This window comes from Geomonas propionica, from assembly GCF_016458235.1.
Lineage (GTDB): Bacteria > Desulfobacterota > Desulfuromonadia > Geobacterales > Geobacteraceae > Geomonas > Geomonas propionica.
Genome location: NZ_JAEMHK010000009.1, coordinates 172,575 through 218,235, shown reverse-complemented (window position 1 = coordinate 218,235; position 45,661 = coordinate 172,575). Strand labels below are relative to the sequence as shown.

General features: G+C 61.0%; 38 protein-coding genes (1 of these 38 running past the window's edge). 8 read left to right on the top strand and 30 right to left on the bottom strand.

Annotated features, from left to right (window positions below; genetic code table 11):
- Positions 1–284: 284 nt before the first annotated feature.
- From JFN90_RS13470 to JFN90_RS13425, 10 genes are all read right to left on the bottom strand, one after another.
- Positions 285–1,010 (bottom strand): hypothetical protein, encoded by a 726-nt coding sequence (locus JFN90_RS13470; protein WP_199395632.1) that lies wholly within the window; start codon positions 1,008–1,010, stop codon positions 285–287.
- Positions 1,011–1,154: 144 nt separating this feature from the next.
- The gene (locus tag JFN90_RS13465; RefSeq protein ID WP_199395631.1) at positions 1,155–3,137 is read right to left on the bottom strand and encodes a hypothetical protein; all 1,983 of its coding nucleotides are present in this window, start codon (positions 3,135–3,137) and stop codon (positions 1,155–1,157) included.
- Positions 3,138–3,360: 223 nt separating this feature from the next.
- On the bottom strand, positions 3,361–3,720 hold the full coding sequence (locus tag JFN90_RS13460) for a hypothetical protein (RefSeq protein WP_199395630.1): 360 nt from the start codon (positions 3,718–3,720) through the stop codon (positions 3,361–3,363).
- Positions 3,721–3,868: 148 nt separating this feature from the next.
- Positions 3,869–4,666 (bottom strand): hypothetical protein, encoded by a 798-nt coding sequence (locus JFN90_RS13455; protein ID WP_199395629.1) that lies wholly within the window; start codon positions 4,664–4,666, stop codon positions 3,869–3,871.
- Between the two features lie 127 nt (positions 4,667–4,793).
- Positions 4,794–5,261 (bottom strand): DUF4265 domain-containing protein, encoded by a 468-nt coding sequence (locus JFN90_RS13450; RefSeq protein WP_199395628.1) that lies wholly within the window; start codon positions 5,259–5,261, stop codon positions 4,794–4,796.
- A gap of 311 nt (positions 5,262–5,572) precedes the next feature.
- On the bottom strand, positions 5,573–6,658 hold the full coding sequence (locus tag JFN90_RS13445; RefSeq protein WP_199395627.1) for an IS91 family transposase: 1,086 nt from the start codon (positions 6,656–6,658) through the stop codon (positions 5,573–5,575).
- A complete protein-coding gene (locus tag JFN90_RS13440) occupies positions 6,655–7,500 on the bottom strand; it encodes a tyrosine-type recombinase/integrase (protein ID WP_199395626.1) in 846 nt (281 codons plus the stop codon). The genes JFN90_RS13445 and JFN90_RS13440 overlap by 4 nt, the downstream gene beginning before the upstream one ends.
- Positions 7,501–7,956: 456 nt before the next feature.
- Complete coding sequence (locus JFN90_RS13435) at positions 7,957–8,544, bottom strand: hypothetical protein (protein WP_199395625.1); 588 nt, start codon at positions 8,542–8,544, stop codon at positions 7,957–7,959.
- A 164-nt stretch (positions 8,545–8,708) separates the two neighbouring features.
- A complete protein-coding gene (locus JFN90_RS13430; protein ID WP_199395624.1) occupies positions 8,709–9,362 on the bottom strand; it encodes a fibronectin type III domain-containing protein in 654 nt (217 codons plus the stop codon).
- A gap of 162 nt (positions 9,363–9,524) precedes the next feature.
- A complete protein-coding gene (locus tag JFN90_RS13425) occupies positions 9,525–10,163 on the bottom strand; it encodes an NADPH-dependent F420 reductase (RefSeq protein ID WP_199395623.1) in 639 nt (212 codons plus the stop codon).
- A 244-nt stretch (positions 10,164–10,407) separates the two neighbouring features.
- On the opposite strand from JFN90_RS13425, the gene JFN90_RS13420 reads away from it, so the two are divergent.
- Complete coding sequence (locus JFN90_RS13420; RefSeq protein ID WP_199395622.1) at positions 10,408–11,316, top strand: AEC family transporter; 909 nt, start codon at positions 10,408–10,410, stop codon at positions 11,314–11,316.
- A 20-nt stretch (positions 11,317–11,336) separates the two neighbouring features.
- On the opposite strand, the gene JFN90_RS13415 is transcribed toward JFN90_RS13420, so the two are convergent.
- The 4 genes from JFN90_RS13415 to JFN90_RS13400 form a co-directional block, all read right to left on the bottom strand.
- Positions 11,337–12,374, bottom strand: coding sequence for a DUF5684 domain-containing protein (locus JFN90_RS13415; protein ID WP_199395621.1), 1,038 nt, complete (start codon positions 12,372–12,374; stop codon positions 11,337–11,339).
- A gap of 51 nt (positions 12,375–12,425) precedes the next feature.
- A complete protein-coding gene (locus JFN90_RS13410; RefSeq protein ID WP_199395620.1) occupies positions 12,426–13,457 on the bottom strand; it encodes a M48 family metallopeptidase in 1,032 nt (343 codons plus the stop codon).
- Positions 13,454–14,671: a DUF898 family protein gene (locus tag JFN90_RS13405; protein ID WP_199395619.1), complete on the bottom strand. Its 1,218-nt coding sequence runs from the start codon at positions 14,669–14,671 to the stop codon at positions 13,454–13,456. Before JFN90_RS13405 ends, JFN90_RS13410 begins: the two co-directional genes overlap by 4 nt.
- Positions 14,672–14,906: 235 nt before the next feature.
- Positions 14,907–15,740 (bottom strand): hypothetical protein, encoded by an 834-nt coding sequence (locus tag JFN90_RS13400; RefSeq protein ID WP_199395618.1) that lies wholly within the window; start codon positions 15,738–15,740, stop codon positions 14,907–14,909.
- Positions 15,741–16,161: 421 nt separating this feature from the next.
- Between JFN90_RS13400 and JFN90_RS13395 the strand changes: the two genes are divergently transcribed.
- The 4 genes from JFN90_RS13395 (at position 16,162) to JFN90_RS22550 (ending at position 22,473) form a co-directional block, all read left to right on the top strand.
- The gene (locus JFN90_RS13395; protein WP_199395617.1) at positions 16,162–16,392 is read left to right on the top strand and encodes a hypothetical protein; all 231 of its coding nucleotides are present in this window, start codon (positions 16,162–16,164) and stop codon (positions 16,390–16,392) included.
- Positions 16,393–16,517: 125 nt separating this feature from the next.
- Positions 16,518–17,636: a glycosyltransferase family 61 protein gene (locus JFN90_RS13390; RefSeq protein ID WP_199395616.1), complete on the top strand. Its 1,119-nt coding sequence runs from the start codon at positions 16,518–16,520 to the stop codon at positions 17,634–17,636.
- A gap of 440 nt (positions 17,637–18,076) precedes the next feature.
- The gene (locus JFN90_RS13385) at positions 18,077–20,215 is read left to right on the top strand and encodes a methyl-accepting chemotaxis protein (protein ID WP_199395615.1); all 2,139 of its coding nucleotides are present in this window, start codon (positions 18,077–18,079) and stop codon (positions 20,213–20,215) included.
- 257 nt (positions 20,216–20,472) lie between these two features.
- Entirely contained in the window at positions 20,473–22,473 is a 2,001-nt protein-coding gene (locus JFN90_RS22550) for a methyl-accepting chemotaxis protein (protein ID WP_199395614.1), read from the top strand.
- Between the two features lie 16 nt (positions 22,474–22,489).
- Here the strand turns inward: JFN90_RS22550 and JFN90_RS13375 are convergent, their stop codons facing one another.
- Positions 22,490–23,425, bottom strand: coding sequence for an aldo/keto reductase (locus JFN90_RS13375; RefSeq protein ID WP_199395613.1), 936 nt, complete (start codon positions 23,423–23,425; stop codon positions 22,490–22,492).
- Between the two features lie 204 nt (positions 23,426–23,629).
- On the opposite strand from JFN90_RS13375, the gene JFN90_RS13370 reads away from it, so the two are divergent.
- Positions 23,630–25,336: an amidohydrolase family protein gene (locus JFN90_RS13370; RefSeq protein ID WP_199395612.1), complete on the top strand. Its 1,707-nt coding sequence runs from the start codon at positions 23,630–23,632 to the stop codon at positions 25,334–25,336.
- 265 nt (positions 25,337–25,601) lie between these two features.
- Here the strand turns inward: JFN90_RS13370 and JFN90_RS13365 are convergent, their stop codons facing one another.
- The gene (locus tag JFN90_RS13365) at positions 25,602–26,129 is read right to left on the bottom strand and encodes a DUF4337 domain-containing protein (protein ID WP_199395611.1); all 528 of its coding nucleotides are present in this window, start codon (positions 26,127–26,129) and stop codon (positions 25,602–25,604) included.
- Between the two features lie 45 nt (positions 26,130–26,174).
- Entirely contained in the window at positions 26,175–27,221 is a 1,047-nt protein-coding gene (locus JFN90_RS13360; RefSeq protein WP_268898658.1) for a DMT family transporter, read from the bottom strand.
- Between the two features lie 531 nt (positions 27,222–27,752).
- Between JFN90_RS13360 and JFN90_RS13355 the strand changes: the two genes are divergently transcribed.
- A complete protein-coding gene (locus tag JFN90_RS13355) occupies positions 27,753–28,232 on the top strand; it encodes a ferritin-like domain-containing protein (protein WP_199395609.1) in 480 nt (159 codons plus the stop codon).
- Between the two features lie 189 nt (positions 28,233–28,421).
- Here JFN90_RS13355 and JFN90_RS13350 read toward each other — a convergent pair whose 3' ends face one another.
- The 13 genes from JFN90_RS13350 to JFN90_RS13290 all read right to left on the bottom strand — a co-directional run bounded on the left by JFN90_RS13350 (position 28,422) and on the right by JFN90_RS13290 (position 44,988).
- Positions 28,422–28,694: a hypothetical protein gene (locus JFN90_RS13350; protein WP_199395608.1), complete on the bottom strand. Its 273-nt coding sequence runs from the start codon at positions 28,692–28,694 to the stop codon at positions 28,422–28,424.
- A complete protein-coding gene (locus JFN90_RS13345) occupies positions 28,691–28,906 on the bottom strand; it encodes a ferredoxin (protein ID WP_199395607.1) in 216 nt (71 codons plus the stop codon). The genes JFN90_RS13350 and JFN90_RS13345 overlap by 4 nt, the downstream gene beginning before the upstream one ends.
- Positions 28,907–29,056: 150 nt before the next feature.
- Positions 29,057–29,356 (bottom strand): DUF1540 domain-containing protein, encoded by a 300-nt coding sequence (locus tag JFN90_RS13340; protein ID WP_199395606.1) that lies wholly within the window; start codon positions 29,354–29,356, stop codon positions 29,057–29,059.
- A gap of 80 nt (positions 29,357–29,436) precedes the next feature.
- A complete protein-coding gene (gene hgcB, locus JFN90_RS13335; protein WP_199395605.1) occupies positions 29,437–29,730 on the bottom strand; it encodes a mercury methylation ferredoxin HgcB in 294 nt (97 codons plus the stop codon).
- A 10-nt stretch (positions 29,731–29,740) separates the two neighbouring features.
- Positions 29,741–30,904, bottom strand: a complete 1,164-nt coding sequence (gene hgcA, locus JFN90_RS13330; protein WP_252396620.1) for a mercury methylation corrinoid protein HgcA — start codon at positions 30,902–30,904, stop codon at positions 29,741–29,743.
- Positions 30,901–31,302: an ArsR/SmtB family transcription factor gene (locus JFN90_RS13325; RefSeq protein ID WP_199395604.1), complete on the bottom strand. Its 402-nt coding sequence runs from the start codon at positions 31,300–31,302 to the stop codon at positions 30,901–30,903. The genes hgcA and JFN90_RS13325 overlap by 4 nt, the downstream gene beginning before the upstream one ends.
- Before the next feature lie 100 nt (positions 31,303–31,402).
- The gene (locus tag JFN90_RS13320; protein ID WP_199395603.1) at positions 31,403–34,450 is read right to left on the bottom strand and encodes a PKD domain-containing protein; all 3,048 of its coding nucleotides are present in this window, start codon (positions 34,448–34,450) and stop codon (positions 31,403–31,405) included.
- Between the two features lie 18 nt (positions 34,451–34,468).
- A complete protein-coding gene (locus JFN90_RS13315) occupies positions 34,469–34,909 on the bottom strand; it encodes a cytochrome C (RefSeq protein WP_199395602.1) in 441 nt (146 codons plus the stop codon).
- A gap of 337 nt (positions 34,910–35,246) precedes the next feature.
- A complete protein-coding gene (locus tag JFN90_RS13310; RefSeq protein WP_199395601.1) occupies positions 35,247–35,921 on the bottom strand; it encodes a response regulator in 675 nt (224 codons plus the stop codon).
- Between the two features lie 57 nt (positions 35,922–35,978).
- Positions 35,979–37,394: a PAS domain-containing sensor histidine kinase gene (locus JFN90_RS13305; RefSeq protein ID WP_199395600.1), complete on the bottom strand. Its 1,416-nt coding sequence runs from the start codon at positions 37,392–37,394 to the stop codon at positions 35,979–35,981.
- A 156-nt stretch (positions 37,395–37,550) separates the two neighbouring features.
- Positions 37,551–40,634: a PKD domain-containing protein gene (locus tag JFN90_RS13300; RefSeq protein WP_199395599.1), complete on the bottom strand. Its 3,084-nt coding sequence runs from the start codon at positions 40,632–40,634 to the stop codon at positions 37,551–37,553.
- Positions 40,635–40,812: 178 nt separating this feature from the next.
- Positions 40,813–44,505: a PKD domain-containing protein gene (locus JFN90_RS22545; RefSeq protein ID WP_199395598.1), complete on the bottom strand. Its 3,693-nt coding sequence runs from the start codon at positions 44,503–44,505 to the stop codon at positions 40,813–40,815.
- A gap of 18 nt (positions 44,506–44,523) precedes the next feature.
- Complete coding sequence (locus JFN90_RS13290; protein WP_199395597.1) at positions 44,524–44,988, bottom strand: cytochrome C; 465 nt, start codon at positions 44,986–44,988, stop codon at positions 44,524–44,526.
- A gap of 548 nt (positions 44,989–45,536) precedes the next feature.
- Between JFN90_RS13290 and JFN90_RS13285 the strand changes: the two genes are divergently transcribed.
- Positions 45,537–45,661, top strand: the beginning of a protein-coding gene (locus tag JFN90_RS13285; protein ID WP_199395596.1) for a hypothetical protein. It continues 250 nt past the right edge of the window; only the first 125 of its 375 coding nucleotides appear in the window; the start codon lies at positions 45,537–45,539; the stop codon falls past the right edge of the window.

Sequence of the window (45,661 nt, the reverse complement as noted above, 5' to 3'; positions counted from 1 at the left end):
TAAGTCGCGAAGATAACGACTTCGCAGTCGCTGCAAAGCAATACCTGCAGCGATGGGAGCTTCGATAAGTGTTTGGTGCAGGACCTTCCACCGAGTGGAAAGGGGCCCGACCCAGTTTGAGAAATAAAGACAGAGCGGCTGTTACCAGGGAATACGATTCTTCTAAAAAGGCGACTTCAAATCGTTAGGGCACCATTTTGCCTATTGACAGACGGGGGCCTGATAAGGGTTGGGTCGTGCTTTGTCCTTTGAACCTCAGGTGGTGTGAATGCCTAGATATCCTCTCAAAATGGACAGGGGTCGCGTCTTCCTGAGATAATAGCCATTACATTTATGACAGATGTGGTTGCTTCAACGCAAAGTGCTGCCTGTCTGAAATCTGCCGTTCTTCGGTGTTGAAGCTCAACTGCTAAATCATAGGCAGCTCTTGCATGTTTTCGCGATACTTCGTTCGACCTCCCTTCGAGAGTGGAGGATATATAACCGCTTAACATCCTCTTTGCGTCTGTTTCACTTGGCGTGACTCCATCTTCGCATTTATGGACATGTGGATCGAATACACTTTGCGCCAACGAAATCAGAGCCTCACGGCATAGAAGGCCGACAGCCTGGAATTGCTCCTCATTTTCTGCTTCTGCAAGTCGCATTCTGGCTTCGCCTATTGTTCTATCAACTTTTGGCCAGCCGGTTGTTTCTTCAATTAGTTTCGGTGGGTCACCTGCAGCCCTATCTCGAAGTTCTTTCAACAGCGGGGCGTATAATTCAGATAGAAATAGTCGCCGCGATTGATAGGTCGGTAGGTCGCCGCTGCTCCATCGACCATACCATTCCCACAGATCTGAATACGGATTGGGATTTTCAATGCCGCGACTCTTTATAGCAACGTCAGCATCTTGATAGGAGGCTAGATACTCTTGGTTAACAACTTGAATACGTTGCCCACCGGTAGCAACAGATATCATAATATTTTTCAGCTTCTCAAGAATTGGAATAAGCTCTTGATCGGTCATATTTTACTTTTTTGACCAACGGCTCGGGAAATGACCCGCCCGCCCGGCTTTTTGGGCGGTCGGTGTCCATTTGCCTGGTTGGGAATTCCCATATCTTGTCAATGCTGAGACCCTCAGCTGCGGTGTACTTTCTGGTTAAAAACGTTAGTCAGAGTACCCTTCTGTAATTACCCCGGAACCACTTAAACCACTCACCGCTGACGAGTATCCAAACACAACAATCAAGCCTTGAACAACAGACTTGAGTTCTCCAACCAACTTGATCAAATTACACTCTTTCTTATCGAACCCATTCCGGTCCTTGTCATAATTGAAGTGACATGCCAATACTGGTGGGCGGTTTGCACCGGCAAGCCATACTTGCGCGAGTGGGTTCGCACGCAGGTACTGTATTACATGGCTTCTGACGCTTGAATCGCTGCCAGAGAATAGACATTTGGATGCACTTCGGAAGTCCAGTATGATGGCACCAACCGTCTCGTCTTTGTGTGCAGGATGCAAACCTCCAATGAACTCCAGCCCACTCAATCTTGCAGCTGCTGATTCGACAAGCTTCTCAAACTTCTCCTGCTCCTCCGCCTTCCTCTGTGCCGCTATATGTTTTTGCTCTTGCACCAGCATTCTCGCAGCACCACCTAAAGCGTTGCGGACGTTGTCGATGGCGCACGGCTCCCCTGGTCTAAAGCGAGAGATGAAATACGTATCATCCAGGCCTACCAACTCATTGCTAAGAGGGAAGTCATCGTAATTTACAAAGATCAACGCACCTTCTGGACATCCGGCACGATACCGCTCATAAAGCCCTTGCAATTGCAATGACGTCATAGATATCCGCTGTTTTGCTTCAACGATTAGGAGAGTGCTTTTGGGCATAGTAAAAGGGGATCGGGCGAGCCGATAGTCAGGTCGGATACTCTGAACCGAGCCAGAGTCTCCCGTCACCACCGTTTGCAGTTCTGCCCAAAACGATATGAAACTGTCGCACTCCCTCAAGTCCGCGATGTGTGCTGGATGATGCTCATACAGTTCGAGCTTGCCGTCTGGTGCATGCACAACGAACTTCAGTTCCTGCTCTCGGAGTAAATCCAGCACAGATAAACCGACCCAAACCTGATAAAGCTGCCACCGATGCCTCCATGCAGGTAGCCGGAGAATGGAATGTATCTCCTCTGCAAGACTTTCCACGAGACGCTCAAGCGTCGGAAGATCCTTATACTGTTCTAGGATCGCAGAAAGTGAGTTGGGCTTACCATACTCGTACGTTGCAGAAAACTCGGGAACCTTGACATCCTTGGAAAGCAACCAACTCGCTTTTGCCAAGTGTTCATGGCCAGCGGTCAGGTGCTCCAGGAGTTCGGCCAGGTCCTTTTCGGATGGCGGACGAAGAGACAGCTCTTGGTTACGGAAGATGCGACTTGTTCCTTCATGTATATTGTTATCACTTGCAACAAAAGGTGATCGAGGTGGCTCATTTCCTTGAGCAGACTGTCTGATGCTTCTCTGAACGGATTCCCAAAGATCGTGCAATATATTCGCGTGCGCGGATACTGCCTCATCTGATTGTAATTCGATAGGAACTGATTGTCCTGGCTGCCATTGTGGGATTGCGCATTCTGACTCGGGGGCGGGGAGAGGATAGGCGTTAATATGCTTTGCTAAGTCTTTTATATAAGAGCGGAGTTCCCAAAGCGACCAGACTTGGTATACGACGCGTTCGTAAATTTTGTGATAGGAACGCCAGAATTCTTGGAAGTGAGAAAGGGTGAACTTCATGGCCTTGTCATCTTCGGAAAACTGGTAGCTGATCGCAAGGCTATGATAGGATCGGACAGCCCCATGCCTCTCCATGAAGATGCATATATCAGCCATCATGACGGCAAATGGTTCGAAGCAAGTGAGGAATACACGGACGAACTCTTCGACAGTAATATTCTTAGATTCAAGTTCGCGGGGAAGATCGGTAATGTCAGGATCGAATCCCAATTGGGACACGAGTTCGGCCCAGAGTGCATCGTCGCGGCCGGTGCCGTCTCGGCGTAGCATCAAACCTTCGTCACGAAGACTCCGATAGACATCTGTCGCGGTTTGGAGCGGTTGAGATCGATCTGTCGTGTGTTTTGAGGTCATAAGTTTTCTCCAGCGTTATCGATAGTGCTGTATTCATCTGGCTATACCTTCGGCTCTGGCCTTCATTCAGGGCGACCAACGGGATCGGCCATGACCGGCGGCGTTAGCCGTCAAATATTGACAAGGTTCTGGAGCATTACCGTGCAAATTGGGTTCATATGGATTTTGATGCCGTTCTTTCTTATGTGAAAACAGAATATATGAAATACTTATGACTCTAATCTTAATCTTCTTTATAAGGTTGCAGCGGCAATGCGACAGGAATCTTAAATCTGATTTTATTGGATGTTTGCACATTTTCTTTACTTTCACCTTGTGAGCCAAGGGTAAACATCCCTGCAACAACACCTATACCGCCTTTTGTTCCTTTGCCTTCTTGGGCTTCAACTGAGATATCGAAGTCTACGAAAATTACGGGCAGATTATCATTGGTTACACCGTACAATGATTTAACATCTGGGGTTCTTACATGAGGGCTGACTCTTCCGCCGCTACTGCCAGGTTTCATTACTTTGGTTTGCGCGTCAATGACACCTTCGATGAGCTGAGAAAGGGTTTCAGAGATGAAGTCTTTAAGTTCCACGTTGGATTCTCCGTTTTATCTGTATCTGCTGCATAACGGGGGCGGCCTTGACCGGCGGCGTTAGCCGTCCGTGTCTAAGGACGTTGTTGGGCTCTCCCCTGTCCCCTTTTACTCTGCCGCGATTGGTTGAGCTTTATCGAAAGGCACTCTATATCCCATATCTTACGCTTTGGAGGACGTTGGTGCGTGATGGGTTGTCAACATGGTTGTACTTAAAGTATTTGAAGTAAATAAGAGCTATGTCAGCAGCACGGACGAGCCCATATTTTTTAAACGCATCAATGTCAGATGAAATTATTTTGAAAAAGTTACAAAAATGTTTCTTTATCTCATCATTTAGGCCGTTCAACTTGCTTGTGATAATAAACTGAAGAAAAAGTGGCTCTTCAAATATGAAATCAGCATCGCCTTTAGGTTTAATCTTTGCTGTTGCCATCGTGATATATCTCTCAGCCTTACCGAAATCACCAGATTTGAGTGAAAGGTCAACGCATGCAAGCAAGTCAGTTTGAAGGAACTTGGAGTTCTTCTTTGCCACTTTATTCTCAACTATTTTCTCAAGTATCAATAGGGCATCTTGGGCTAGCAGTTCATTGTCTTTCCCGTTTATTGTCCAATTAAAACGGTATTTAAGAGCTTTTCTTAAAAATGAAGCTTCTATTTCTGATAACATCCCAGTACTTGTATTTCTGTTGTCGTTGCTTTCAGCATCAACGATATATTCCATGCAAAGAGTTGCTAGCTCTACAGCTCTTTGTGTCTCACCTAGCACCGTCAAGAAGTCGATGCGTTTATCGAGGTGAGCCGCTACCAGTAATGACCGGCGTTTTTTCATATTGCCATTGACATTAAAAATATCTAACAACTTGTCGCTTTCTTCAGACGCAGCGTCAACGTGATTCCTCAAGTGTTTCCAGTAATCATCCATCGTGCGCATGACTTCCATCAACCGCCTCGCAAGCTAATTCTTTCAGTTACTTTTGCTTCCGGTGTTTTTACCGTAGCCGATCCATCTTCTGCCCAACGTCTCAAGGGTGAGCAGCGCAGATTTTTGCGACTGCTCCACCCGATTGTTAGGTGTGGCTTGGGTAAAGACTGCTATAAGTAGGATCTGCATGTTCCCAAGTAGCAGCTCGCTCAGTCAGAAAATTACAAACTGCCTCAAAATCAGATGTCGGGGGAACGTCAACGGCTACATAACTATTGTTAGCACCTTCATAGGTGCATCCCAGATCCACTAGTGTCTGTAGTATTTGTTGTGTGTTATTTCCATCTTCGACCGGTGATTGGAAGACGACACGAACTGTGCGGTGCCCTGATTTTGTAACGACGCTTTGAAAACTTGGGAAACCTTCATCTTGATCGAAGGGAGCAAATATTATGTCTTGCCAGGAGACCCCGTAGGCATAAAACGGAGAATTTTCGAGCCGGTAATTATCTCCATCCAGCTTTGTTGCCCACAAAGTCTCTACTTCTGCGGTTCCATCATCGTTGAACACTCGAAAAAGAACCTTTGCGTTTAATTGCTCGGCATCACTCATTTTTACACCTAACGAGTCAGAGTTTATGCGGCGCGCAGCCGCCGCGTAAACTTTGGTTGAACGAAGCCGCTGCCCTCTGGCCATCTGTATTTTTAACGCCGGTTTTCGGTTTTAGGTGTGTGGATAATACGGGCTTTATGAGAGGATTTCAACAACCATTGTCACAGAGGGAGCGGGCTCTATGCCTTTACCTCAACGATCAGGGATAATTTTCCGGCAACTTAAGACAATTTTCTACCACCCCGGACACACCGATAGGGATGCACCTGATACTTCCACGCGCTGGTTCCGTTTCACCTTTCCGGTTAAGATCACCCGCCTCTCGGTGGGCTCCTCGATCTGGGGATCCAGCCGATAACAACCATCAACCCCGCGCAGCATGGGCATGCGGCGGACGAGTCCGGCGTGGTTACCGGATCTTCTTCCCGTATCCGGGGGTGCCTTGGCTCCAGCAGCAACTGCAACCGCTTCAGCGTATCTCGGTTTGCCAGGCTCAACAGTCCGTAGTAGCGCACCTTGTGGAAGCCTTGCGGCAGGACGTGTTGCAGATAGCGCCGCAGGAACTCTTGTGCCGGCAAAATCATGGTCTTCCACTGACCGGTGCCGCTATGCTGGTAGCGGAAGGTGACTTGGCCGCTCTTTAGGCAGACGATGCGGTTGTTTGTGATGGCGATCCGGTGCACGTAGCGCCCGAGGTAGCGGAGCACCTTTTTCGCCCGGTTGAAGGTCGGCCGGCAGAAGACCACCCATTCCTTCTGCCAGACCTCCGGCGGAAACGTCTCGTTTGGCAGCGCCTTCCGCGCCAGCTTCATGAACCGAGCCCGGAACAACCGAGACAGGGCCTTCACTGGCACGAGAAACTTCTTTCGGGATTGCCGCCAGTTGCCTTCATGGTCAAGCGCCCCGGCCGGTACCAGCATGTGAACGTGCGGGTGGTGCTCCAGCGCCCGCGTCCAGGTGTGCAACACAGCCAGCATCCCCAGCTTTCCACCGACGAACCTCGAATCGAGTCCCATCCGCGCCAGGGTCTCAGCGGCAGTCTGCATGAGGATGCCGTACATGATTTTCTGGTTCCTGCGCACCGGGTCCCGCAGTTCTGCTGGCAGGGTGAACACGAGGTGGAAGTACCTCACCGGCAGCAACTCGGCTTCCCGTTTCTCCAGCCAGACTCCGGTTTCCGCTCCGTGGCACTTGGGACAGCTCCGGTTCCTGCACGAGTGGTAGATGTACTGCTGATGGCCGCACCCTTCGCACCGGGAAACGTGACCTCCCATAAACTCGGTGCGGCAGGCGGCAATGTCGGTGAGCGCTCGGCGATGGCTGGGAAGGAGCTTTGCTCCGAACTCGGCCAGGTAGGCGCTGCCGTGGGCGGCGACGATGTCGGCTAGGGTGGTCACTGTTGCAGGCCGGTCATCATCCCGTCGAGGCTGACATGGATGCGCGCGGTGATCCTCTCCGTAAGGTGCGTGTAGATGTTGGTGGTGACGATGCTGGTATGACCGAGGATTTCCTTGATGGTGCCAATGTCGAGGCCGTTTTCAACCAGGTGGGTGGCATAGGAATGGCGCAGGGTGTGGACCGTCGCGGGCTTGTCGACGCCGCTCTCCTTGAGCGCCGCCCTGAAAACCTTCTGCAAAGAGTCGGCAGCTATGTGTGCCTTCTTTTGGGGGAACAGGAAGGGAGAGCCTTTGCCGTGCGCCCGGTAATAGGACCGCAAAAGCTCCAGCGGGTGGCTATGCAACGGCACAAGACGGTCTTTGCCGCCCTTGCCGGCTCGCACCCTGAGCAGGCCGCGCTGGCCGTCAACATCGCTGGTCTTTAGGCGTATCCCCTCGGAGATGCGCAGCCCGCAGGCGTAGATGATGGTCAGCGCCATGCGGTAGACAGGACGCTTCACCCGTTTCAGGACGCTTTGCACCTCGCCCTGCGACAACACTACCGGCAGTCTCTTCTGAGGCCGCGGTCGTACTATGTCGAGAATCGGTAATTTCCGTTTCAGAGTTTTTTCGAAGAAGAACTTGATGCCGCAGAGATAGACGGTGATGGAACTTCTGGAGAGCTTGCGCTCGCTGACCAGGTGGACGAAAAAGTCCCGTATCTCCTCGTCGGTCAGCAGATCGGGCGAGCGGTGGTAATGCTTTGCCAGCACCCGCACCGTGTCGATGTAACTTCTGGTGGTCCTGGGTGAGTAACCGGCGAGTTGCAGATCCTCCATCATCCTTTTACGTAGCTCGGTCATGACTGTCTCCTTTCGTTGGTTACGGCCCTGATGCCGTACCTTGAAAGGATAGTCATAAAAAAGACAGCCTCCTCAGAGGCTGCCTACTATTGCCTTGCTTCCACCTACTTCATGTTCGTCTTTTGCTTTTTGCTGCCGCGCAGCGGCTTAGTTCAACTACATATTAGTGGGAAATTGTCGCCATCCTCCACATATCAGCAAATCATCAATGGTTTGAGGATTGTCGAGTGCAGCAACTCGTTCAAATTACTTCCTGTCGTGGCAGGAATTCATGCCAATTGGGAGGATGGCCAGAAAACTGGCCATCCTCCCTTACAGTACGGGGAAAACTGCGTTTGCTTTTCACATATCAACTTTCATTTGCGTGAACAAATCAATCGCAATATATAGAGATACTCCATCCATGTCAAAGCCGAAGTCGCTAAAACTTAACTAAAGCCATTTACACAGAATTCTTTACACGCCCATCTCAACCCTCGTCGGGCTACCGATGCCTTCCGTTGCGCAGAGAAAGCTTCCGTCGAGCGACGGATACCTTCCGTTGCGCAGAGAAAGCTTCCGCTGAGCGGCAGATGCCTTGCGTTGCGCCGAGAAAGCTTCCGTTGAGCGACGGATACCTTCCGTTGCGCAGAGAAAGCTTCCGTTGAGCAACGGATACCTTCCGTTGCGCCGAGAAAGCTTCCGTTGAGCAACGGATACCTTCCGTTGCGCCGAGAAAGCTTCCGTTGAGCAACGGATACCTTCCGTTGCGCCGAGAAAGCTTCCGCTGAGCGACGGATGCCTTCCGTTGCGCGGAGAAAGCTTGCGTCGAGCGACCGATGCTATCCGTTGCGCGGAGAAAGCTTCCGTCGAGCGACCGATGCTATCCGTTGCGCGGAGAAAGCTTCCATTGAGCGACGGATGCCTTCCGTTGCGCGGAGAAAGCTTCCATTGAGCGACGGATGCCTTCCGTTGCGCGGAGAAAGCTTCTGTCGAGCAGCGGATGCCTTTCGTTATGCGGAGAAAGCTTTCGCCGAGCGATGGAAGCTTTTCCAGAAAAAGCATAGGCGAGTGACCGAGAGGAGCATAGTCTCAAGCGGTGCTGAGGCGGTAACTACAGGTTGTGCTTTTGCTTGTTGTACAGCGGATGGATGGCGAGGAAGGTGGATGGCGGGAACCGGTCCCCCACGGCTGTGAGGGACCGGCGCTTTTTGTTCAACGTCTCCTGCTTATGTCACGATGATTCCGACGGGTTCACTCCAGGGGCCATTTTGGTTGTGGCCGATGCTCCTGACTCTGAAGTGGTACCACGATGCCCTTTCCAGATTGCCGATGACGATCCGGACCTTCTTCAGAAAGCCATAATCGGCATACGACTCATCCCCCTGCGGATGCCCTTTGCAAACCTGCAACTGGTATGAACCGGCCGCCGCGTCTTTATCCCAAGTAAGGGTGACTTCGCCAATCTCGGGTCCATTCTTGGCTTTGGCAACCAAGGCTGCGGCCGAGACAGGCCTGTCATACACCCTCTTCGCCTTTCCCTTGGGCTGATAACCGTTGTTGTGCAGCCAGGCTTCATCTTTGTCTTGCCTTGCCCTCAGTACAAGGTAGTTGGCGTTGATGTTAACATCCTCCAGCGCAGCCGCGATCGCTGCCTCCAATTCCCTGGTACTGGGCACATTGAGGACGGAGGCCCTCTCCCACTCCTTTGAGATCACCTCCTTGTGCGCCCTGAACTGAATCGATCCCGGAGCCCACGGGTCCTTTTGAGTGCTTATCTTCGGATGCGCATCCTGCAAAGTCGCAGCGTCATCAAGCCAAAGGATAAATGTCGGTGCATCCATCTCCTCATGGTTCATTTCGAATTTATCTGAGACGCTCATGCTTTCCCCCTCTCGCTTTATTGGATTTTTCCAATACTACCGACAACTCGGTGCCGGTCAAGCGGGAAAATGTGGGAGCTTTGGGCCAGGGGCAGGGGCGGAAAGAGCGGGGGAGGCGCCGGTAGCAGTAACTACGCCTTCCCCCGCTCCTGATTGGGGGATCTATTCTATTCTCAACTTCGCTTTTATTTCCGATGCGGAGGCGCTGGTCGCGTACACCGACGTACCGACGTCGAAGAGCCTGGAGGTGGTAAGCCCGCCTACCACGACCGGGTCCAGCCCGACGCTTTGGGCCAGTTCGACCGCGACCTGCACCGCTTCCTGATCGTCAGCGGCGATGGGAATGCCGATCGTGTCGCCTCTCTTGTTCACCGTCTTCTTGAGGTCCTCGAAATAGACCGAGTTGAAGGCCCGCACGATCCTCGCTCCAGGAAGCAGACGTGCCACCACGCTCCCCATCCCTCCCGGATCCTGCCGCGCCTCCACCGCCATCGCCCCGTCCCGCTCGGGGTACGGGTTGGAGGTGTCGATGACGATTTTGCCTTGCAAGGCCTGCTTGGTTTCGCTGTCTAGTTCCCGGTAGGCCTTGAGCGGTATGGAAAGCAGTACCACGTCACCGAAGGCGATCGCTTCGGCTACGCTCCCGGCACGGGCCCCGGGCCCGGCGGCCGCCACCAAATCCTGCAGGTTTTCCGGGTGCCGCGAACTGAAGCACACCTCGTAGCCTGCCTTGCCCAACATGACCCCCAAGTTCCCACCTATGTTGCCCGATCCGACGATGCCTATCTTTGTCACTCTCATATTCGGGTCCTCCTCTTTTGCGGTTTTGGTCCCCCCTTCTCCGTCATGATGCCCTCTTCACCTGAGTATACTCCCCGGCGGCATCGGGCTGCCACGGCTTATCACGTTCTTTTCCTTGTGGCGGCGTTAAGGCTGTGTTACAGCAAAGGCTTGGCAATCGGCTGGGTCATAGGATAGGCGTGGCAGACGGCGCAGGACGGGCATGGCCCGCTCGGCGCCACTTAGGCAGGAGAAACTGGCAGTAATGGAAAATTTCGTCTTGATCGGGGTGTTCGTACTTCTGGGGATGCTCTTTCGCCGCCTCGAGGCCTTCCCCAAGGACTCGGCGCAGACCCTCAACATGTTCGCCCTCTACGTGTCGTTGCCGGCCTTGATACTCCTCAAGGTGCCGCAGATCGTGTTGTCCCGGGAGATCCTGGCCGACGCGATCGTCCCCTGGGGGATGCTGCTCCTCTCCGTCGCATCGGTAATCGCCGCGGCGCGGTTTTGGCGCTGGGACCGCGCCACGCTCGGGGTGCTGCTTCTGGTGGTGCCACTGGGGAACACCTCGTTCCTGGGCGTCCCCATGATCCAGGCCTTCTTCGGCGCGGCGGGCCTCCCCTACCTGATCATCTACGATCAGATGGGGACGATGCTGATCATGGTGAGCTACGGCTCCCTCATCCTCGCCATATACGGCAAGGACGGTGAGGTGAACCTCGCCGCGATGGTGCGTAAGATGTTCTTCTTCCCGCCTACCATCGCCCTCCTGGTCGCCCTTTGCGCCCGCTCCTGGCCTTACCCGCAGAAACTCGCCCAGGCGCTGCAGAACATCTCCCTCACCCTGGTGCCGGTGGTGATGACGGCGATCGGCATGCAGATGCGGCTGCGGCTGCCGCGCAGGGTGCTGGGGCCGCTGGCCCTGGGCTTGGCGGTAAAGCTCCTGGTGGCGCCGCTGACGGCACTTCTTATCTGCCGCGTGGCGGGGCTCTCCGGCCTCGTGGCCGATGTCGCCATCCTGGAGGCGGCCATGCCTCCCATGGTGACCGCCGGGGCCCTCGCCGTCGCCGCGGGGATGGAGGCGGACCTCGCCGTGGCCATGATCGGCATCGGCATTATCCTCTCCTTCGGGACCCTCCCCGCCATCTATTGGCTGACGCGCCTGTTGCCTTGACGCTCTCGCCCCGGCACCGTTTATACCTGCGGGGGCTCCTCGGAGAAGGTGAAGTCAAGCACTTCCTCCCGGACCTCGCCGTAGCGGGAGCCACCGAAGGCAAGTAGCGGGAAGAAGATCATGGGGAGAAACACGAGACCGACCCCGAAGACCGGACTTCTCTGGAACTTCTCCGCCAAAGCGAGCATCGCCAGCAGGTAGATGGCCACGCCGACCACCGGGATGAAGAGCAGCAGGCACCACCAACCCGGCTTGCCCGAGATCTGCATCAGCACGTAGCAGTTGTAGATGGGGATGATGCTTTTCACGCCCGACTGGCCCGCCTTGCGGAAGACGACCCACAGTGCGACCATGACGATCAGGCCGCTCACCACCAGCATCAGGAAGTACTTGAACCAGGGGGGTTCATGCCCGGGTCCCTTAGCCGGCGCCGCGGCGCCACCCCCTCCCTTCTTTTGCTGCTGCGCCAGGCTCTTCTGCGCTTCCACGGCCTTCTTCATCAGCTCGGGATCACCCTTTTTAATCGCCTGCGCCATCATCTCCACGTTCTCTTTGCTGCGGCGCTCGACCCCTTCCCGTGTCAGGGGGGCAGCTGTGGGCGCGGCGGCCTCCGGTGCGGGGGCGGGCGGCGCGGCCGGCGCCGGTGCAACGACGCGGGCCGGCGGACCCGGGGGAGCCGGCGTTGCTGCGGTGCGGGCCACGGCAGCGGCCGGTGCCGGCGCTGTCCCCTGCGCCTGCTTCACGATCTGCACTGCCGGGGCAGGCGCCGCGCTCGGCACCGCGGCGGGCGCCTTGGCGACGGCCGGTTTGTTGTGCAGGGCAGCGCGGGGGGCTTTGCGTTTGGCCCGTTCCATACTCTTCTTGAGGTTGATCTCGCCCGGGGCGAACTCAAGGAGCACATCGCGGTTCACCTTGACCACGATCACGCCGTTGCGTTTCCAGAAGGATTCGCACTCGAGGACGCTGCCGTCCCGAAAGAAGACCTGCTTGGCAAAAGAAACTCCCGCCAGCCCCAGCCATACCGCCAGCACCAGCATGCCGATGCGCAATCCCTTCATAGGTCCCTCCTTCTGTTGCAACGCTTGTTAGTCCGGAGTCACCCGGTTTTCCTACTGGGCGGCCAGCACCCTTTGCACCCTCTCCAGCATGGCGGGGTGGTCGTCGAACAGCTCCCCCAGGCGGGGAGCGTCCTTGCGGTCCTGGTAATGATCCGCCTCGAGCCGCGCCAAAAGCTCGGCATAGCGCCGCACCGGGATCCCCTGCCGTTTCAGGTAGCGGACGGCGGCAGCATCGGCCTCCCACTCGAAGTCGCGTGAGTACTTGGCGTCTATGAGAGCCGTGGGGACCGTGGCGGCAAGCGAGCCGGCCGATACGATGTCCCCGGTCAGGGTGGCGACCACGAGCACGGTCACCGAGTTCTGCAGCAGATGGCGCAGCGCGTGCCGGCGCTCCAGGTGGCCGATCTCGTGCGCCAGCACGCCAGCCAGCTCGTCATCGCTCTCGGCCAGTTCCACCATCCGGTCGGTGACGATGACGATCCCGGAGGGAAGCGCGAAGGCGTTGGCCCCGATCTCCTTGGAGGAGCGGAACTCCAGGCGCCAGTGCAGACGCTGCGGGTCCCCCGCGATCATGGTGCCGAAGCGGCGGGTCACTTCCTCCCTGCGTTGCCGGGACAGCGCGCTCGGCCGCATGATGACCCGGTCCAGGACCTGCAGGGTCTCCCGGCCGATCAGCTCCTCGGTCCGGGGAGGGAGGATGGAGGCGGCCTTGAGCGCCAGAACGGGAACCAGGTAACGCAGGAAGGCGAAGACGATGCAAAGCAGTAGCGCCAGCGCGACCAAGGCCCGCCCCAGGCTCTTCTCCCAGCGGTGTACGCCCAGTAGCGCCCGCCCCCTCCCCTGCTTACTCAGCAGTTCCTCGACCAGCCCGTGCGCGTCGGTCTCGGCGCTGGCGCCGTCGGGAAAGTGCAGCCTGCGCCTCATCCTGCCCAGGGGCGGGTCGACGCCGACCTCAGCCAGCGGGTAAAGGGACTCCATCCCGTCGCAGGAAACCGCGAGGGATCCATCTACCACGCGTAGCGTCACCTCGCGTCCCCGCGAGGTGCGGCCGTCGTACCATGTCGCAGTGCAGGAAGCGCTCATAGCCCCAGGTCGAACCCAAGCATATCCCCCAGTTCCTCGGGCGCGGCGCCGACCTGCGTCTCCTGCGAGGCGAGAATGGCGTCGAAGCCCCCCGCCCCCGCAGCGGTCAGGCGCTCCAGGCGATAGCGCAGCAGGCGCACGGCGGCCCAGGGCGCCAGCAGCCCCAGGCTGCAGGTTACCGCGACGGCGTTGGAGAAATAGATCCAGAGCAGATCGCGCACCCTGAGCGTCGAGGTGAACCGGTGATCCCCCAGGCTCGTGGAACTCCAGGTCAGGTTGGTGAGGGCAGTCCGGACATAGAGGGCGGCGCAGATATAGATGACGAAGAAGAGTACCACCGGCAGCGCCATGGTGATCGCGCTCGGCTTGAGCATGATGGCAGCGACGACCGCCACCAAGGCCACGGGGGACAGGATCACCAGGGGGAGGAAGATGCGGAAGTATTGCCCCGGGGTGGCGTGAAAGCGAAAGGGAGTGGTGCCGAAGCGGCTGTTCTCAACCAGGAAGCGCCGCTGACGGTAATAGATGTACGGGACCAGCACCCCCATGGTCACCGGGAGGAGCAACTGCCACCAGAGGAAGACCCGGTAGGCCTCGCGGTAGTCGGGATTGAAGCCGAAACGTATGTTGCGGTGCGAGGTGTTCCTCAGGTTGAAGATGCGGGACCGGACCACCACCCAGGGGAAGACCCCCATGAAGAACAGCATGAGCAGCGCGGAGACCAAGGGACTGACGCGCGAGGCAAAGGAATAGAGGGTGAAGAACAGGCCGGCCAGAAGCCATCCCTTCAGGATCGCCCAGGGATCACCGAGGAAATCGAAGGGGACGCCGTCCAGCAGGGTATTGCCGTAGAAGTAGCGCCGTTTGCGGATCTTGGCCCAGGGGGAATAAAAGCCCAGGGTAACGATGCGCAGGAGGGTATTGACGATCCATATGCCGAAGTACTCCCTGGCATTGCCGGTGAACTCGAAGCGGGCGGTGCGGCGCGCGCTGCGCGCGGGCGGCGGTGCGGCCTGCGATGGACTAGCGCCAGCCGCGGCGGCAGGGGGCACGCCATCACTGCCGGGCAGGGCAACCGGCTCTTCGGATTGGAAAGGGAACAAGGACTTGCAGACGGGACAGGTGACCGTGGTACCCGGTTGCGGCACGACGGCGACCTCGACCTGCTTGGAGAAGTGGCAAACGGGGCAGGTCAGGGAGATGACAGCGGACAAGGTTCCTCCTCGGTACGGACGCGGAAATACCCGGTAAGGCGGTCGCAGCATACCAGCGGATTTAAGCGTTATCAATTTAATTTTACAAATGCTCGGGGTTACCCCTAGGGGACGGGACGCCGCGGGGACCGGCTCGGGATGCACAACCGGGGCTTTGGAGGACGATAAGGGAGGGGGAAGACCACGATGGTACACCGCCCGCTTCCGAATGGAGGCGGGCGGTGCTTGACGGACTTTAGAACAGGTAGTACAGGGAGAAACCGGCACGGAAGCCGTCGGCGGAACCGGCGCGGAACTCGCCGTCCTTGCTCCTGGAATCGGTGGCGACCACGTAGGCGACACTCGGCAACAGGTAGAAGTTGTGGGCCATCTGCAGGTAGCTCGCCACTTCGAAGGTGAAGTCCTCGTAGGCGGTGTAGTCGCGGGTAGCGGTGTTGAAGTTCGCGTCCACCTTGGCGTCAATGGTCACCGTATGGTTCAGCTCCTTCTCGAAACCCAGCGAGATGGTGTGGGTATCGGACTCGTCGTGGTTTCTGATGGTGGCGCGGTAGATGGCGTAGGGGGTGTTGTGATGCCCGAGGTTCGCGCTCGCCGCGATGAAGGGGCTCACGTCGGTGGTGCCGGTGCCCGCCTGGCTGTCCCCGGCGGTGTCGAATTTGAGGCCGAGGCCCGCCACCACGGTATAGGGTGCTTCCTCGCCGCCCACCAGGCGGTATTTCGCCTGGAGCGCAAGGTCGCCGAAGCCGTCAGTCTTGGCCTGTGCCGCACCGACTCCGTCTATCACTTCTTTCTCACGCTCGCTGAAAATGTACGGAAGCGAGGCGGACACTTCCAGGCCGTGGCCGAGGCCGACACCGACCGAATAGAGCGACTCGGCGGCGTTGATGGTCCCCTTCCCGTGATCCCCCAAATCAGTGATGTCACCTTTGATGTGGGAATACTCGAACAGGGCCTGCGCCTCAACCTGCTTCTTGTCGAGAACGTCCGTCACCAGCAGTTTGTGCTCCGCATGCGCGGTGGCCGTGGTCATGAGTATCCCGCCCAGTACTGCCAATACCATCTTCTTCATGTACGTCTCCTCCTGCAATGAAATGATCCGCCGACGCCTGGTTCGCAGGTGCAGGCCAACTCACGGGCTATGGCTCTACCAGCCCCCCGGTTGACCGCAGTGAAGGAAGCGGGGGCGAAAAAGTTTTAATACAACAGAACCCCCTGTTATTACAACCCTAAACGGTGCAGCGTCATCACCTTTTCCGGCAAAGGCGTGCGTGGGTGTGCCGCTTCCGGGCGCTAAACACCGTTTACAGGGGTCGTACTTCCGGGTGCCGCTTTGCAACGATCACCCCCTTTCCTCGCTGCAGGGTTCCGTGCTCACGGGGATTGACAAAAATCAAGAGAAATAATACATTGTTCTAGCTTGTTGAGGTGCGGGCTGCCATCAGCGCCCTCCGCAGGTACGTTACCGAACAATTCCGCAAAGGAGCAGGACAATGGGTCTCGCGTTACAATGCAAGTTTTACGGCCACATCATCACCGTCGACAAAGCCCTGGCAGTCAGGGACGGGGCGGAGCCACAACACCGGCACGACCTTCTCTTCGAGTGCGACAAGTGCGGCAAGCCGGTGCGTCCGCGCGCGGCGGGTGACAAGCACGTCGCCCACTTCGTGCACATCAGGCAGAACCCGGAATGCTGCTACGGGGAGCCCCAAAGAGAGTACTAGCGGGATCGGCGAGCACCGGCTGCCACCGCACCGTATGCCCAGAAGCGCCCTCCCCCGGCTGAAGTTCACCAGCCGGGGTCCGGATCGGCTGGAAAGAACGCGGCTCCTGTGCTAGGATCGCGCGCATGACGGTTTTAAGCGAGTCCGCCGCCAAGCGGCGCAAACAACTGCTTCGTTTCATCTCGACCGACCTGCTCGGCCCCATCGCGGGGAAGATGCCCAAGTCGTGCATCGAGTCCCTGGAAAAGGCGTCATCCTACGCCGACATCAACGCGCACATCTTGGATATCGTCCCGGTGGCCGATGCCCGCATCGTGAGACACGAGGTCGCCGCCAAGCTCCCCCCTTTCATCAGAACCGAAGCCGTATTCGGCAAAAGAAACCTCTACCTGCTGCGCGACGCCACCGTCTCGCCCCATTCCGGGATGGCCTGGATCGGAAACCGGATCATCGAAGAGAGCGTGGGCTCCCTGCGCCGCATCATGGGCTGGGGAGACGTGCTGCACGAGCCGCTGCTGCCGGCAAGGAAGCTGCTGATACCGGAGCCCGTGGTGGTGTGCCATCCCGCCACCTACTTTCACTGGCTTCTCGAGGTACTCCCCAACATCCTACTCGCCGTCGCCACCTTCCCCGGCGTCAAGATCGTACTGCCGGACAACCCGCCGCGTTACGTACTGGACGGGCTGACCACGGCGCTCGGCCCTGAGGCGCGGCGCGACTTTCTCTTCACCTCCAGCCCGATCCGCGTGGAAAGGCTCGTGGTGCCGCAGTATCACAACCAGCCGGAATTTACGCCGCCGCAGGTGCTGGAGCTCTTGAGGTCGGAGGTGAAGGCCAAGGTGGTGCCGCAGGGATCAGCGGAGCAGCGACGCCGGCACGGAACCAGAATCTATATTTCGAGGCAGAAAAGCAGGCGCCGTCTTGCCGGCGAGGCCGAAATGGAAGAGAGGCTGCGGGAGATCGGCTTTAGCGTGCTCCACTGCGAGGAGCTCTCCTTCGCGGAACAGATCCGCGCCTTTCACGAGGCGGAGGTCGTGGTTGGCAGCCACGGCGCCGGCCTCAGCAACCTTGCCTGGTGCGAGGCACCGTGTCGGGTGGTGGAGATCTTCCCGAAGAACTACATATTGGACTGCTTCGCCTGGCTCAGCTTCAGCCGCGGCTTCGATTACCGCTACGTCATCTGCGATACGGGACACAGGATCGACCAAGGGGCCATGGACGCAGTTCTCGCTGCGGTGCAGTGAGAGCAGCAAAAGACAAATCCCCTCTGTCTCCCCTTCGCAAAGGGGAGGACGCGGGGGCGCTGACTCGCCTTGGCGAAATCCTCCGCTAACCTCCTTTCCACTGCATCGCCCACCACAGTCCACGCGCAGCATGAAGTTCCTCAAACTGTGCATCAGATACTTTCCGCATATGCATTCCTATCTCGCCATAGTGTATACACATCCTCAACCACGAAGAACTTGATGCTGATCCTTTTTTCGGCTATAAACGGCCGGCACCAAATGTAATACAAAATATTCACAATCAAATCCTATACTTAAACCAATTAAACCTTTCTATCCATTGGTAAAAACCACGGTTATTCACCGGTGTTTTATCGAAAATCAAGAGATGAACAGGCTTTGTAACAGTACTTCGTGTTGTTGATAAGCAACAGCACCGGATCTATAAGGATATTTCTGTGAAAGCAAGCATTGTAAAGAAGATCACGGCACTCATTATCGTCATCGTCATTACGGCGGTAACCGTCACGACGTATATATCGCTCACGCAGATGCGACAGGAAATGGTGCGCGTGGCGACGGCATCGCAGGAAAGCAGGCTCAACACCTTCTGGGAGCTTTTGAGGCAGAAGGGAGAGCTGAAGATCGTGGACAACCGCCTCATGGCCGGCGACTACGTCATCAACGACAACAACGAACTCCCCGACAAGGTGGCCAAGATCTGCGGCGGGACGGCGACCATCTTCATGAACGACGAACGGGTGGCGACCAACGTCATCAAGGAGGACGGCACCAGGGCGGTGGGGACCAAGCTACAGGGGCCGGCCTTCGAGGCGGTGTTCCGCAAGGGAGAGCATTATCGCGGCATCGCCCCCATCCTCAACATCCCCTATTTCACCGCCTACGACCCGATCCTCGACGCCGGCGGCCATGTCATCGGCGCGCTCTACGTCGGCGTGAAGGCCGCCGACTTCCTGCAGTCCTTCGAACATACCAGGACCGTGGTCATCGCCCTCGCCATCGGCTTTACCATCCTGGCCAGTTGCATCGCGGCCTGGTTCACGAGGATGCTGCTCGCTCCCTTGGCCAAGGCGGTGGCCATCACCGAGGCCGTGGCTGAAGGTGACCTCACCGTGGCTATCCCGGCCGGCGGGGGAGACGAGGCGGGTAAGCTCCTCGGCTCGCTGAAGACAATGGTGGCGGGGCTGTGCGGCATGATCAGCCGCGTCGCCGGATCGGCCGGGGCGCTGCAGGGGATTTCGGGGCGGCTGGCTGAGGAGGCGGTGCACGCCGTGGCGGCAGCCAGGCACCAGCAGGACAAGGTGACCGAGGCCTCGGCCTACGTGCGAACCATAGCGGACAAGGCGGAAGAGATCCGGAACGGGACCCAGCGCCTGGCCCAGGCCGCCTCCGAGTCCTCCTCGGCGATCCTGGAGATGACGGCTAGCACCGACGAGGTCGCCCTCAACGCGGGGCGGCTCACCCACCTGGTGGCCGAGGTGACCGCGGCCATGATGCAAAGCGCCACGGCCACAGGCGAAATCGGCGAGCACACCAAGTCGCTGGTCTCCTCGTCGCTTTCCACCGCTTCCTCGATCCTGGAACTGGAGGCGGCTACCAACAGCGTCAAGGAAAACGCGCTGCTGACGGCGGAAGTGGCGCAAGGTGTCGAGGAGGACGCCTTGAAGGGGGTGGAAGCGATGCGCGCCATGCGCCAAGGGATGAACGACATCCGCTCCTCCTCGGGGGTCACCAACCAGGTCATCGCCACCCTCACCTCCAGGACCCACGAGATCGGCGCGATTTCTTCCGTGATCGACGACATCGCCAAGAGGACCTCGCTGCTCGCCCTGAACGCCAGCATCATCGCGGCCCAGGCCGGCACGCACGGCAAGGCGTTCGGCGTGGTGGCCGAGGAGATCAAGATGCTCGCCTCCAGCACGGCGAACTCCACCAACGAGATCGCGGCGCTGATCGAGGCGGTGCAGTTGGAAACTGAGCACGCGGTCAAGGCGATCAAGGAGGCGGACCAGCGCATCGCGGCGGGCGAGGAGCTCAGCACCCGTTCCAGCGCGGCGCTGGAAAAGATTGTGAGCGGCGTCTCCGGCGCCCGAAGCCACGTCAGCGGCATCGCGCTCGCAACCGCCGAGCAGGCCAAGGGGACCAGCCTCATCCGTGAGGCGATGGACCGGGTCACCCACATGACCGAGAAGATCGAAAGGGCGATCAGGGAGCAGGCCGGGGCCAAGGAGGCGATCATGTTCGCCGCGGAGGAGATGCGGGAGCTCGCCGCGCAGTTCCACAGCGCCACCGGGGAGCAGAGCAAGGTGGGGCGCTCGATCTCCGACTCGATCCTCGACGTGAGCGAGATGTCCAGGAAGATAGAGGCGGCCTGCGCGGTGCAGGCAAAAGAGAACCAGCAGATCGCGTCGGCGGTGACCGAGATTCACGCGGATGCGGACCGCTGCCTGCAAGCGGCCGCCCAGTTGGAGTCCGGCGCCAGCGACCTTGCCAGCCAGGTGGAAGTGCTGCAGCAGGGCGCGGGGGCCTTCCGGCTCCGGGGGGAGACCGTGTCTGCGGGGAGGATGCCGATTTAACCGGTGCTCCAGACCTAAAAGGAAGTGAAGAACAAAGAGCCGGCGCGTGGAAAGCGCCGGCTCTTTTTGTTTGCGCAGGACGCGGATGGACGGGTAAGAAGAGCAACTCACGTTTCACTGGGAAGCCTTCTGCAGCACGCCGGGGCGAATGGAGATAAATTCGCTAAAGAAACAAGCGCAAGCCGCCGATACTACGAGCACTATCCGTACCCGAACCACGACACGCCGCACCCGGCTTTGCAGAGGAGAGAGATGTAATGAAACGTTTTCGCGATTGGGGCATATTTCAAAAAATCATCAGCGCCACGCTGCTATCCTGGCTGCTGCTGGTGGCGATATCCGTGTTCCTGCTGACCCCGTACCTGCGCACGCTGATCATGAACGAGCGCGAGGAAACGGTGCGCGCCATGGTGCAGCAGGCGACCAGCAGGATGAAGTGGTACCAGGACCAGGTCGACCGGGGCACCCTCACCAAGGAGGAAGCACAGCGCAGGACGATCCAGGAGGTCGTGGCGGCCCGGTACCAGGGGACCAATTACCTGTGGATCAACGACCTATCCCCGAGGATGGTGGTTCATCCCCTCAAGCCGGAGCTGAACGGCAAGGAACTGGGGCAGTTCAAGGATCCGACGGGAAAACTGCTGTTCGTGGAGATGGTGCGGGCGTGCAACGAAAAGGGAAAAGGCTTCGTCAGCTACCAGTGGCCCAAGGGCGCCGCCGGCTCCCCGCAGCCGAAGCTTTCCTACGTGGAGCTGTTCCGCCCCTGGGGCTGGGTGGTGGGAACCGGCATCTATCTCGATGACGTGCAGGCCACGCTGTTACGGACGCAGTTCTACATCGGCGCGGGACTCTTCGTGGTGCTCGCTTTGACCCTTTTGCTGACCTGGTTCATAGCGCGCTCGATCACGCATCCCCTCCACGAAATGGTAAAGGCGGTGGAGGCGATCGCCTCGGGGGACGGAGACCTCTCCAGGAGCATCAAGGGAGGGCGCTCGGACGAACTGGGGGCGCTGGCCGGCAACATGAACACCTTCATCGAGACCCTGCATACGCTGGTGGCAAGCGTGCTCAAGGTAAGCATCAACGTGGTGATCGGTTCCAGCAAGGTGCACGGCATGGCCAAGCAGATAAACCGCAACGCCGACGACCTGGCGGCCCAGTCGGTTTCGGTCGCCACCGCCAGCGAGGAGATGTCGGCGACCTCCCAGGACATCGCCCGCAGCTGCGCCCAGGCCGCGCAGGGGGGAACCACCACCACCCGCGTCGCCTCCGACGGGGCCCACGTGGTAAACGAGACCGTGGCGGGGATGCACCAGATAGCGGAGTTGGTCCGGGAATCGGCAACAACTGTGGCCGGCCTCGGGCGGCGGTCCGACCAGATCGGGGAGATCATCGGCACCATCGAGGAGATCGCCGACCAGACCAACCTGCTGGCGCTGAACGCTGCGATAGAAGCCGCGCGGGCGGGGGAACAGGGACGGGGTTTCGCAGTGGTGGCCGACGAGGTGCGCGCCCTGGCGGAGAGGACCACGAGGGCGACCAAGGAGATCGGGTCGATGATCGGCGCCATCCAGGCGGAAACCAGGGCGGCGGTGCGATCGATGGAGCACGGGGTGTCCGTGGTCGAGCAGGGGTCCCAGGGGGCGCAGCTGTCGGGGCAGGCGCTGCAAAACATCATCACCAGCATCGAGGGGGTGACCGGCGAGCTGGCCCAGATCGCGACCGCAGCGGAGGAACAGAGCGCGACGACGCACGAGATAGCGGCAAGCGTGCAGCGGGTGACCGAGATAGCGCGCGACACTTCTTCGGAAACGCAGCGCACCACGCACGAAGCGAACCACCTGCTCACCATGGCGGAAGAGCTGATGGCGCTTTTGGGCAAGTTCAAGATCAACGAGGATGCGGCGCTGGTGATCAGCAGGGCGAGGAGCGCGCACATGATCTTCGTGGGCAAGATCAAGGGGCACCTGGACGGCAGCATCAAAATCGATCCCCAGGCACTCCCCACCCACCTCACCTGCGCCTTCGGGAAGTGGTACCAGGGCAAAGGAAGGGAGGACTGCGGCCACAGCGACCTCTATCGGCAGATCGACCCGCCGCACGCCAAGGTCCATGAACTGGGCAAGCAGGCGGTCATCGCCTGCAACAACGGCGATCGGGTCAGGGCGGCGGAACTCTGCGCGGAGATGGTCACGGCCTCCGAGGTACTGCTGGGGATACTGGAGCAGCTCGAGGGACGATGTGGGGGGAGAGGTTAGAGCACGTCCTACAGGACTAGCGGGTGAAGAACTGACGCAAACGCTCGGGCTCGTCGCCGAGCCATTGCGGATTGGCGGCGGTGCCGTCGAAGAGCGAAGTGGTCTTGAAGGGCTCGTAGTAGCCGGTGCGGGCGGCCTCGACGGTGCGCGACAACAGCGACTCCAGCTCGACGGGCTCGAATGGACGGAAACTGTCCGCCGCCTGACAGGCCTGGTCCAGAATCTCCATGCTGTCGATCCCGGTGATAACCACGGAGGTCGGAAGATGCAGGGCGTAGTGCAGACACTCGACGGGATCGACCGTCCCTGACTTGAGCAGGATGCCGTTGGCCATGGACTTCATGCCGAGCACCCCGATCCCCTCCCGCACCAGTTCGGGGAGCACCAACTGCTCGAAGCTCCTGAAGTGGGCATCCATCACGTTCAGGGGCATCTGCACCGCGTCGAAGCGGAACCCGGCGGCCGCCGCGACCCTGAGCATGTGCAGGTGGATCTGCGGGTCCTTGTGCCCGGTGAAACCGAGGTAGCGGATCTTGCCGGCCTGGCGCGCGTCCAAAAGCGCCTGATGCGCCCCCTCCTCGTCGAAGATCCGGTGCGGGTCCTCGAAACGGAGCACCTCGTGGTGCTGGACCAGGTCGATCGTCTCGACCTGCAGCCTTTGCAGCGACTGGTCGAGCTGCCGGGCGGCCTCCGCGCGGGAGCGGCCGTCGATTTTGGTCATCAGGAAAACCTTGTCCCGGTAACCGTCCCGCAGCGCCTTGCCCATCCTGACCTCACTGGCGCCCTCGTTGTAATCCCAGCAGTTGTCCATGAAGGTGATGCCGCGGTCGATCGCCGCACGCACGATGCGGATGCTGTCCGCCTCGCTGACCCGTGGCAACCCCAGGTGCCACCCCCCTACTCCGATCGCCGATACCTTCTCGCCGGTATTCCCCAAGGTGCGGTAGATCATGATCCCCTCCATTGGCGCCGACATCCCGCGGCAATGGCGCCGCATGCAACCGGGTAACTATACGCGCTTTCATCCCGGCTTCAAGTCGGCAGCTGGCCACGACCGGCGCTGCGGCCCTACTGCGTGTTGACAACGGGTGCGAACGGGCTTAGATTCGCCTTTTCCAATACACCCGCCACCCATCTTCAACCGGGAGAGAGCCCCATGACCCTTTTCACCAAGGCTGCCCGCCCACTGGCGGCACTCCTCACGGCAGCGCTGTTCAGCGCAACGCCGGCCCCAGGGGCCACAGATCTCCCCTCCTCCGGCCCAATCGGCGTGCAGATCTGCGCTCGCCCCAACGACGCGGTGCGGGAATACGCGGGCGTGATCGAGCAGACCAGGAAGGAGCAACCGGAACTCGCCGAGGCGCTGCGCCTGTTTCCCAAGGGAGCGGATCTCCACAACCATCTCTCCGGCACTGTCGCCGCGGAAAAATACCTGGCGCTGGGCGCCGCCGACGGGGTCTGCTACGGCCCCGAAGGCAAGACCGGGCGCTACACGCTGGAACCGGGCACCTCCACCGGAGGGTGCGGGGACGGCTTCAGGCCGGTCTCCGGGGCATCCCCCGCGGAGCAGGACGGGATCCTGCAGTCCCTTTCCATGTACCGCTTCGGTTATCCCGATATCCAGGCGGGGCACGATCACTTCTTCGCCACCTTCGCCAGGTTCCGCGCCGTCTCCGATAACGCCTGCGACACGCCCCTCATGCTTGCGGAGGTGCTGAGGCAGTCCCATCGGGACGGCGTTTCCTACCTGGAGACCATGCTCTCCTTCCAGTCCTCGGCGGTGAGCGCGCTGGCCCGGCAACTGAGGCAGAAATTCCCCGAGCAGGCCTTCTACCGGGACAGCCGCCAGTTCCCCGCCATGCAGCGCTTCCTGCTCGACGCCGGGATGAGCGACACGGTAGTCGCCGCCCGGACCGAGATTGCGCAGTACGTGAACAAGACCCGGAGCCTGCTCAACTGCGACCGCCCCGACGCCGAGGGGGCCTGCCGCGTTTCCTACGCCTTCGTCGCGACGGTGAACCGGACCTCCGCCTTGGGTGACGGCACCCCCGACCTCGCCAAGGTTTTCACCCAGGCGGCTTTCTCCACGCTGCTCTCTTCTGCGGAGAACCGGGTGGTCGGGGTGAACCTGCTCAGCAAGGAGGACGCCCCGGTCTCCCTGACGGGATTCCAGGACCAGATGCGGATCTTCGGCTACTTCCACCAGTCTTTCCCGAAGGTGAACATCGCGCTGCACGCCGGCGAGCTCACCCCCTGTTTCGTAGGAGCAGGCAACCCGGCTCTGAAGGAGCACCTGACCGGCACGCTCAAGGCGGGGTCCAGGCGGATCGGCCACGGGGTCTCCTTTGCCTTCCTCAAGGAGGAGGAGAAGTCGGAAGTGGCCGACATCATCAGGCGCAACAACGCCCTGGTGGAGATCATGTTCACCAGCAACGCGCAGATCCTCGGCATCGCCGGCGCTGCGCATCCCTTCACCCAGTACCGCGCCTACGGGGTCCCGGTCGCTTTCGCCAGCGACGACGAGGGGGTGAGCCACGCGAACCTCACCGACGAGTGGATCTACGGGGTCCGGAAATACGGCCTCACCCGGGACGACCTGCAGTACCTCGGGCGCAACAGCCTGCAGTACAGTTTCATGCCGGGGTCGCCGCTGTGGGCTGATGTGGCGAAGGAAAAGCCGGTCGAGGCCTGCTCCGGAGATACACCCGGTTCCGTTACCGTGACGGAGCGCTGCGGGAGTTTTCTGAGGCAAAGCGCCAAGGCGGCGGCCCAGTGGGAGTACGAGGCACGGCTGAAGGAGTACTGGCGCAACTACGGGAAGTTTTTCGGGAAGATGAGCCTTCGGGGACTCCCCCTCCCTTGACGGGAGGGGGCGGGGGGTGGGTGAAGCCGCAAGCAGCGGAAATGATGGCATCTTCCCCCACCCCCTACCCCCCTCCCGCAAGGGGAGGGGGCAACTGCAACAGCTCCCCGGAATTGCCAGAAGAGCCTACGCAAGGGGGGACGCAAAGACCGTGAGCTTCGCGGCAAGACAAGGCTGTGATTAGTACCGAATTTTATAGCACCCATACGAAAAGGGGGACGCGGCTTTGGCGGCGTCCCCCTTTTGCGTTTACCTCTGGCGGTGGCTACATGAAGAGCAGGAAGCCGTTGGCGAACTGGACCAGGCCGCAGATGCCGACGGCGACGCCGGCCACCCAGATGATCTTCTTCTTCAAAAGGGCGGCGATGGAGGAGAGCAGGATGGCGATCTGCAGGAAGATGACGGCGAGCCCGAAGGGACGGCCATGGCGCTGCGCATCATCCCTCTCCTTCTCGAGTTTCTTGGCGTCGTCCTGGATCTTGGCCTTCTCCTGGTCGTACTTGGCGATCTTTCCCTTCAGCGCCTGCACCCTGGCCTCCATGGCAGCGGCGACCTCATTCTCGCGGGTCCTCAGGAGCTCGCGTTCCAACTGCCCCTGCTCGGTTTCGGCCAGGGACTGCTTGATGCTCTTGGCCTGGTAAAAGGCCCACTGGTCGGAGGCCTGGTTCTGCGCCAGGACCGACCGGGTCGAGAAGCCGCCCCCTTTGAAGGTGGCCAGCGTGGCGCAGACGGCGAGGATCACCGTGCTGAGTGCCAGGTAGTTGAGCCAGGGTTCCTTCTTTTCTTCTGCCATTGTCATACCTCCTGCTGGTAATGGTGTTGGTCGTTGCGGCGGCAGCTAGTGCTCATGCCGGTGATGCTGGTCAGGCCAGTGCACGTGTGAATGGGTGACCGGCCGGTGAACATGAAAATGGTCGTGCGGCTCCGCCTGCTCCCCTTCCGGGTGATCGTGATCGTGATGGTCGTCCTGACGGTGCGGATGGGCGTGGGCCAACTCGTCGTGGGTATGGCGGTGGCCGTGCATCTCCACGTAGAGGAGCAGGATGCCGGCCAGCATCAGCAAGGTGGCAATCCAGTAGGCGGCGGGGGGGCGCTCACCCAAAAGCGCCACCGAGAGCAGCGTTCCGAAGAAGGGGCCGACCGCGAAGAAGGTGGCGGTCCGGGCGGCGCCGATCTGGCGCAGGGCCTCCACAAAGAGAACCAGGCTCAGGCCGTAGCTCATGGCGCCCACGGCGAGCGCCCCGGCGATCTGTCCCGGCGTCGCCGTACCGGCGGTGAAGAGCAGCGCCATCACCACCGAGAAGAGCCCCGCCGCGAGCCCCTTCACCGACGCCAGCACCGTGGAGGAGATCTCGTCCACGTCGCGGGTCAGGTTGTTGTCGATGCCCCAAAAAACGCAGGCGACCACGACCAGGATACCGGAGAGGGAGAAGGAGAAACCTCCTTGCGTCCTGAGCACCACGAGGCCTGCGCCGACCAGGATCAGAAGCTTGCCACACCAGACATAGGGGCCGATGTACTCCCTGAAGACGAGCCAGGCGATCAGGGTGGTGGCGACGGTCTCCAGGTTGAGCAGCAGGGAGACCTCGGAGGCGGTGCCGTATTTGATGCCGAAGGCGAGGCAGAGCGGCGCGACGATGCCGCCGGCGATGACGGCGCCGAGAAGCTTCAGCCTGTGCCCGGGGGAGAGCAGGCTCAGCTCCGCCAGGGAGCTCTTGCCCCGGACCAGGAGCAGCACCTGCAGGCCGAGCCCGGAGCCCAGGTAAAGCAGCCCGGCGAGCAGCGCCGGAGACATGTCCCCGATGAGCAGCTTGCAAAAGACCGGGGAGACGCCGAAGAGCGCCGCGGAGAGCATGGCTAAAAGTTGTCCGGTGAAGACGGGCAGGCGACACCTCCGGGAAAATCTTCCCCTTGTTGGGAGAAGAACAATAACCGAATCGGGGAGATTTTTCCAGAGCGTAAACGAGGGAAACGAAAGGCTTAACGCAAAGGCGCCAAGGCGCTAAGACGCAAGGACAGGCAAAACCGGGACTGCAGGCTTGCAGTTTCTCTTTGCGCCTTTGCGGCTCTGCGGCTTTGCGTTGAGTCTTGAACTCGATCTCACGCAAAGACGCAAAGGCGCTAGACAACACAGCAACAAAAACTTACAGAACATCGGGGTTAAAACCGTGCCCCGCTCTTCTTAGCGGCTCCGCGGCCTGGCGTTAACATTCCGTTTTTATTAACGCAAAGGCGCAAAGACGCAGAGACAAACAATCAAAGGCATGAAGAAGGTTCCTTTGCGCCTTGGCTCGGCGGCCTTGCGTTGAAGCTGTAGGAGAAAGCTGAGTATCTTTTGTGATCGGTGTTTTGTTATAATTAAATATCGGCACTAGAGGTGCCTGTCACGCTTTGCCTGATAGCAAGGGGGAACACCATGAACATTTTCGACTGCGCCATAAAAATAGAGGAAGAAACAAAGACATACTATCGAGGACTTGAAGCTGAAGCCATGGAGCCTGAGATGAAGGTGCTCTTCTCCATGCTGGCGGCATCGGAAGAGGAACATCAAAGGAAACTGAGAAGGCTCAGAAAAAGGATGGAGGGAGCCCGACTGGACGGACTGACCAACAATGTCTGCCGGTTCAGACCGCTGCTCAGCCAGCGCGAACTGCTGGAAGAAACGGGACGGGACCCGAACCTGTACCGGTTCGCGGTAGCCAACGAGGAACAGGACATCCGCTTCTACGAGGAACTGGCTTCGGCGGCAACGGACCAGACCACCCGTAAAGGACTCCTCATGCTGGCCCAGGAGGAGCGGCGCCACCTGCAAAAGGTGACCAACATCTACTCCTTCGTGGAGACCCCGAAGACCTTCCTGGCCTGGAGCGAGTTCAGCAACAGGCAGGAGCTCTAGCGCCGCCTGCGCCGGAAGAAACGAAGAAGCCCGCCGGAAACGACGGGCTTTCTCTTTTAACGGCAAGAACCATTGGCCACGGAGAAAATCTGAGGAAATCTGAGACGTCAAAAACAGAAGAAGCGTTTTTGGTTTTCTCAGAAGTTCTCAGATTTTCTCCGTGGCTAACGGTTTTCGGGCTTTCTGGTTTCACTCGGTTTCCGGCTTGGCGGGGTCGTAGGCACTGTCGGGGTCGCACTCAGGACGGATATAGCGCTCCAAACCCTCGTAGAGACGGTCCGAGGTCAGCTTGATCGCCATCACCGTGTCCATCTCCAGAACGACTCCCTGCTTCAAATAGCTCAGGTGCAGCCGGTCCACCAGCCCCTTCAACTGCTGCGACAGGCAGTAGACCTCTTTCAGCATCACGTAGTTGCTCTCGGAAAGCTCCTGCAGCCGCTCGTCTTTCAGTCCGGATGTCATGGTCCCTCCCCGGCGCGCGACGTCAACGCCCAAGCGATACAGTTGACCGGGCAACTCTCGATCGCCTGTTGGATCTTCTCCCTGTCCGCGTTCCCCTGGCCGTACACCTCGGAGACGCCCTCCCCGTTCAGCCGGAACACCCCGGGGAGGATGCTCACGCACAGCCCGCACCCTATACACAGCTGCTGATCGACGTACACCTGACTCGGCATCGTTACTCCCTCCGGATCGAAGCTGCGAAACGGATCAACGATACACGAACATCGGCAAATGTCGAACCCGTCCGGGGCGGGGGCGGGAGCAAAAGTGCGCACTGCGGAAGGGGGCTGCGGTTCTTGGGGAATGGTGAATGTGGCGACGGGCTATTTCGGCTTGTAGGTGAAGCAGTCGGGATGCGACTCGTGCATGCCGACGTCGACGGCGGGAGCCGTGCATTCGAGGGACTGGTTGTAGCTGCAGTTCTCCACCTTGCAAGCGCCGATGCCTCCCTGAACGTCGACGATCCCCCCCCTCTGGCTCCCCTGCATAAAGGTGTCGCACTCGGGGCAAATATCGGTGGGGCCGCCGACCGTGATGGCGAGCGTGTGGCAGGAATTGTGCTTATTGTAGGCGCATTGAGTCACGTTGCATGAGCTGATCTTGACCATCTGCTTCTCTTTCATGTTCTGCCTCCTTTAGCTGCCCCCTTCGCGCATTAGGAGGTTTTAACATACATAGTTTGATAGTCAAGCTGCGGCGGGGGCTATCCGCAACACCCCCCGCCGCTGAGGCCGGGGAGCTTCTTCTCCCTGAGCCACTCGTGGATCATGCCGCTGGCGCAGCCGACTCCGGCGTCCACCTTGAGCGCGGCGGCGGGGCAGTTGAGCGCACAGGCGCCGCATTCCATGCAGGCGTCCCGGTCCGCGATCAGCGCGCGTTTCTCTTCCATGCGGAACACCTGGTGCGGGCAGACCTCGACACACCTGCCGCAGCCGATGCACAGCGCGCTGGAAAGCTCCAGCGTCGCTACCCCTTCCAGATACCTGAAACCTTTCATAGCTTCCCCCTCAGACCAGCAGCCGTCCGGCTATGACGATGATGAGCGCAACGCCCAGGGCACCCGCCATGATCGGCAGTCCCAGGCGCATCTCCTTCTTCACCCCCGACTTGGAGGTGTAGGTGGTACAGCCGGTGAAGTTGAGCGTGTAGAACGCGGAGACCGCCGGAAGCGCCAGGAAGCAGGCCGCGGTCGCCGCCCCGCCCCACCTCACCCCTGCGGCGAGGGCATAGAGGAGCGCGCAGTAGAGGAGCCCGGCGCAGGCGCCCTTGACCGCGAAGCTCCTGCCGGGAAGCAGCGGCAACAAAAGCGGTCCGGCGGCGATCCCGGTCAAGACCGCCCCGAGAAAGGCAAGCGCCGTCGCGGCAGCGGCATCGGCACCCCAAAAGAGACGGGCCCCGAGGTAGAGAAGCGCTGCGACCGGGGCCACCGGCTTCGCGGCCAGGACGATTTCCACCGGGATCAGCACCAGGCGGTCGTACCAGTTGAAGCGAAGCTCGCGCATGGCAGGGGTGGCGGTGCCGCCCTGGTCCAAGTAAGCCGGGAGATCGTCCGCACGCACGGTGGCGTAGACGACCTCGAAGCCGCTTCTCTGCTTGACCCGGTGCGCCGACACCCCGGCCGCTCCCAGGATGGGGAGGATCAGGCGCCGATGGCTGACGGCCTGGGCGAGACCGCTCGCTTCGATGCGGCGCACCAGTTCGCCTGTGCCGAAGGTCCCCTTCCCTGCCGCGCACCAGACGTTGATGCCGTAGGTTTCCAGGACCAGGAGCCAGACGTTTCTGCCAGACAGGGCCCGGCGCACGATGTCGTAGCTCATCTTGTAGTTGGCGGTCACCACGACCGGCGCCTGCGCGTCGGGTGTGCCGATGGCGTAGAGGCCCGGCGGGACCATGAAGGTCATCCTGTTGATCCCCCAGCGCGCCAGGCAGGCGCCCCAGTGGTCGGCCCAGGTCAGGCTGCCGCTGATGCGCGGCGCCCGACGACTTCCCGCGGCAACCCAGCCGAGGAAACCGGGGACTTGATCGGTGATCTCTCCGCCGCCGGCGGAGGTGGGAGGGCCTCAGCAGGGGGGCGCATCGGGGTTCGCTCCGAGTTCCGACGCGCAAGAGGAGGAAGCAGGCTTTTTCATCTCGATCTTCTTGAAGCGGCGCATCTGGGTCTCTTCGCTCATGACTGTTCCTCCCCGGGGGCGCGCCCCGCAGTATCCGTTTTTTTGGATGCAACCCCGCCGGAACAGCAGGCCGGATCGCGGCGTTGCCGCAGCCGCACCAGGTCCTCCCGCGCCGTTTCCGTGACCAGCAGGAAGTTGCGCAAGACCGGCATCAGGAACTGCTGCACCGGCTCGAGCGAGGTGGCGATGGAGTAATGGTTCCAGGCCCCCACCCGCCTCCCCTGCACCCAGCCGGCGCTTTTCAGGATGCCGAGCTGGCGGGAAACGGTCGACTGGGGGAGTTTGAGCACGGCCACCAGATCGCAGACGCACAATTCCCCGGCTTCGATGAGGAGCGCCAAAAGGCGCAGGCGGGTCTGATCGTCGAGAGACTGAAACAGGAGCGCTAAGTTTTCCATGCGGGAAAACATATCCGGAAAACCGGATACGGTCAAGCGAAAAAAGGCCCGGAGGATCGCTCCTCCGGGCCGGGTTCAACATGGATTCAGCTTGGCCCCATTAGGGGGTGATGGTCGCCTGCTGGTAGCCGATCTGCGCGCCAGTTCCGTTATAGCAGTAGAACTTGATGGTCTTGGCGGTGCCGGTCGAATACAGGTGTTTCACGTTGAGCGGGTCGATAACGGCGGTGCCGCTCTTGGTGGTGCTGAAACCGTCGCCCCAGGCGACTTTCACGGAGGCGGTGCCCACGGGGAAGTTCGTGAAGGTGGCGATGTCGTTGACGCCATCCCAGCCGATGGTGATCGGCGGCAGGATGACCGTGACGTTGGTGCTGGTCCGGCTGACCTTGCCCTCTTCATCGGTTACCGTGAGGGTGATGGTCTTGGTGCCCAGGGTGGCGAACTTGACGCTGGCCGCGGTCCTGGAGCTCGGGCTGGTGACCACGCCGTCGCTGCTGCTCCAGGCGTAGGTCACGTTGCCCACCTCGATGCCGCCGTTGGTCTGTGCCGCGGGAGCGGACAGGGCGACGTCGACGCTTTGCTTCACCTGCACGCCGAGGTCGATGGCGCTGGCGTCGGCGATGGGGTTGATGGAGGCGACCGGGTCGATACCGATGCCGAATGCCGCCGGGCTGGTCAGGGTGTTCAGGTAGCCGACATAGGCGTCACGGGTGGCGTAGCTGTTGCCGCCGCGCACGATCGGGTCGGCCTTGTAGACCTTGCCCTTGAGCCCAAGCGGGCCGGAGTCGGTCTGCGAGGAGATACGGATCTCCTTGCCTGCTGCGGCGGTGATGGTGAGTGCCCCGCCCGCCTCGGTGACGGTGAAGTCGGGGTTGGTGGTGAAGCTTGCCGGCAGTGCAGCCACGACTTCAGCCATGGTGGTGGCGTTGTCCTTGCCGAGCTGAGCGGTGCGGAAGGTGATGCTGTTCACGCTGGCATCACCGGCCGGACGTACCTCGACCTTGAGCAGCCAACCCTTGGTGGAGGTCGCCTTGGACTTCACGGCATCCTGGGTGCTGACACCGGTCGGGGTGGCGCAGTAGAACGGGCTGGTCGGGCCGGAGCAGGAAGCGGCCGGGGCGGCACCGGTGATGGCGGTGTACCAGGCGGTGTCGCGGGCCTGGAAGGTCGCCTCGTAGATCACCTCGCTCCTGTCGATGTTGCGCAGGGTCTGGTTGTCGACGGCGAGGGTGTTGTTGACATACGGGCCGTCGAACTTGGTCAGCAGGGTGACCGGTACGGTCCTGTCGCCCTTCTTGGTGACGACGCTCGGGTGAGAGTCGGTGGTGTCGGCCAGGCCGTTGACCTTGGTGAAGGTGGTGACCTGGTTGGAGTAGAAGCGGAACTTGTTCTTGCCGTTGCTGTCGACGCCGCTCATGTTGCCGAGGATCGGGTAGGCGCCGTTGTAGAACCCTTTCTTGTCGCCGTGGCAGTCGGAGCAGCCGCCTTTACCCCACGCCATGGTGGCGGTGCGGGCGATGTTGTGGCTCGCCTTGAAGGGGACCATCAGGACGGACAATTTCGGGATCAGCTTGTAGTCGTTGTTGGCGTCGCTGATGCCCAGAAGCTGCTTCAGACCGCCGGAAAGCTTGGTCTGATCGCCGGCGGAGGCGGTGCCGGTGCTGTCGCCGTTGATCCTGGCGTAGAGGGCGGACATCTCTGCCTCGTTGACCCAGCTGCCGTCGGCATTTTTCTCCATGGTCACCGCTTTGGCGCCCACGGCGTTGTTCAGGTCGTTGATGTGGGTCTGCAGCAGGGTATCCATGCCGGCGTTGCGGCCGTCGTTGTTGCCGTCGAGGCCGAAGTTGGCGGCATCCATGCCGTTCATGTCGCGCAGGAACGAGGAGGTCAAGAGGTTGGCCCCATAGAGCTTGCCGTTGTTCCAGTACAGCGCGTTGCCGTCGGTGCCTTTCATGTCGCGGGCGACCTGCGGCTCGTCGTGCAGCGCCACGCGCCCTTCCAGGTCGGCACCGGTGCCGTCAACCATGGCGCCGCCATCGAAGTTCTTGTTGATGTGGCAGGCGGTGCAGTCCATGATTTCCATGTGGCTGGCCGGAGCGCCGTTCTTGTCGAAGGCAATCTTGGCGTTCAGCCCCTTGGTGGTGTGGGCGTTCTCGGAATTGGGAGCGCCGTAGGTCGGCCAGGCCGGGGTGCCGGTCGGCTCGTGGCAATCGGTGCAATGTTTGAAGTTGACGGTGTCAAGCTTGTTCCACATGGCATCGAAATCAGAAGCCCCACCCTTGGCGGGATCGCACAGGCCGAGCTTGGCATCGGTGACCAGACCGGAGGTGCCGACTTGCGGGTTGGTCACGTCCTTGCGCTGGTGGCAGGCCATGCAGCCAAGGCTGTAGTGGACTTCCTGCCCTTCCAGCCACTGTTCGCCACGCTTCTTCCAGTCGACGTTGTACTGCGACTGGTGGCAGGAGGCACAGTTGGAGGAGGTGGGCTTGCTGTTCAGGGTGCTGCTCAGGTCGACGTAGAGCTTGCCGGTGGCGTTGGTCTTGACGGCGGTGTAGTTGTAGAAGACCTGGGTGCCGCTGGCGACGCTGTTGACCAGCTTGGCGCCGACGGCGCGGGATGCGTCAAACTCGCCCTTGCGTACCGCTTCCTTGCGAGCCGCCCAGTCGTAGCCGGTCTGGTGGCACATGAGGCAGTCCATCTCCAGGACGCCGGTCTGGGCGTAGTCCTGCTTGACTACGTCGCCGCGCTTGGTCACGTCGGTGTTGAAGATGTCGACGAAGTAGTTCCAGGCGGTGACCGCGGTGCCGAAGTCGAAGCTGCGCAGGGAGGTACGGGCGGCCGGATCGTAGGCCGCGGTCGGCATGTTGGCGTAGGCGTACTCGTTCATGCCGCCGCCGACGTGGCACTCGGCGCAGTCGCGCATGACGCCCGCGTTGGAGTTGTCCACCTTCTGCTTGTAAGCGAGCTGACCGGCACCGGTGTCGGCGCCGAAGGAGAAGATTTCGAAGAACTTGCCGGTGGGGTTGGCCTGCTGGCCCGCGCCGGGGTTGGTGGCATCGACCAGCACGCTGCCGAAGGGAACGGTCACGAACTGGTTGGTGCTGCCGCTGTAGCTTGCGCCTGCGCCGTCTTTATATGCTCTCGCCAACTGGCGAGCGGAGGGCGGTCACCAGCTCCCGAAGTGGCCCGGGCTCTGCACCCAGTTCTTGCCCTGGGGGCCTGCGCCCGGACGCCACTTGTCGCCGGATCCGGTGTAGGGGTTGTAGGCGTCGGGGTTGGCCGGGTTGAAGCCCTTGAACTCGTTGGCGCCCAGCTGGGTGTGGTAGCTGTGCCTTTCGATGTCGTCGTAGCTGAACTTCGCGTTGCCGACGGTGCTGTTGCCATGGCAGGCGACACCGTTGTTGGTGCCGAAGCAGGTTTGCTTCACGCTGTAGGCGGGAGCCGCGCTGCCGTCCAGCGGACGGGCGATCTCCTGGCCCTGCCAGTCTTTAAGGATGATGTTGGTGTGGTCGCCGGTAGCGGCCAGCGCCGACCCTGCCGCGAGCCCTAACAGGACTGCGGAGGATATGGCGGCCGACTTGACGACCTTTTTCCTCGAGTGGTGCATTGGTAGCCTCCTTGAAAGATCTTTGCCATTGCAAGTCGCACAGCACGGGCGACCGATAGCAAGCACGCCGGGTTCCCCGGTGGGGGAACCGGGGTGCGGTGCGTGACTTCCGCGGGAACGGTAGAGAGCCGAACCTGTTGACCGGGTGCATAGCAGGAAGCGTACCCATGTTCTGGGGTGTTGGCATTATGCGGGTGAAGCGAGTTAAAACGGGAGGTTGCAAAAAGAAATGGTGTCGGGCGGGGTGAGGCTTTAGGGTCGGTGGTCTGAAAAACTGGGGCAAACACCCCACCGTCGCGGACAAGGGTGGGGTATTTGCCCTAGGAAGGTGGTCGTTCTATTTCCACTGCTCCAGGTCGATGAGGCCCAGGCGCGCGGCGTAGCGCACCAGCTCGATGCGGCTGTGCACGTCCAGCTTCTTCATCAGGTTGGTGCGGTGGTTCTCCACGGTCTTCGCGCTCACCTGGAGCTGTTCGGCGATGCTGCGGGAGGAGCCCCCCTCGGCCACCAGGCGCATCACCTGCTGCTCCCGGGCGGAGAGAAGCGCGTAGCGGGCGTCCTGCACGGCGCCGTCCTTTCCCTGCCCGGAGAGGTGCCGGATCACCATGTCGCCGGAGAGCTGCCCGTCCAGGAAGTGCTCCCCCTGGGAGAGCGCGTCCATGGCCTCGATGAGCCGGTCGCTGGTGGCCTCCTTGACGATGTAGCCGCGCGCGCCGGCCTTGAAGGAGTCGGTGGCGTACTCGAGGTTCTGGTACATGCTGAGCATCAGGATCTTCACCGAGGGAAGCGACTGGACGATCTTCCTGGTCGCCTCGATGCCGCTCATGTCCGGCAGGGAAACGTCCATGGTCATCAGGTCGGGGGCGAGCTCCTGCGCCAGGCGGAGGGCCTCCTCGCCGCTGCCGGCCTCGCCGACCGTTTCGTACTTGGTGCTCCTGGCGATCAGGCTCTTCAGCCCGTCCCGGAACAGCGGATGGTCATCCACGATGATCACACGGCTCTTAGCTGCCATCTCCCCTCCTCATTGCATTGCAGTTAGGCCTGGCGGGTCGAACCCCGCCCCTGGCCGTTATTTCCTCGCCGGCTCGCCTTCGGCGTCGTCCGCGATGGGGATCTCCACGGTGAGCCGGGTCCCCATGCCGGGATTGGAGTGGATCTTGAAGGAGCCGTGCAGCAGGTCCACCCGCTCCGCCATACCCACCAGCCCCAGCCCATCGCAGCGCTTACCCTTGCACGAGGCGGGATCGAAGCCGGCGCCGTTGTCCCGGATGCGCATCCTGACGATCGGGTACGAGGCCACCAGCTGGATCCCCACCTCGGTCGCCCCGGCGTGCTTGACCACGTTGTTGAGCGCCTCCTGCACCACGCGGTACAGGTTGATCTCGGCGTCTTGGGAAAGCCGCACCCCCTCCATGCCGTGGTGGGTGAAATCGACCCTGAGACCGCGGCGGCCGACCAACTGGTCGCAGTCGTTGCGGATCGCCTCGACCAGCCCCAGCCGTTCCAGCGAAGTGGGACGCAGGCCGGCGCTCAGGTGGCGCACGCTCTCCACTCCCCCCTTGAGCATCTGGGAGAGCTGCCCCAGGCGCAGGGCGATGTCCCCGGGCGTCGACGATAGGTCCTGCGCCAACAGGTCCACGGCGATCTTGGCCGCGTTCAGGCGCTGCCCCAGGTCGTCGTGCAGTTCCCGGGAGAGGTGCTTTCTCTCGTCCTCCTGGACGTTGATGAGCCGGTGCGACAGGGCGCGGACCTTTTCCTCTGCCTCCTTGCGCTCGGTGATGTCGCGGGCCACGGCGAGCTTGGTGGGGCGGTCGATGCCCGGCATGCGCACCGGCAGCTCGATGACCGAATACCAGCACTGGGCCAGTTGGTTGAAGTATTCCTTTTGCATGGGACGCTCCGAGATGAAGACATGGTCGGTGGAGCAGTCCTCGCACGGCTCATCCAGGCCGCGGCAGAGCTTGTAGCAGTACTCCTTTTCCATCTCACCGCGCAGGGCCGCCCGCATCTTGCGGTTGGCGTACACCAGGCGGTAGTCGTCGGTGACCACGTAGACCCGGTCCTCCATGGCGTCCAGCAAAAGGCGCAGCGTCTCCTGGGAGGCGTGCATCGCCTCACCGATCAGCTTGCAGTCGGTGCGGTCCAGGAAGGTGCCGAAAATGGCGGGCTCCCCCTGCACCTCGATCAGGCGCGCCTCGACCTCGATCCAGAAGGGGGTGCCGTCCACCTTGGACGAGGGCTGCCCCCAGGAAATCTTCTCGTAGTTGCCGGACAGGAGCTGCTCGTGGACCTTGCGGAACAGGTCGACGCTCTGCCAGTCCGGGTAGACCTTGGCGAACATGTCGCAGCCGATCAGGCTCTCGTGGTCCCGGTAGCCGAAGATCTCGCCAAAGCGCTGGTTCAAGAAGATCGCCCGGTCGTGTTGGATGACATAGATCCCGTCGGAGAGATTGGCGACGATGCTGGCAAAAAGGTCTGTTTTCACGTGGTCCTCTTTCGCTTGCTGCACCCGGGAGACGGAGCGACGGTAGATTACCGCATCCGCGCCTCCCAGGCAACGGAAAACCCCTTTGATCACCGGGGAAAGTGGATACGAAACGGCCCGGAGCATCGCTCCGGGCCGCGGTTGTCGTGAACGGGATTACGGCGTGATGTTTTTTTGCATGTACCCCACCTGGGTGCCGCCCGAATCGTAGCAATAGACCTTGATGGTCTTTTGCGTGGCGGTCGAGTACTTGTGTACCATGACCAGCGGGTCGGTGAAATAGGAGCCGCTTCTCGTGGTGGAAAGACCGTCGCCCCAGTACACCTTGGCCGACGCGGTGCCGGCCGGGAAGGAAGTGACGGTGGCCGTGTCGGTATCGGCGTTCCAGGCGATGCTGATCGGCGGGGGGACCACGGTGACCGTCACCGAGGAGGTGTTCACCTTCCCCTCCTCGTCGCTCACGGTCAGGGTGATGGTCCTGTTGCCCGTGCCGGTGAAGGTCACGCTGGCGCTGCGGGTGCCGTTGCCGGTGATGGCGCTGCCGTCCGAGGCGGCCCACTGGTAGGTCACGGTGCCGACCAGGGTTTCACCGCTGTCGTACTTGCCGTTGGCGTTGGCGTCCAGGTACTGGCCGGGGGGGCAGGTGAGCTGCACCTTGCTCCCGGTCACCACTTGGATGCCCAGGATGGTGGCATCGGCGTCGGCCACCGGGTCGATGACCGCTTTGGGATCCACCTCCATGCCGAACAGGGTCGGATCCTGCGGGGCGTTCAGCGCCGTCACGCGGGCGGCGTCGTACCCCAGAAACTCCCTGCGCTCGGCATCCCTGGTTCTCTTGGGGACGCTGGCCGTATCGGCGAAGGAGAAGCTCTTGCGCACGCCGGTGCGATCCCAGTAGAGCGCCTTGGTGAGGAGGTCCGAGCTGTTGTTGTACTGCACGGTAAGCGGGGTCTCCGTGTTGTCCGGGCGCTTCCCCTTGCCCAGCATGTTGATGGTGCCGTTGAAGATGCCTCCGGCGGCACCGTGGCAGTCGGAGCAGCCGTACACCTTCTTGCCGGCCCCGTCTACCCTATGCCTCCCCAGGGCGTAGCTGCCGACCTGGGCGATGTTGTGCATGAGCAGATAAGGCTCCGACTCGAGAACCAACTGGGGCACCAGGCCGGCGTCCTTTCCGGTCACCTTCGCCTTGTACGCCTCGATCTCCGCAGGGCGGCTGAACACCACGCCCCCCTCGGCGTTCTTCAGGGATTGGGCATCGAACACCGTGGAACCGGCAAGGCCGGTGGGGATCCGGTTGTTTTCCGCGTTCACCCCGTAGCTGAAGTTGTCCTTCACGTTCCTCTGGAAGAAGGGATCTGCCGAGACCACCTTGCCGTTGTTGCTCATCCCCGTGGTGAAGCCGTCGCCGTTGGCGTCCGTGGTGCCGATGTTGTTCCAGTAGATGCCGGTGACGTAGTTGAACGGGTAGATCAGCCGGCGCCAGAGCGGGTTGGGGGTTCCGTCCGGCAACAGCTTCACCGGGGTGGTCTCCTTCCAGCTGAAGGCGATGTCGACGTCGATGCTGCCATTTTCCTGATCCAGCGGGTTGCCGACCATGTTGAAGAACTGGCTGCCGGTGCTGAAGTCCACCGAACGCCCTGCCGCGTACCTCTTTCTGACATGGCACGAGGTGCAGGCGATGACGTCGAGGTGGTTGCCGGTGAATTCCACCTCCGCGCCCTGGCTGTCGATGCGCCGCGCCTTGGGCACGACGTTGATCATGAGCCCGGCGTTCTTGTGTGCGTAGTTGGGGTTGGGAGCGCCCAGGATGTCGATGTCCTTCACCCCGTCGCCGTTCAGGTCGCCGGCCAGCACGTGGCAGTCGTAGCAGAACTTCACCGTGCCGCCGAACTCGTCGGAACCGGTGCTCATCGGGTCGTACCCCTTGCCAGGGCTGTGCATGTAGTTGGGGTCCGTGGGCTTCCAGGCCTGGTACTTGCCGGTCTGGGTGTGGCACCCGGCGCACTCCAGGGTGAGATGAACCTCGTCCTTGCTCCAGATGTCGCCGCGCTTCACCAGGTCGCTCAGGTAGCGGGGGGGCTTCACGTTGCCCGGGGCGGCCGGATTGTCCGAGGGGACCGCATCGTAGGAATAAAAGCGCGATTTCCAGTCCACGTAGGGCTGGTTCTTCACCGCTGTCGGCATGTGGCAGTGGACGCAGTTTTCCGCCCGGGGCGAGCGGGTGATCCTGTCGGTGAACGAGGAATCGAGGTACAGGGTGCCGTCGCTGCCCACCTTGAGCATGGAGGCGTCATAGCTCATATTGAACCCCTCACCGCCGGCGGGGTCCACCGTGGCGATGCCCGAGCCGACGGTGCCGGCGTTGTACAGGCGCTGGTAGCGGACGATCTCCTGGTTGCGCGCGAGGTGGTCGTACCCCTGCAAGTGGCACATGAGGCAGTCCATCTGCATGGTCCCGTTCATCCCCCAGGAGGCCCAGTCGACCGTCTTCAGCGTCCCCTCGTCGTTGACGAAGAAGTCCCACGGGTTGAGCGGCACGCGGCGCGGGTAGTAGGGGCTGCTAAGCGGCAGCGGGAAGATGTAGTCGTTGGCGATGGACTGGTTGCGCTGTTCGTTGTCGAGGTTGCTGTGGATCCCCCCCGCACCGCGGTCGCGACCGAAGTAGTCGCTCACCCGCCACGGGAAGGTGAAATTGTAGGGGTTGGAGGTACCGGGTCCCCCGCCGACATGACAGACGCCGCACTCGGTGGTGAACTCGAAGGCTCCCATGTCCAGTTTCTTCAGGATGTCCGCCTCGGTGCCGTAGACGGCGTTCATGTTACCGAGCTGACGGTTGTAAAACGGCGACCATTTGCCGAACTTGCCCGGCCCCGACATCCAGGGTTTTTCCTTGTCGTAGCCGTAGCCGTACTGCGGCCAGGTGAGCTTGTTGAAGGACATGGTGGCGTGGCGGTTCATGTTCTCGTTGGCCACGATGTCGAAGTGGCACAGGTTGCAGCTCGCCTTGGTCCCGAACGGGGGGAGAGCGTTGTAGCGGCCGTTGACGGCCGGCCCGGTCGCGATGATGGGCGCGGCGTTGAAGTAGTCGAGCAGGGGGATGCCGAGCATCGCGGGGTTGAACAGCATGCCGCGCGCGCCGTACTCCCCGGGCTTGGGATGGGCCGCGTGCGCGACCAGCGGCGCGGCGATCAGTGCCAGCGCGAGTAACAGACCTGCAGCAGTTCCTACAATTTTGCTCATACGACCCCCTCTTGGTTGGGCGGTCAAGGCCGCCACGTGGTGTACGGTGCTCGGGGCCTCGCGGAAGTGCTGCAAGATCCGCGATTTCCTGTGAGCGGTTCAAGGCCGTTACAGGAAAAGCCCGGAGGGGGTACCTCCGGGCTAAATTGCATCAAAATTACAGTGTTTCAGTTACCCATTACGGCAGGATGGTTGCCTGCTGGTAGCCGATCTGGACGCCAGTTCCGTTGTAGCAGTAGAACTTGATGGTCTTGGCGGTTCCGGTCGAGTACAGGTGCTTCACGGTGAGCGGGTCGGTAACGGCGGTGCCGCTCTTGGTGGTGCTGAAACCGTCGCCCCAGGCGATCTTCACGGAGGCGGTGCCCGTCGGGAAGCTCGAGAAGGTGGCGACATCGGTGGTGCCGTTCCAGCTGATGGTGACCGGAGGTACGATCACGTTGACGGTGGTGCTGGTCTGGCTGACCTTGCCCTCTTCGTCGGTTACCGTGAGGGTGATGGTCTTGGTGCCCAGGGTGGTGAAGTTGACGGTAGCACCGGTCCTGGAGTTGGCACCGGTGACGGCCGTACCGTCGCTGGTGCTCCAGGCGTAGGTAACGGTACCGACGTCGGCGGTGCCGCCGTTTGGTTGCGCCAGAGATGCGGAAAGCGCTACCGTGTCGTTTTGCTTCACCTGCACGCCGAGGTCAACTGCGCTGGCGTCGGCGATGGCGTTGATCTTCGCAACCGGATCGATCCCGATGCCGTAATCGGCAAGTACGGGGGATACCTCCGTCTCGAGGTAGGTTGCGTATGCTGCGCCGGTCATCGGCTGGGCGCCACCGTTGACGGTGCCGTCAGCGTTGACCTGGCCAACCTTGTAGTAGATCGCGCCGTCTTCCGCCGGGTAGGCGATTTCGGAGCGGTCGATGGTGGATGCGTAGCTGTAGTCGACGCCGCCCACGTTCACGTCGTGGACGAAATTGACTTCACGCGGCTGGCCGAGCTTGTTGTAGCTCTCGAAGTAGCCGCGCAGGTCGCCTTTGTAGGCCTTGATGCGGACCGGTTCAAGCGGACGCATCATCATGTTGCCCTGGTCGCCGGGGATGCTCAACCCCTGGGCGGTGCCGCGCACCGGCTCGCCCGTTGCCGGGTCGACAATGAGGTTGCCGTTGGCGTCGGTCGCCGGGTAGGTGCTCGGGTCGTAGCTCTTGGTCGCCGGGAGGGCCGGGCCGACCATGTCGAAGCTACCTTTGAAGAACCCTTTGCCCGCCCCGTGGCAGTCGGCGCATGATTTACCCTTGGCGTAGATGTCGGTCGGTTTCACGCCGTGGGTGACCATGAACGGTGCGCCGATCATGGTGAGGGTGGTGTTCATCCAGGATTTGCCGTCGGTGGCGTCCTTGATGGCGGTGCGGTACTGCTTGTAGCCGCGGATCTGATCCGGCTCGGTGAATACGACGGCGCCGCTCCATACGGAAGCGTACTTCCAGTTGTCGTTGGAGAACATGCCGTTCGGGCCGTAGAGGCTTGTGTACGCGCCGTTGGTCGGGTCGGTCATGCCGGCCGGAGTACCGAAGCCGCCAAAGCCCGCGCCGATGACGGAGAGCGGAGCCGGCACGAAGTTGAAGCCGGACTTCAGTTCGCGCATGGCCCACGGGTCGAAGATCGGGAGTTCGAAGCCGGAGGTGTTGTTCTTGTTGGGAACGTCGCCGGTGAAGACGTCGCGGTATCCCTTCAAGGACGGCTTGGTGCTGGCGGTGGGGAGGCCGGTGGCCTCGTCGTCGCCGATCAGCATGCCGCCGGTGACGCCGTCGCCGTTGGCGTCCACGGTGCTCCCCTCGTTGTTGAAGAGGATCGCGCTGATGGGGTTTGTCAGGTACAGCTTGCGACGGAACTGGAAGCGCTGGTCGGCCGGCTTGTTGGCCCAGCTAAGCGTTCCCTCCATGTTGCCGTAAGGCTGCCACGTGACGACCGGTGTCCAGTGCTTCAATTCGCCGCCCATGCCGGTTGCTGCCGCGCCCATGCCGGTCGGGTCTTCGAAGAGGCCGAGCATACCCTTCATCGGGTCGGTGCCGACGATGGCGGGGAAGCGCATGCCGGAGGTGGCGTCGAGCGAGCGTACCGCCATGCTCACCTTGTCGACGTGGCAGACGGTGCAGTCCATGACGTCGAGGTGGTTGCCGCGGCCCAAAATGGTGCCGCCCGGCTTTTGAACGCCATCTACGGCGCCTTTTTCCTGGGTGGTGAAGTTGGACTCCCTGGGGACCCCTTTACCGCCGAAGTCGCCGTGCAGGCCGGGCTTGTCGACGATCTGGGTCAGGTTGGCCAGAAGCCCCGCGTTGGCGTGGGCCAGGTTCGGGTTGGGCGCGCCGTAGGTCTCGATGGGGTTGCCGTTGTAGTCGGTGCCGGTGACGTGGCAGAACTCGCAACGCTTCATGGTGTTACGGGTGTCGTGCTTCTTGATGGCCGCGTCCAGGGTCTGACCTTGCTCAAGTAACGGCTGGCGCTCCTTGATGGGGGGCAGGCCGTCCTGGATGGTGGAGGCCGCATCGAAGCCGCGGGCCGGGTCGCACTGGTTCTTGTCGGTGGAGTTGCCGGTGAAGTGGCAGCCGGCGCAGCCGAAGCTGCCGTGAACGTCCTGGCCGGCCTGCCATGCGTCACCGCGCTTGAACCACTCGGCGCGGGGGAACGGCATGGTGGACTTCTTCAGGGTGTTCTGGTCGACAGGCTTGCCGTCCATGGTGGAGTAGAACAGCGGACCGGTCATGGCCGGGTTGCCGCCGCCGATTTCGCCCTTGGACGCATCCAGGGTGTTGTACCCGGAGGGACCGCTGGCCTGCGGGTAGGCGAGGCCGGCCATCATGAAATTCTGGACGTTATTCCCGGTGAGGACCGGGGAGGCGCCGGACTGCATGAGCGGGGAGTTGATGTCGTAGTTGACCATCTTCTTGCCCAGGGGGCCCACGCCGTTGGCCGGGTCGTACACCATCGGGGCGGAGGAGAGAAAGCCCGTGCTTGTGCCGGTGACGCCGAACATCTCGGGGAAGTTCTTGAGCGTCTTCGAGGCGTGGCACTGGTGGCAGTTGTTCTCGTCCGGCTTGCCCTTGATGTTCTCCGTCACGGCAGCGGTCAGGAAGACGACCTCGTGCGAGGAGTAGCTCGCGAATGCCGGGGGAAGATTTCCAGCGCCGATACGGTAGAAGGCGCTCTTGCCGTTTCTCGGATCGTAACCCATGTAGGTCGGGCTCAGGGAGAACATGTCGAAGAGGCCGGCGCCGGTGGTCGGGGCGGCGGCAAGGGAACCGGCCTGGACCATGACGGAGGTCATCACGTTGTCATAGCCTTTGAGGTGGCAGAAGAGGCAGTCCATCTCCTTGACGTTGGGCATCATGAGTTGGCCGGCCTTGACGGTGTAGGGAGCCCCGCCGTTGTTGTTGGCCATGGTCATGTCTTTGGGCGCCCAGCCGTAGGGAACGATCATCGGGCCGCCGTCGGCAAGGTTTGGGTCGGGAGCGCCGCCCATCCCCATGTAGACCGGGTAGACCCAGGGGGACATGGCGACGAAGGACTTGTCCTTACCGGTGGTGGAGTAGTTCTCCCACACGGTCGCGGTGATCGGGTTGAGGTTCGGTGCCGCGCCCGTGAAGGCCGGGCCCCAGTCGGCGAGGGTCCTGGCCGGCAGGCGGGTGCCCATCCTGTCCTCTTCGTAGAAGACGCCACCCACGTGGCAGGTACCGCACATGGTCGCCTGGTCCCAAAGGGACATCTCGACTTTCGGATACGGGTTGCCGCTGGCGTCATTGCCCCCTTTAAGGAAGTTCTTGAAGCCGTCGACGCCCGGCTGCATGTAGTTGATGTACTGGCCCTGACCGTTCAGCTGATAATCCGCCACCTGGCGGAGAGAAGGCGGTCACCACTTGCCGTTGTGGCCGTGTGACTGTACCCACGGCTTGTTGGCCGCGAGGCCGGTCTGGGTGCCCTTGGGCAGGAGGTCGGCGTCGCCGGTACTGACGAAGAGCCCCCCCTTGGAGTTGTCCATCCACTCGTTGAAACCGAGGGCTGCGTGGTAGGCGTGCTTTGAGAGGTCGTCGTAGCTCTTAGCGAGCTTCGAGTTGCCGGAGGCGGCGTTACCGTGGCAGGCGGTGGTGCCCTGGTCGCCGAAGCAGGTCTGCTTCGGGGAGTACGGCATCCCCTGCTTGGTTACCCTATCGACCATGACCGGGGCTTTCGGGAAGCCCATCTGCTGGGCCACTTCTTCGTAGGTGTACAGCTGGATCGGCGGGTGCGCTGCCATGGCGATGCTTGCGCCCATGGCGACCCCGGCGACTGCCGCTGTGACCGTCAGAAGCGAACTTGTCTTTTTCGTTCTCTTCATGAGTGGTTCCTTTTTGACATTTGGATTATGAACCTTCATTGCAGTTCCTTCGCCCGTCCTTCCTGCGCTTGGGGGAGTGCAGTGGTACGGGATGCAGCGTGCTGCTACAACCAGTTTTAAAGAGAGCCGTCACACCTACAGCAATAGCAATACCAATATATTCAAATCGGAAAATTAAAGTCGCCGGCAACGTCAAATAAGCGGGAGACGACGATCCCGGCGCCGCACAAACGACTTGAATCCCATCGGATATTGCGTTTCGCCGCGAAACGCGTCGCCGGAACAAGCGGGGCCTTGCCGTTGATTCCTCCGTGCACCCCCCCTGCCCCGTCTGGGGTGAACAACCCAGAAGGGGGTGAGGCGGCACGTGACGGGTGGGGCATGCTGCGGGGGCATTTAACCTAGCTGGGGGAAAAGACGCAGGGCCGGGACGTGGCTTGCGGTTGCCGTGGCGCTAAGGGGCCGGAACCACGTCGCGCCCGGAATCCGGCTGAGAAATTGCATATTCAACTTCCAGTATTTTCTTGAACCTACAGGAGGAATCGCAGATGAAAAAATTGTGTCTGGTGCTGGCGGCGCTGCTTCTTGGCGCATGCGCGCATGCCCCCGCGCAGAAGGCCGGGGAGGCAGCCCCGAATAGCGAGAGGAATTTCTCGCCGACGTACGTGAATGA

Coding starts and splice junctions, on each gene's coding strand:
- JFN90_RS13400 (WP_199395618.1), bottom strand. CDS start 15,740: ATGAAGAAGATGGTATTGGCAGTACTGGGCGGGATACTCATGACCACG.
- JFN90_RS13390 (WP_199395616.1), top strand. CDS start 16,518: ATGACGGTTTTAAGCGAGTCCGCCGCCAAGCGGCGCAAACAACTGCTT.
- JFN90_RS13420 (WP_199395622.1), top strand. CDS start 10,408: ATGGAAAATTTCGTCTTGATCGGGGTGTTCGTACTTCTGGGGATGCTC.
- JFN90_RS13455 (WP_199395629.1), bottom strand. CDS start 4,666: ATGGAAGTCATGCGCACGATGGATGATTACTGGAAACACTTGAGGAAT.
- JFN90_RS13290 (WP_199395597.1), bottom strand. CDS start 44,988: ATGAAGAGAACGAAAAAGACAAGTTCGCTTCTGACGGTCACAGCGGCA.
- JFN90_RS13465 (WP_199395631.1), bottom strand. CDS start 3,137: ATGACCTCAAAACACACGACAGATCGATCTCAACCGCTCCAAACCGCG.
- JFN90_RS13365 (WP_199395611.1), bottom strand. CDS start 26,129: ATGGCAGAAGAAAAGAAGGAACCCTGGCTCAACTACCTGGCACTCAGC.
- JFN90_RS13350 (WP_199395608.1), bottom strand. CDS start 28,694: ATGACATCCGGACTGAAAGACGAGCGGCTGCAGGAGCTTTCCGAGAGC.
- JFN90_RS22550 (WP_199395614.1), top strand. CDS start 20,473: ATGAAACGTTTTCGCGATTGGGGCATATTTCAAAAAATCATCAGCGCC.
- JFN90_RS13300 (WP_199395599.1), bottom strand. CDS start 40,634: ATGAGCAAAATTGTAGGAACTGCTGCAGGTCTGTTACTCGCGCTGGCA.
- JFN90_RS13435 (WP_199395625.1), bottom strand. CDS start 8,544: ATGCTTTTTCTGGAAAAGCTTCCATCGCTCGGCGAAAGCTTTCTCCGC.
- JFN90_RS13355 (WP_199395609.1), top strand. CDS start 27,753: ATGAACATTTTCGACTGCGCCATAAAAATAGAGGAAGAAACAAAGACA.
- JFN90_RS13315 (WP_199395602.1), bottom strand. CDS start 34,909: ATGCACCACTCGAGGAAAAAGGTCGTCAAGTCGGCCGCCATATCCTCC.
- JFN90_RS13375 (WP_199395613.1), bottom strand. CDS start 23,425: ATGATCTACCGCACCTTGGGGAATACCGGCGAGAAGGTATCGGCGATC.
- JFN90_RS13425 (WP_199395623.1), bottom strand. CDS start 10,163: ATGAGAGTGACAAAGATAGGCATCGTCGGATCGGGCAACATAGGTGGG.
- JFN90_RS13340 (WP_199395606.1), bottom strand. CDS start 29,356: ATGAAAGAGAAGCAGATGGTCAAGATCAGCTCATGCAACGTGACTCAA.
- JFN90_RS13325 (WP_199395604.1), bottom strand. CDS start 31,302: ATGGAAAACTTAGCGCTCCTGTTTCAGTCTCTCGACGATCAGACCCGC.
- JFN90_RS13345 (WP_199395607.1), bottom strand. CDS start 28,906: ATGCCGAGTCAGGTGTACGTCGATCAGCAGCTGTGTATAGGGTGCGGG.
- JFN90_RS13440 (WP_199395626.1), bottom strand. CDS start 7,500: ATGACCGAGCTACGTAAAAGGATGATGGAGGATCTGCAACTCGCCGGT.
- hgcB (WP_199395605.1), bottom strand. CDS start 29,730: ATGAAAGGTTTCAGGTATCTGGAAGGGGTAGCGACGCTGGAGCTTTCC.
- JFN90_RS13310 (WP_199395601.1), bottom strand. CDS start 35,921: ATGGCAGCTAAGAGCCGTGTGATCATCGTGGATGACCATCCGCTGTTC.
- JFN90_RS13470 (WP_199395632.1), bottom strand. CDS start 1,010: ATGACCGATCAAGAGCTTATTCCAATTCTTGAGAAGCTGAAAAATATT.
- JFN90_RS13410 (WP_199395620.1), bottom strand. CDS start 13,457: ATGAGCGCTTCCTGCACTGCGACATGGTACGACGGCCGCACCTCGCGG.
- JFN90_RS13430 (WP_199395624.1), bottom strand. CDS start 9,362: ATGAGCGTCTCAGATAAATTCGAAATGAACCATGAGGAGATGGATGCA.
- JFN90_RS13395 (WP_199395617.1), top strand. CDS start 16,162: ATGGGTCTCGCGTTACAATGCAAGTTTTACGGCCACATCATCACCGTC.
- JFN90_RS13415 (WP_199395621.1), bottom strand. CDS start 12,374: ATGAAGGGATTGCGCATCGGCATGCTGGTGCTGGCGGTATGGCTGGGG.
- JFN90_RS13450 (WP_199395628.1), bottom strand. CDS start 5,261: ATGAGTGATGCCGAGCAATTAAACGCAAAGGTTCTTTTTCGAGTGTTC.
- JFN90_RS13370 (WP_199395612.1), top strand. CDS start 23,630: ATGACCCTTTTCACCAAGGCTGCCCGCCCACTGGCGGCACTCCTCACG.